A 57,671-nucleotide genomic window follows, 5' to 3' on the forward strand; every position below is an offset into this window, starting at 1 on the left:
GAAGAGTACGGCGCCCACTTCGCCGAACTCGTTCAGTGGACACTCGACCAGCGGCCGTCCGTGCAGGACATCATCGGCCGCCCCCTGCGCACCTACGACGACTGGGTGAGCGAGAACGTCGACTCGTTTCGCTGACCTCGGCCCGCTGAGCACGATCTCCCGCCAGGGCCGTGCACTGTTCAAGGTCGCTGACGAGGCGGGGCGGCCGCTGCGTATCGGGAAACGGCCGTGGCCGACGCCGTCTCCCGCTTCCCGGCCCGCCCCCGACCCAGGGCCTTGGCCCTTGGCCCTTGGCCCTCACCGCGACGCCACCGGCGGTTCCGGCCGGGCAACGCGCAGATGCGGGGCCACGCTGCGGAGCTTCTCGCAGGTCTCCTCCCATTCGCGTTCCGGTGTCGACTGGCCCATCACCCCGGCGCCCGCGCGCAGCCAACTGCGCCCGTTCCGCTGGAAGACCGTGCGCAGGACGAGCGCGGCGTCGAGGTCGCCGTCGGCGTCAGCGGTGAACACGGCGCCGGCGTACAACCCGCGGGGTTCGCCCTCGTATCGGCCGATGGCCCGCAGGGCTCCCGGCTTCGGGCAGCCGGTGGCCGTGATCGCCGGGAAGAGTGCAGCGAAGGCCGCCCAGGGGCTCCGGTCGTCGGCGAGGCGTCCGGTGACGCGCGAGGCGAGGTGCTGCACCGATCCGCGCTCGCGGACCGTCATGAACTCCTCGACCACGACCGCGTCCCGGCCGCAGACCTCGCTCACTTCGTCGACGGCGAGGCGTACCGAGAGGGCGTGCTCGTGGATCTCCTTGGGGTCGCCGAGCAGGTCGGCGCGCAGGCGGGCGGTCTCGCCGGGGTCCGTCGCGAGGGCCCGGGTGCCGGCCAGCGGCTGGGTGGAGACGCGACGGCTGCTCCCGTCCACCTCGACGACCGTCTCGGGGCTGAAGCCGGCGGCCCGCCACCCGCCCAGGTCCAGCAGGAAGGAGCGGGCGGGAGTGTTGGCCCTGCGGCCCGCCAGGTAGGTGGCGGCGAGGTCGGGGCTGAGGTGCTCCGGCAGCGGCAGGGGACGCGAGAGGACGGCCTTCTGCAGGTGTCCCGCCCGGATGTCGGCCACGGTGCGGGCGACGGCGTTCTGATAGGAGCCGGTTCCGAAGCCGACAAGCCCCTCGGCGTCGGCGGGGCTCTCCCCCGCCTCCTCCGCAGGGCGGGAGAGCGCTTTGGCGATCAGAGGTACGTGTTCGGGGTCGGCCGTGCGGATGCGTGCCGTGCCCGGAGTCAGTTCGACCTCGGTGACCGGCAGCATGAGATGGAGCAGCGGGTCTTGTCCCGGGTCACCGGTGTCCGAGTGCAGCAGATGGGCCAGCTCGAAGGCGGCCCAGCCGTACGCCCGCCAGTCGCGGTGCGGCAGATGCGCGAGGGCCGCGGCGATCTGCTCCAACGGCGCCTGGTGGTCCAGGGGTTGGGTCAGCGATCGGCTCCCGCAATGGGCGGTCACCTGGTGGGCGTCCAGCGTGACGGTCGCGGCCGGTCCGGCAGCGTACGTCCATGCCCCGGCGCGCTCGTAGACCACGTACTCGCCGCCGAGGCCCGCTCGGGCGAGCCGCACCGCCGCCTCCGCCGGATCGTGCGGCGCCTCGACGATCTGCGCGGGCCCCGGCGCGGGCAGGGCGTCCGCCCAGGAGCTCCAGGTACCGGTCATGCGCGGGGACTTCCTTTCAGCTCTCGGGCCAGTTCTGTCAGTGCCTTCTTGTCGGTCTTGCCGACCGCCGTCACCGGCAGTGCCTCCAGGGCCTCCACACGGTCGGGGATCTTGTACGGCGCAAGACCGCGCTCCCGGAGGAAGGCGGCCAGCTCGCCACGGCCGGGAGCGTCGGCTCCGGGCGCGGGCACGACGAACGCGCAGGTGCGCTCGCCGAGCAGGTCGTCGGGTACGGGGACGACGGCGGTGTCCAGCACCGCGGGATGGTGGACGAGTTGTTCCTCGACCTCGGCGGCGGCCACCTTGTCCCCGCCCCGGTTGATCTGTTCCTTGACCCGGCCCTCGACGACGAGATGACCGGTGGGCGTACGCCGTACCAGGTCGCCGGTCCGGTAGTAGCCGTCGGCGGTGAACGCGGTGGCGTTGTGTTCGCCCGCCCGGTAGTAGCCGCGCAGCGTGTAGGGGCCGCGCGTGAGGAGCCGTCCGGTGGCGCCGGGCGGGACGTCGCGGTCGTACTCGTCGACGACGCGGATCTCGTCGTCGGGTGACAGGGGCCGCCCCTGGGTGTGCAGGACGATCTCCTCGGGGGCGTCCGGTTCGGTGTAGTTGAGCAGGCCCTCCGCCATGCCGAACACCTGCTGCAGTACGGGGCCGAAGGCGTCCCGCGCCTGTGCGGCGTGCTCGGGCAGCAGCCGGGCGCCGCCGACCTGGAGCAGCCGCAGCGACGACAGGTCCGCGTCGCCCCATTCGGCAGCCGCCGTCCACATGCGGGCCGTGGGCGGTACCAGCGCGGTCGCGGTGACGCCTTCGCGCTCGATGAGGGCGAACGCCGCGTCCGGGTCGGGTTCGTCCGTGAGGACCGCCGTACCGCCCGCGTGCAGGGCACCGAGGACGCCGGGGCAGCCGAGGGCGAAGTTGTGGGCGACGGGGAGGGCGGCGAGGTAGACGGTCCCTGGTCCGAAGCCGCACAGGTCGGCGCTGGCGCGCACGTTGTAGGCGTAGTCGTCGTGGGTGCGCGGGATCAGTTTGGGCAGGCCGGTGGTGCCGCCCGAGACCAGCAGCAGCGCCACCTCGGAGGCGTCGTCGGGGGCAGGGGGCAGGTCGGGGGCGCCGGGGCCGTCCAGCGGGGTGTGGGCTCCGGGGTCGCCGGCCACCAGGACATGCCGGAGGTCGGGGCTCTCCTTGAGGACCTCGGCGGCGAGGTCACGGTGGTCGAAGCCCTGGTGGACGTCCGGGACGACGTACGCGACTGCCTGGGACAGCCGGCACAGGTGGACTATCTCGCTGCGGCGGTGCAGTGGCAGGGCGAGGACGGGGATCGCGCCGAGCCGCTGAAGGCCGAAGAAGACGGTGAAGAACTCGGGGACGTTCGGGAGTTGGAGCACGACCCGGTCCCCCGCCCGGACGCCGAGCCCGGCGAGTCGGCGGGCGACGCGCTCGGCCTCCCGGGCCAGCTGCGCGCGGTCCAGTCGCCGCGTGCCGCACACGAGCGCGGTGCGCCGCGGATGGGCCCGGACCCAGGCCCGCAGTAGCCGGTCGAACGTTTCTCCTCGCCAGTGGCCGGAGGCCCGGTACTGCGCGGCGAGGTCCTCGGGCCAGGGCGTACAGCCGTCCAGCACGTGAATCCCCCTCTGGTCGTATCCCGCTCGGCGGGGCTTGTCGATCCCGCTCGTCATACTGTAGTAAATGAATATCATTTTCAATAACTGATGCCATCGAGGCTGGTGAAGCAGTGTCAGAACCCGATCTCCTACGGTCGATCCGTCCCCTGCTGGCGGACTGGCTCGGTCCGGACGCCGAGCGGGTCGGCCCCCACGACAACCTCATCGAGCAGGGCCTGGACTCCATCCGCCTGATGACCGTGTCCGCGGCACTGCGCCGCGACGGCATACGTCTGCCCTTCGCGGCCCTCGCCCGGACGCCGACGCTGCACGCCTGGGCGGAACTGGCCGGCGAGCGGAGCAGCCCCTCGGACGAAACCGTCGAGGCTGAAACCGTCGAGGCCGACGCGGCCGGCGACGCCGACGAGACCTCCCCCTTCGACCTGGCCCTCATGCAGCACGCCTACTGGGTCGGCCGTGGCACGGAGCACGAACTGGGCGGTGTGGCCGCCCACTTCTACAACGAGTTCGACGGCGAGGGCGTGGACCCGCAACGACTGGAGCGTGCCGTACGCGCACTGCTGGCCCGCCACGCGCAACTGCGCGCCGTGTTCGCCGACGACGGACGCCAGCACACGCCGACCGCCTCCGCCTGGCCCGGCCTGCGGGTGCACGATCTGCGCGAGCTGCCCGAGGACGAGGTGGAGAGCCGCCTGGCGGACCTGCGGGACGAGTTGTCGCACCGCATGCTGCGGGTCGGCGCGGGCGAGGTCTTCGACGTGCAGCTGTCGCTGCTGCCGGGCGACCGCACCCGGGTCCACCTCAACCTCGACATGCTCGCGGCCGACGCGCTCAGCCTGCGCGTCCTCCTCGCCGACCTGGCGGTTCTCTACCGCGGTACCGACTCCCTCTCTCCCATCGGCTACAGCTACCGCCGCTACCTCGCGGACCGTGCCGTCTCCGCCGAGAGAGACCGCGACCGGGCGCGGGACGCGGCCTGGTGGGCCGCCCGGCTGCCGGATCTGCCCGGCGCGCCCGCGCTGCCCGTCGCGCAGGGGCCGGTACGACCGCGGGTCGCGCGGCGCCACCACTGGCTGCCCCCAGAGGCACGGGACGCCCTGTTCGCCCGCGCGCACCGGCACGGGGTCACCCCGGCGATGGCGCTGGCCACCGCGTACTGCGAGGTGCTGGCCGCCTGGAGCGCCGAGCACCGCTTCCTGCTGAACGTGCCGCTGTTCGACCGTGAGCCGCTGCATCCCGACGTGCCCCTGCTCGTGGGCGACTTCACCGGTTCCGTGCTGCTCACCGCCGACATGTCGGGCGAGGCAACCTTCCAGGACCGCGCCCGCTCCGTGCAGGAACGCTTCCTCGGGGACGCCGCGCACGCCTCGTACTCGGGTGTCGAGGTACTGCGCGATCTGAACCGCGCCCAGCGGGGTGGTGGGCGCGTGCTCGCACCGGTGGTGTTCACCAGTGCGCTGAACCTGGGCGAGCTGTTCTCCGAGGACGTCCGCGCCTGCTTCGGGCGCCCGGTGTGGATCATCTCCCAGGGCCCCCAGGTGTGGCTCGACGCCCAGGTCACGGAGCTGGACGGCGGACTGCTGGTCAACTGGGACGCACTGGAGCAGGCCTTCCCCGACGGGATGCTGGACGCGATGTTCGCCGCGTTCCGCACGCTGGTGGACTCCCTCGCCACCTCCGACACATCCTGGGGCGCACCCGTACCGGACCTGCTGCCCGAGTCCCAGCGAGCAGCACGCGCGCGTGCCAACGCCACCGACGGACCCCGCAGCGGACTGCTCCTGCACGAGGACTTCCTGAGCCGCGCCGAACAAGCACCCGACCGGCCCGCACTGCTCTGGGGCACGGACGGCGTCCTCACCTACGGCGAACTCGCCGACCGGGCACGGCGCATCGCCGCCGCACTGGCAGCGCAGGCGATAGGCCCCGGCGATCGGGTCGCCGTCTGTCTGCCCAAGGGGCCCGAGCAGATCGCCGCCGTGCTGGGCGTGCTGACCACGGGCGCCGCGTACGTACCCGTGGGGCGCGACCATCCGCCGGCCCGCCGCGACCGCGTCCTGACCCGGGCGGCGGCACGGGTGGCCCTCGTCACCGAGGACACGGCGCCGCTGCCGGACGGTGTGGCGGGACTGACGGTGTCGGAGGCGCTGACGCACGCGCCCGTCAAGGAACCCGTGGCCGTCCCCGAGGACGATCCGGCGTACATCCTGTTCACCTCCGGCTCCACCGGGGAGCCCAAGGGTGTCGTCGTGCCGCACCGCGCCGCCCGCAACACGGTCGACGACCTCGACGAGCGGTTCGCGGTGACGGCGGACGACCGGACGCTCGCGCTCTCCGCCCTCGACTTCGACCTGTCGGTGTACGACGTCTTCGGGCCGCTGTCCGCCGGTGGCGCGGTCGTCCTCGTCGCGGAGGAGGATCGCCGGGACGCGGCGAGCTGGCACGCGCTGATGGCGCGGCACGGGGTCACCGTCCTCAACTGCGTGCCGTCCGTCCTGGACATGCTGCTCAGCACCGCCGGGGAAGGGCCTGCCGGACTGCGGCTGGTGCTGCTGGGCGGCGACTGGGTGGGCGTCGATCTGCCCGGGCGGCTGGCGAAACGCTCGCCGGGGTGCCGTTTCGTGGCGCTCGGCGGTACGACCGAGACCGCGATCCACTCCACGGTGTGCGAGGTCGTCGGCGGCACGGTGCCCGATGACTGGACTGCGGTGCCGTACGGCACGCCGCTGCGCAACGTACGGCTCAGGGTCGTCGACGTCCGGGGCCGGGACTGTCCGGACTGGGCGCCGGGTGAGCTGTGGATCGGCGGGGACGGCGTGGCCGACGGCTACCTCGGCGATCCCAAGCGCACCGCCGACCGGTTCGTCCGGTACGACGGGGTGCGCTGGTACCGCACGGGCGATCTGGCCCGCTACCGGCCCGGCGGCACCGTGGAGTTCCTCGGCCGGGCCGACTCCCAGGTCAAGCTGCGCGGGCACCGGGTGGAGCTGGGCGAGGTAGAGGCGGCTCTGGAGCGGGTGCCGGGTGTGGGGCGCGCGGTCGCTGCGGTGAGCAACGGAGTGCTGGTCGCGGCCTGCGCCCCGGCGCCCGGGTCCGGCGGTGAGCGCAACGAGGGCGTCCGGCCCCAGGTCGTGGCCGCGCGGCCCGATCCGCTGGAGGCGGAGGTCGTGGCGTATGTCATCGGCCGCGTCCTGGAGGACGGTCCGCGCCCGGGCGAGGAGATGCGCGGCCTCGTCCATCTGTGGCGGGACTGGCTGCACCGGCACGCGGTGGCGTTCGACGGGGACGGGTTGGCTGAGCGCGTCGCCGGGACCCGGCTCGCGCCCGTGCTCGCCCGCCTCGTCGAGCGGCTGCCGGACCTGCGCGCCATGGTCGCGGGCGAGCGCGATCCGCTCGAACTCCTCGACGACCCTGTGCTCGCCCCGGAGGCGGCGCTCGACGCACTGCCCGCGAGCGGTGAGGCCGCCACAGCGTGTGCCGACGCGCTGCGTGCGCTCTCGGCGGAGGCGGGCGGTCGTGTCGTGCGGGTCGCGGTCGTCGGGGCGCGTGGAGGGCTCGGCATCGAGCGAGTGGCTCAGCACCTCCCCGCGGATATGGTCCAGTTGACACTTCTCGACACGTCCGCCGCTCTTCTGGAGCGGGCCCGCGAGCGGTTCGCCGCGTCGCCGCACGACGTGCGCTGTCAGACGCTGCCCGACTGTGTGCTGCCGGAGGGGCTGCCCGGCACCTTCGACGCCGTGGTGGCGCTCGGCTCCCTGCACGCCTTCGACGATCCGGCCGCCGGTGTCGCCCAGGCGGCGGCGCTGCTGGCTCCCGGTGGCGTGCTGCTCGCGGTGGAGCAGGGCGGTCTGCCGCCGCTCGGCCTGATCTGCGCCGCCCTGCCCACCCGGGGTTTCGCCACCGCGGACCCCGCCCGTCGTGCCGCCGGCAGCCCGCTGCTGCCGCCCGCCGCGTGGGAGCAGCTGTTGCGTGCCCACGGTTTCACCGAGGTGGACACGGCCGTACGCCGTCAGGAGCCCGCGCTGCTGATCCGCGCGGTCCGTGACCCGGACGCCGCGCCGAGCGACACCGAGGCCGTACGGGCTGTCGCCGCCGGCCAGTTGCCGTCGTACATGGTCCCCGACCGGCTGGTCCTGCTGCCGGTCATGCCGCTCACCACGAACGGCAAGGTCGACCGGCGGGCCGTACGTGAACTCCTCGACCGGCATGTGGCGTCCGGTGCATCCGTACAGGGGCGGGGCACGCCTCCCCGTGCCGGCGCCGAAGAGCTGGTCGCCGAGGTGTGGCGGGACCTGCTCGGGGCACGCACGATCCATCGCGAGGACGACTTCTTCGCCGTCGGCGGTGACAGTCTGCTCGCCACACGGATGCTGCACCGGCTGGGCGAGCGCGGAGTGCGCGGCGCCCGGATCGCCGGTCTGTTCACCACCCCCGTGCTGAAGGACTACGCCGCCACGCTCACCCTGGACGGCCCCCGTCCCGCCCTCCCCGAGCTGGTGTCGGACCCCGAGCACGCGCAGGAGCCCTTCCCCGCGACGGATGTGCAGCGCGCGTACTGGCTGGGGCGGGCCGAGGAGATGCGGCTCGGCGGTGTCGGGGCGCACTACTACTCGGAGTTCGACGGGGCTGCCGTCGACCTGCCCCGGCTGGAGCTGGCCTGGCGGCGGCTGATCGACCGTCACCCCATGCTGCGGGCCGTCTTCGACGAGGACGGGCGTCAGCGCATCCTCCCGGCCGTACCCGAGTTCACCATCCCCGTCGCGGAGGGTGAGGAACAGCTCGCCGTGCTCCGCGAGGAGATGTCCCACCAGGTCCTCGACCCGTCCCGCTGGCCGCTGTTCGATGTCCGCGCGGTGCGCTACGGCGACGGTGACAGCGACGGCGACGGCGACGGCCGGACGCGGCTCGGTGTGAGCCTCGACAATCTGGTCCTCGACGGCCTCAGCATGATGACGGTCTTCACCGAGCTTGGCGTTCTCTACGCCGACCCGAGCGCCCAACTCCCTCCCGTAGAGGCGACGTTCAGGGACTACCTCGCCTCGGTCGAGCCGGCGCCCGAGACACTGGCCGCCGACCAGGCGTACTGGCGCGAGCGGCTGCCCGAGCTGCCCCCGGCGCCTCGCCTGCCGCTCCTGCGCGACCCGGCGACCCTGGGCCGCCCCCGCTTCGCACGCACCTCGGGGGAACTCGACGCCGAGCGGTGGGGGCGGCTCAAGGCGCGTGCGCGTGAGCACGGTGTCACCCCGTCGACGCTCCTGCTGGCCGCCTACGCGGAGGTGCTCGGCACCTGGAGCGAGAGCCCTGAACTGACCGTGAACCTCACGCTGTTCGACCGTCAGGAGATCCACCCGGACATCAACCGGGTGCTGGGCGACTTCACCTCGCTGCTGCTCGCCGCCCACCGCCCACAGCCCGGCGAGGACTGGCTGACCCGGGTGCGAGGGCTGCAGGAGCAGTTGTGGCGCGACCTGGATCACCGCTCGGTCTCCGCGGTGTGGGTGATGCGCGAACTCGCCCGGGCGCGCGGGGAGCGGGACGCCGCCGTGCCGGTGGTGTTCACCAGCGCGCTCGGCGTCGACGACGGCGTGTCCATGGACGCGCCCGACGGGTTCCCGGAGCGGGTGTGGGGCGTCAGCCAGACCCCGCAGGTGTGGCTGGACCTCCAGGTCTACGAGGGCCGGGACGGGGCGCTGCGCCACCAGTGGGACGCGGTGCGGGAACTGTTCCCGGACGGGCTCGTCGAGACCATGTCCGCCGCGTTCGACCGGCTGCTGCGCCAGCTGAGCGACGGCGACTGGCGGACGGCCCGGCCCGCCCTGCTGCCCGACGGACAGCGCGCCGTCCGCGAGCGCGTCAACGCCACGGGACGGCCCGGGGGCGTGCGCGCCCTGCATCTGCCGTTCTTCGACCGGGCCGCCGCCGATCCGGACGCCCCGGCGCTGCTGTGGAGCGAGGACGGCGCCATGTCCCGGGGTGAGCTGCGCGACCGTGCGCTGCGCATCGCCGCCGGGCTGGCGGCGCGCGGGGTCGTGCCCGGTGACACGGTCGCCGTCTCGCTGCCCAAGGGGCCCGAGCAGATCGCCGCCGTGCTCGGGGTGGCCGCCGCCGGGGCCGCCTACGTGCCCGTCGGCGCCGACCAGCCGCCGGTGCGGCGCGAGCGGATGCTGCGGGCGTCGCGGGCGCGCTGTGTGCTCGACGCGGAGTTCCTCGCGCGACCGCTGCCCGATCCGCTGGCGGCGCCCGTGGCCTCCGACCCGGACTCCTGCGCGTACGTGATCTTCACATCGGGTTCCACCGGAGAGCCCAAGGGCGTCGAGCTGACGCACCGGGCGGCCGCGAACACCGTCGAGGACATCAACGAGCGGCACGGCATCGGCCCCGCCGACCGGGTCCTGGCGGTGTCGGCGCTCGACTTCGACCTGTCCGTGTACGACATCTTCGGGCTGCTCGGCGCGGGCGGCGCGCTCGTGCTGGTCGCCGAGGACGAGCGCCGGGACGCGCAGCGGTGGCGGGATCTGGCCGTACGGCATGGCGTCACCGTCTGGAACTCCGTACCGATGCTGCTGGACATGCTGCTCACGGCGTCGGCCGGGCAGGCTCCGCCGGGGCTGCGGGTCGCGCTGGTCTCCGGTGACTGGGTGCCGCTCGATCTGCCCGGGCGCGTCACCGAGGCCTCGCGGGGGCGATGCCGGCTGATCGCCATGGGTGGCGCCACCGAGGCCGCGATCTGGTCCAACGCGTACGACGCCACGGACGGCGCGCCGCAGGGCTGGCCGTCGGTGCCGTACGGGACTCCGCTGCGCGCCCAGCGGTTCCGGGTCGTCGGGCCGCTCGGCGAGGACTGCCCGGACTGGGTGCCCGGTGAGCTGTGGATCGGCGGGGCCGGGGTGGCCACCGGCTACCGGGGCGATCCGGAGCGCACCGCCGACCGGTTCGTGACGGATGCCGGGGAGCGCTGGTACCGCACCGGCGACCTGGGCCGCTACCGGCCCGACGGGCTGCTGGAGTTCCTGGGGCGCCGCGACCACCAGCTGAAGATCCGCGGTCATCGCACCGAACTCGGCGAGGTCGACGCGGCGCTGCTCGCTCAGGCGGGCGTCGCCCGTGCGGTGACCGTGGCGACCGGGCCGCGGGGGCAGTTGCGACTGACCGCGTTCGTGGTGCCGGAGGGCGCCGTCGACCTGGCCGAGGTGGAGCGGCGGCTCGCGGAACATCTGCCCGCGCATGCCGTGCCGTCCGCGCTCGTCCCGCTGCCCGGCGGGCTGCCGTTGACCGCCAACGGCAAGGTGGACCGGGCCGCTCTGGCCGAGCGGGCCGCCTGGGCCGGCGTACCGTCCGAGGGAGGCCGGGAGCCGAGCGGACCGGTGGAGGAACTCGTCGCCGCCGCCTGGCGGGAGCTGCTGGGGACCGAACAGGTCGGCCGGGACGACGACTTCTTCGCCCTCGGCGGGGACAGCCTGCTCGCCACGCGTCTGGTGGCGCGGCTGCGGGAGGCCGGGCTGAGCGGGGCCCGCATCGCCGGGCTGTTCACGCGCCCCGTGCTCAGTGACTACGCCGCCACGCTCGCCCTCGACACCGGGCGGACCGTCGTGGCGCCTGAGCTGGTGCTCGACCCGGAGCACGCGCACGAGCCGTTCCCGGCGACCGATGTGCAGCGGGCGTACTGGATCGGGCGGACCGCGCAGCTGGACCTGGGCGGTGTCGGCTCGCACTACTACAGCGAGACGGACGAGGAGTACACGGACGTCGGCGCGCTGGAGCGGGCCTGGCGGCGGTTGATCGGCCGTCATCCGATGCTGCGGGCCGTCTTCGACGCGGACGGGCGGCAGGAGGTCCTCGCGTCCGTACCCGAGTTCACCATCCCCGTCGCGGAGGGTGAGGAACAGCTCGCCGTGCTCCGCGAGGAGATGTCCCACCAGGTCCTCGACCCGTCCCGCTGGCCGCTGTTCGACGTCCGTGCCGTGCACTACACGGCAGCCGACGGAGAACGCCGCACCCGGATCGGGGTCAGCCTCGACAACCTGATCCTCGACGGCCTCAGCATGATGATCGTCTTCACCGAGCTGCGGCAGCTCCGGGACGATCCGGATGTCGAACTGCCGTCGGTGGAGCCGACGTTCAGGGACTACCTCACCTCCGTCCGACCCGCACCGGAAGCGGTGGCCGCCGACCAGGCGTACTGGCGCGAACGCCTGCCGGGTCTCCCCCCGGCACCCGGGCTGCCGCTCCTGCGCGATCCGTCCGCCGTCGGGCGCCCGCGCTTCGTGCGCCGTGCGACACACTTGCCGCGCGACGTCTGGGCGCGGCTGCAGGAACGGGCCCGGGGATATGGCATCACGCCGTCGGTCCTGCTGCTCGGCGTCTACGCCGAGGCGCTGGGCGAACAGGCGGAGAGTCCCGAACTCACCGTCAACCTCACCCTGTTCGACCGCCAGGAGGTCCATCCGCACATCAACCGGATCGCCGGTGACTTCACCTCGCTGCTGCTGGCCGCCCACCATCCGAGGGCGGGCGAGTCCTGGCTGACGCGGCTGCGCGAACTCCAGGCGCGGCTGTGGACCGACCTGGACCACCGTGCGGTGTCGGCGGTCTGGGTGATGCGGCAGCTCGCCCAGGAACGCGGGCCGGGTCAGGCCGCCATGCCCGTGGTGTTCACCAGCGCGCTCGGCATCGACGACGAACGGGCCGGGGCGCTGACTCCGCCGTACTGGTCCGTGTCCCAGACGCCGCAGGTCTGGCTCGACCACCAGGTCCTGGAGGACGCCGAGGGGCTGAGGCTCACCTGGGACGCGGTGACGGGGCTGCTGCCCGATGATCTGCCGGAGACGCTGATGGGTCGTCAACTAGCCCTGTTGAGCGAGCTGTCCACGGCGGAGGAATGGGACGCGCTGATCCTCGGCACGGGCCTGAAGGACGGTGACCGGTCGCCGACGGCGCCCATCACCCTCGCCGCCAAGGCCGACGCGGGTGAGCCTCCGCGCGGTGCCACCGAGGAACTCGTCGCCGCGCTCTGGTCCGAGCTGCTGCCCGACCATCCGCCCACCGGCCGGGAGCAGGGCTTCTTCGCGGCCGGCGGCGACAGTCTGCTGGCCACTCGGCTGATCGCGCGGCTGCGCGAACGCACCGGTGCGGAAGTCCCGCTGAGGGAGTTCTTCGCCCACCCGACCGTGGCCGCTCTCGGCGCCGCCGTCGACGACATCACCAACCACACGATTGATCAGAACTGGGAAGAGGGGGAACTGTGAGCGCCGCCGAACTGGTGTCGGAACTGGCCGCCGTAGGGGTCGAGTTGTGGGAGGAGGACGGCCGTATCCGCTTCCGGGCGCCGCAGGGCGCGCTCACCGAGGAGCTGCGCGAGCGGTTGCGCGCCGACCGCGACGCCGTACTCGCCTACCTGCGCGACCCGTTCGCCGAGCCCCTCGTACCCGACCCGGACGGAGGGTACCTGCCGTTCCCGCTGACCGAGGTCCAGTCCTCGTACCTGCTGGGCCGCACGGACGCCTTCGCCTACGGCGGGATCGGCTGCCACGCCTACCTGGAGTACGAGCTGCCCGGCGGCGTCGCGCCGGCTCGGGTGGCCGACGCGTGGCGGGCGCTGGTGGAGCGGCACGACTCGCTGCGCACGGTGTATCACCCGGACGGTCAGCAGGTGCTCAAGGACCTGCCGCCGTACGAGATCCCCGTCGCGGAAGGTGAGGACGCCGCCGCTGAGCGGGTTCGCGCGGAGCTGGCACAGCGCACGTACGACCCGGCCGTCTGGCCGCTGTTCGACGTGCGGGTCACGCACTCCCCCGAGCGGCTGCTCGTGCACCTCTCCGTCGATCTGCTGGTCACCGACTTCTCGGGCGTTCAGCAACTCCTCGGTGAGCTGGAGCAGTTGTGCCTGGAACCGGAGAAGCCCCTCACGCCCGTACCGGTCTCCTTCCGTGACCATGTCCTCGCCGAGCGGCGGTTGCGCGACAGCTCCCGCTGGGCCCGGGACCGCGCCTACTGGCTGGACCGCCTGGACTCGCTGCCTCCCGCGCCCGAACTTCCGGTCCTCGCCGAGGAGCCGGGAGGTGAGGTGCGCTTCCGGCGGCTGGCGGATCGGCTGACCTCGGACGAGGCGGCGGGGCTGCGGCGCCGGGCCGCCGCGCGGGACCTGACCGTGTCGACCGTGCTGCTCGCCGCGTATGCCGAGGTCATCGGCCGCTGGAGCGCCAAACCGCGATTCACGCTCAACCTGCCGGTCTTCGCCAAGCGTCCGGTGCACCCCGAGATCGGCCGCGTGGTCGGTGACTTCACGTCCGTGACCCTGCTGGCGGTGGAACCGGAGGCCGAGGCCTCCTTCGCGGAGCGGGCCCGGGCGCTCGGCGGGCGGCTCTTCGAGGATCTCGACCACGGGCTGTACTCGGGCGTCGAGGTACTGCGCGAGGCGGCCCGCCGCTCGGGGCCCGCGCTGATGCCGGTGGTGTTCACCAGCACCCTCCAGGGCACGGAGGTGCCGCAGAGCGGCGCCGGGCGGGTGGTGTACGGGGTCACGCAGACCCCGCAGGTGTGGATCGACTGCCAAGTGATGGAGTCGGGCGGCGAGGTCCTGCTGGGCTGGGACGTGCGGGAGGGCGTGCTGCCGGAGGGGCTGGCGGAGGACGCGTTCGGTGCGTTCGCCGCGCTCGTACGGAAGTTGGCGGTCTCCGACGGGCCGTGGGACGGCTCCGCCGATCCGGTACGGCTGCCCGAGGCGCAGGCGGCCCGGCACGCGGAGATCAACGCCACCGGGCGGCCGCTGCCGGAGGGGCTGCTGCACGACCGGGTCTTCGCCGCGGCCGCCGCGCATCCCGACCGTCCGGCGGTCATCGCGCCCGACCGCACGCTCACCTATGCCGAACTCGTCGCGCACGCCCACGCGGTGGCCGCGCGGCTGCGCGAGGCGGGCGTCGGGCCGGGCGAGCGGGTGGCGATCGTGATGGACAAGGGCTGGGAGCAGGTCCCGGCCGTGCTGGGCGCCCTGCACGCCGGCTGCGTGTATGTGCCGGTCGACACCGTCCACCCGCCCGCGCGCCGCGCCACGGTGCTGGTCTCCAGCGGGGCGAGCGTCGTGCTCACGCAGGCGCGGCTCGGCGGCTCGTACGAGGTGCCGTCGATCGCCGTCGACACGCTGGAGCCGTCGTCGCAGGCGCCCGAGCCCCGGCCGGTGGACCCCGGCGAGGCGGCGTACATCATCTACACCTCCGGTTCGACCGGGGAGCCCAAGGGTGTCGAGGTCTCGCACCGGGCCGCGCTCAACACGGTCGCCGACATCGACGACCGGTTCGGCGTCGGCCCCGGGGACCGGGTCCTCGGGCTCGCCCAGCTGGGCTTCGACCTGTCCGTCTACGACCTGTTCGGCCCGCTGGCCCACGGCGGCGCCCTGGTGCTGCCGGACGCCGAACGGCGCGGCGACCCCTCCCACTGGGCCCGGCTGGCGGCCGTCCACCGCGTGACGCTGTGGAACTCGGTGCCCGCGCAGCTGCAGATGCTCTACGACTACCTGGCCTCCGCCACCGGCTCCGGCGACGTGGCCGGACTGTCGGAGCTCCGGCTGGGTTTGCTGTCCGGCGACTGGATTCCGGTCCCGCTGCCGGACCGGGTACGTGCGCTGCTGCCGGGGCTGCGGCTGATCAGTCTCGGCGGGGCGACGGAGGCGGCGATCTGGTCCATCCACCATCCCATCGAGCAGCCCGTCGACCCGAAGCGGCCCAGCATCCTGTACGGCAGGCCGCTGGCGAACCAGACCTTCCACGTCCTGGACGACGCCCTGCGGCCCCGGCCGGACTGGGTGCCGGGCGAGCTGTGCATCGGCGGCAGCGGGCTCGCGCTCGGCTATCACGGCGACCCGGAGACGACGGCCCGGCGGTTCGTCACGCGTCCCGTGACCGGGGAGCGGCTGTACCGCACCGGTGACCTGGGCCGATGGCTGCCGAGCGGGGACATCGAGTTCCTGGGCCGCGAGGACGGGCAGGTCAAGATCCGCGGCCACCGCATCGAACTCGCCGAGGTCGAGGCCGCGTTGACGAGGCATCCGGCGATCGGGGCGGCCGCCGCCCTCGCCGTCGGCGACGATCCGCTGCAGCGCCGACTGATCGCCTTCGCGGAACCGGCACGCATCACGGATCGGCAGGCCGGCGAGCCGGACCCTGCGCTGATACGGCGGGCCCGCGAGGCGGGCGACGCGGTCGAGGTCGCCGAGCGGGAGCGGATCGCGGAGTTCGCCCGGCTGCTGGACGAGGCGTCGCTGGCGTCCATGCTGGACGTGCTGCGGGCGCGCGGCCTGTTCGGCGGGCCCGACGCCGCCCACACGGCGGACGAGGTGGCGGCGGCAACGGCCGTACCGCGTCACCACCGGGTGATCCGGCGCTGGCTGTCCGTGCTGGTCGACGAGGGCTGGCTGGAGCTGCTGGACGCCGGCCGCTACCGGCTCGCCGCGGCGCCCGCGTCTGCGGCGCCGGCCTGGGACCGGGTGGCCGCCGTGTGGAGCGACGAGCTGGGCCCCGCCGAGCTGCTGGCCTATCTGCGGGCGAACGCCGACCAGTTGGGCGAGCTGGCGCAGGACCGGGTCGCCGCCGTCGACCTGCTCTTCCCCGAAGCCCGGATGGAGACGGCCGACGCTGCCTACCGCGAGAACGTCATGTCCGCCTACCTCAACCGCGTCCTCGCCGCGGCCCTGCGCTCGGCCGCCGAGGCACAGGCCCCTGGTCGGCCGCTGCGGGTGCTGGAGGTGGGCGCCGGGACCGGGGCGAGCACGGCGGGGGCACTCGCCGCGCTCGACGGGCTCCCGGTGGAGTGGCTGTTCACCGACGTCAGCCCGTTCTTCCTGGAGCGGGCGCGGGAACGGTTCGGGCCGGATCCGCGGCTGCGGTACGGGCTGTACGACGTGGACGGCGACCCGGCCGAGCAGGGGCTGGCAGCCAACTCGTTCGACGTGGTGGTGTGCGCGGGCGTGCTCAACAACGCCCGGGACACGGCGGTGACCCTCGCCGCGCTGCGCTCCCTGCTCGTCCCCGGCGGGCTGCTGCTGGTCACCGAACCGACCCGGGAGCACTACGAGATCCTGATCTCGCAGGCGTTCATGATGACCGGCGCCGAGGACCTGCGCCGCACCGACGACGCGGACGCCACCTTCGTGACCCGCGAGCAGTGGCTGCGACTCTTCTCGGAGGCGGGCGGACGCAACGAGGTGTGCCTGCCGCAGCCGGGGCATGCGCTGGAGCCGCTGGGCCAGCACGTCTTCGCGGTCCGCTTCAAGACCGACCGCGCGCCCGTCGATCCGGCCGAGGTCGGCGAGCATCTCGCGGCCCGGCTCCCGGCGTACATGCTGCCCGCGGCGCTGCACGTCGTGGACGGGCTCCCGCTGACGGCCAACGGCAAGGTGGACCGCAAGGCACTGGCAGCGCGGGCCGCCGTCGCGGTCGGCTCCGACGAAGGGCGCCCTGCTGCACCTCGCACGGACGAAGTGGCCCGGCCCGCCGACGCGTTGGAGCAGCGGCTGGCCGACGTCGTCGCCCGGGCGCTCGGTGTCGCGGCCGTGGACCGGGAGCGCAGCCTGTTCGACCTGGGTGCGGACTCGCTGATCCTCGCGCAGTTGTCCGCGCGGCTGATCGAGGAGGTGCCGGAGGCGGCAGGCCAGCAGTTCGACACGCTGCTGCGGGAGTTGCTGAACCGTCCGACGGTCGCGGCGCTCGCAGGTCTTCTGCGGGGCGCGGACGAGGGCACCGGCTCGGGGACGGTTGCCGGTTCGGCGAGCGCGCTGCTGCCGCTCGGTGACGCGCCGGACGGAGGAGTGCTGCAGGTGCTGGTGCACGAGGGGATCGGCACCATGGCCCCGTACCGCGACCTCGCGGCCCGGCTGGGGGCGTACGGCCCGCTCGTCGGGCTGGCCGTCGGTGACGTGGACGCGTGCGTTGACCTTCCGGCGGAGGGGTTCGTGGAGCGGCTCGCGGCCGAGCACGTACGGCAGTTGACCGCGACCGGGGCCAAGCGGTTCCGGCTCACCGGCTACTGCCTGGGCGGACAGCTCGCCACCGAGATCGCCCGGCAGCTCACCGAGAGCGGGGCGCATGTCGAACGGCTGACGGTGGTCAGCAGCAGCCCGCCCGCGTTCGTGTGCGAGGACGAGCTGCTGATCGAGCACGCCTTCGCGCGGGTGCTGGGCGTTGATCCGCAGACGGCCGGATATCCGGACGACGAGGAGGAGTTGGGGGCCGCGCTGCGGGCGGTCCTCGACACCACGCCGGGCCGGGTGCCGGCCGGTGCCTTCGCCGCGCTGTGCGGTGAGGGGCGGCTGGAGGCGGTGGCCCGCCGGATGCGGGCCCTGGGTGAGGTGCCGCAGCAGGAGCGGCTCGCGGCGATCGCCCGCACGCTGGGCGGGGACGGCGACGCGGCCCACGTACCGGGCCTGTACCGGGTGTTCCGGCACGCCTTCGCCGCCGCCTCCCTCCACACCACCCAGCCGTACGCGGGCGACATCACCCTCGTCCGGCCGCGCGGTCGGCTGCGGTTCCTGTCCGGGTTCGGGCAGGAGGCGGACGAGCTGTGGCGCGAAGTGTGCCTCGGCGATCTGACGGTGGTCGACGTCGACGGCGACCACTTCAGCTGCCTGCGCGCACCGCACGTCGACCAGGTCGCCTTCGCGGCCGGCGGCACCCCGTGAACCGGGGCCGTACCGCCACGGTCGCCGTGGGCGTGGTCGGGGCGGCCGGGGCGGTGGGCCGGGCCGTGGTGGAGGAACTGCTGCGGCTCGGCGTCGGGCCGGTGCGGGCGGCGGTGCGCCGCCCGCCCGGCCGGGCCCTGCCCTCGGGGGCGGAGCTGTGGCCCGACCCGGTGGACGTGACCGACGCCCGCGCCCTCGCCGCGTTCTGCGCCGACTGCCGCGTCGTCGTCAACGCCACCGGGCCGGTCCGGGCCGTCGGCCACCGGGTCGCCCGGGCCGCCCTCGCGGCGGGCTCGGACCTGGTCGACGTCAACGACACGGCGGAGCTGCCGGAGCCGCCGCCGTACGAGCGGCTGTTGCGCTGGCGGACGGTGGTGATCGGGGCCGGGTTGATGCCAGGGCTGGCGGGGCTGCTGCCGGGGGTGCTCGGCGGGATGGGCGGCGCCCTGACCGTCCGAGTCGGCGGGCTCCCGCACTTCCCGCCCGCCGCCGCCCGGGACTTCATGGACCGGCTCGCGCGGCCGGGTGGTGAGGTGACCGCCGTGTGGCGCGGCGGGCGCCGGGTGCCGGGAGCCCTCGCCGTGGAGCGTGACATCCGGCTGCCGCACTTCCCCGGGGCCGTGACGGCGATCCCGTATCTCACCGAGGAGGCCGTGGGTGTCGCCCGGCGGTACGGGCTCGACGAGGTGCGCTGGTACACGGTGTTCGGCGGGGAGGCCACGCGTGCCGTCCTCGACCGGTACCGCGCGGGGCTCACCCCGGGTCCGGCGGTGGAGGTGGCGGCGTCCGAGCTGTCGCGGGCCACGCTCACCGACCTCGCCGGGCGGGCGCCGTACCAGGTCGTGACGTGCGAACTGGACGGCCGCCGCGGCCTGGTCCTCACCGGCACCGACTCCTCCGCTCTGACCGGCACCGCCGCCGCGCACGCCGCGCTCACCCTGCTCGACGGCGACCTCCCGCCGGGGCAGCTTCACTTCGCCGACCTCCCCGACCCCGGTCACGTCCTGCGTCGTATCGCCGAGGCACCCGCCGTGCGCGAACTGCTGCTGATCGACGGTCCCTTGGCCGATCTCCCTGTGGAAGAAGGAATCCTGTGACCAGAGTCATCGTCTGCGGCACCGGCTTCGGCCGCGTGTACCTCAGTGCCTTCCAGGAGCAGCCCGGGCCGGAGTTCCCGCTGCGGCTCACCGGCGTGCTCGGCCGGGGCAGCCCCCGCTCCAAGGCCTGCGCGGAGCGCTACGGCGTGCCCCTGCTCACCGACCCCGACGATGTGCCCGACATCGCCGACCTGGCCTGTGTGGTCGTGCCCAACGGGGTCGGCGGCGGGGAAGGCGCCGAGCTCGCGCGGCGGCTGATGGAGCGGGGGGTGCACGTACTGCACGAGCACCCGATCCACCAGTCGGAGCTGGCCGCGTGCCTGCGCACCGCCCGCAAGCACGGCGTCCAGTACCGGCTCAACACCTTCTATCCGCACCTCGCCCCGGTGCGCCGTTTCCTCGCTGCCGCCCGGCATCTGGCCGAGCGGCAGGAGCTGCTGTACGCGGAGGGCGCCTGCGCCATCCACGTGGCGTACGACCTGATCGACATCCTCGGCCAGGCTCTCGGCGGGCTGCGGCCCTGGCAGTTCACCGATCCGGCGCCCGGGGGCGGCCCGTTCAGCACCCTGGAGGGCCGTCTCGCCGGCGTCCCGGTCACCCTGCGGGTCCTGAACCAGCTCGACCCCGAGGACCCCGACAACCACACCCACCTGCTGCACCGCGCCGCCCTCGGCTTCACCGGCGGCACCCTCACCCTGGCGAGCACACACGGCCCCGTCCTGTGGAGCCCGGCGCTCCCCGCGCCCCGCGGCGACGACGGTGAGCTGGACTTCGACAGCGACGCCCACCGGCTGGTGCGGCTGCCGAGCGTGCAGCCGGTCGGTCCCGCCGAGGCTCCGACGCACCGCGAGGTCTACAACGAGGTCTGGCCGGAGGGCGTACGGCGGGCCCTGCGGGCCATGGTCGACGCGGCGGAGACGGGCGGGGATCCGATGCGCGCGGGCCAATACCACCTCACCCTCAGCCAGATCTGGCAGGACCTCACGGCCCGGCTCGGCTACCCCGAACTGGTCCGCCGCCCCGCACCCGAGCCGGTCACCGCGCCGGACCTGGTCGCGGCGGTACGCGCGCGGGAGGGCCTGTGACCGGCACGCACGCGGGAGGGCCTGTGACCGGCACGATCACCGCCTTCAACCCGCTCGACCTGAGCCACACCGACGACCCCTACCCGAGGCTGGCCGCGCTGCGCCGCGACCGGCCGGTCTCCACGCCGCTGCCCGGCTGGCACGTGGTCGTGCGGGACGCCGACGTACGGGCGGTGCTCGCGGCCCCGGAGGCGTGGTCGAGCCGCCGCAACAACACCTCCGTACCGGACACCCCGGAAGCGGACCGGGAGTTGGCGCTCTCCCAGCTCGACCCGCCCGCGCACACGCGGCTTCGGCGTCTGCTCTCCCCCGCCTTCGCGCGGACCGTGGTGGCGGGGCTGGAGCCCGTCGTGCGGGAGCGGGCCGAGACGCTGGCGGACGGGCTCAAGGGTGGTGGGGATCTTGTGGCCGCGTTCGCCGCCCCGCTGCCGCGTGCCGTGCTGGCCGCGTTCTGCGGGGTGGGCGACGGTGACGCGGCGGAGTACGACCGCTGGGCGGCCGGGTTCACGGATCTGCTGGGGCATCGGGCTCGACCCGAGTGGCCCGCGTTCGAGCGGTGGGCGCTGCGGGCCGCCGAGGGGCCCGCGCTGGGCGGCGTACTGGGGCGGCTGGACCGTGCGGAGGCCGTGGCCTTCCTGCACTTCCTGATCGTGGCCGGGGTGCCCAACCTCCGTCATGCGCTGGGGAATCTGGTGCTGCGGCTGCTGCGGGAGGACCACTGGCGGGCCGAGGGACTGCCGGACGCGATCGAGGAGTCGCTGCGGCTCGATCCGCCCGCACTGTGGCAGATGCGCACCGCCACCCGGGACGCCGTGCTGGCGGACACGCCGGTGCGGGCCGGGGAGCGGGTGATCGCCGTGGTCGCGTCCGCCAATCGTGACCCGGCGCGCTGGGGCGAGGACGCCGACGCGTTCCGGCCCGGCCGACCGGGGCTGCGGGCCCATCTGGCCTTCGGCAAGGGCCCGCACGCCTGCCTCGGTGCCTCCCTGACCCGGCTCCAGCTACGTGTCGCCGCCGAGGTGTTGATCGAGCGGTACCCGGGGCTGCGGCTCGCGTCCGACTTCCGGTTCCGGCGTGCCGGTGACTTCATGAGCCGCGGTCCCGCGGCGCTTCCCGTCCATGTGGAGTGACGAGTGACCTCTGTGACCAGTAACGCCAGTTCCGCGCCCTCACTGTGGCTGCGCCGGCCAGTTCCCCGGGCGGCGGCATCGATCTCCCTGGTGTGCTTTCCGCACGCGGGTGGCAGTGCCGCGTTCTACACCGCGTGGGCCCGGCTGCTGCCGCCGCACGTCGAGCTCGTCGCCGTGCAGTATCCGGGCCGGCAGGACCGGCTCACGGAGCCGGCCGCCCAGTCCATGGACGAGCTGGCTGTTGCCGTAGCCGAGGCGCTGCACGCCGATTGCCCGCACCGGGAGCGCGTCCTGTTCGGGCACAGCATGGGTGCCTCGGTCGCGTGGGAGACGGCCCTGCGGCTGGAGGCATCCGGCGCTCCGCCACGGCATGTCTTCGTCTCCGGCCGCCCCGGACCGCGCCGCCAGCGCCCCGGCACGGTTCATCTGCGCGACGACGACGGCCTCGCCGCCGAGTTGCGCCGCCTCGACGGCACCCACGCCGAACTGCTCGACGACCCGGAGGTACGGGCCGTGCTGCTGCCTTCGGTACGCGCCGACTACCGCCTCATCGAGACCTACCGCGCGGATCCGGCGGCCCGGCTGCGCTGCCCGCTCACCGCGCTCACCGGAGACCGAGACGAGGAGGCGCCCGTGACGGACGTCGCGGCCTGGAGCACCGCCACTGAGAGCGTCTTCAGCAGCCTGGTGCTGCCCGGCGGGCACTTCTACCTGGTGCCGCAGGCGGAGCGGGTCGTCGCCGCCGTCCTCGACACGTGCGGCGCGCCCACCCTCCACCCCATGTTTCCCTGACCTGACCGGCCTGACTGGAGCGACATGACCACCCTTCCGGAAGCGGCCCCCGCGCGCGTCGACCTGACCGCGCTCGCCGACCTCGTCACGCCGTGGGCGATCCGGGTCGCGGCGACCCTGCGCCTGGCCGACCACATCGCCGCGGGCCACACGGCCCTGCCCGACCTGGCCCGAGCGGCGGATGCCGACGCGGACGCGCTGCGCCGCATGCTGCGCGTGCTCGTCGGCCGCGGTGTCTTCGCCGAGCCACGACAGGACACATACGCCCTGACGCCGGCGGCGGAACTCCTCAAGGACAGCGGGGCGTTCGGGCTGCGGGCCTGGTTCGACCTGGACGGCATGGGCGGGCGGATGGACCAGGCGTTCGGGCGGCTCCTCGACACCGTGCGGACCGGGGAGCCCGCGTATCCCCTCGTGCACGGCCGGTCCTTGTGGCAGGACACCCTGGACGACCCCGAACTCGCTCGTTCCTACGCCGACTTGATGGCCGCGCATACGAGGTTCGCGGCGCCGGAGGTCGTGGCCGCCCACCCGTGGCCCGAACGCGGGCACGTGGTCGACGTCGGCGGCGGCTCCGGGTCGCTGCTCAGCCGACTGCTGACCGCACGGCCGGGGCTGCGCGGCACACTGCTCGACCTGCCTGAGGCGGCGGAGGAAGCCGGCCGGGCGCTGGCGGCCGCCGGGCACGCGGAGCGCGCCTCGGTGCACCCAGGGAGCTTCTTCGACCCGCTGCCGACGGGTGCGGACCTGTATCTCCTCACCTGGGTCCTGCACGACTGGAACGACGACGACGCGGTGCGCATCCTGCGCCGCTGTGCCGAGGCGACGGCCGACGGCGCGGGCTCGGTCCTGATCGTGGAGAACCTGGTCACCGAGGGGCGTCGCGCCGACGTGGCCGCCGCCATGGATCTACGGCTGCTGGTGCTGTTCGGCGGGCGCGAGCGTACGCCGGGGCAGCTGGACGAGCTGGTGTCCCGGGCGGGACTGCGGGTGACCGGGCGCCGCGTCACCGGGACCGGGATCCATCTCGTGACCTGCTCCAGGTGACACACGGCGACAGACGGCGATGGGCGGCGATAGACGGCGATGGGCGGCACGGTGTGAACCGTGCCGCCCAAGTGTCAGGGCGTCAGGTGTTCAGGACCGCGCCGCCAGCGTCCACCCACGCGCCCCTTCCCGCTCCCGCCAGAACTGTGCGTACCGTCCCCCGAGCCCCAGCAGTTCCTCGTGCGTCCCCTGCTCCACGATCCGCCCACCGTCCAGGAAGGCGATCAGGTCGGCGCCGCGGATGGTGTCGAGGCGATGGGCGACGACCAGGACCGTGCGGTCGGCGGTGAGCGCGGCCAGGGCCTGCTGGACCGCGGCCTCGTTCCAGGCGTCGAGGGCCGAGGTCGCCTCGTCGAGCAGGACGACCGGGGCCCGCTTGAGCAGGGCGCGGGCGATGGAGATCCGCTGACGCTCGCCGCCGGACAGGGCCGCGCCGCCCTCGCCGACCCGGGCGGCCCAGCCGTCCGGCAGCCGCTCGACGATCTCGTCGACCCGGGCGAGCCGCCCGGCCGCCCGCACCTCCTCGTCCGTGGCGTCCTCGCGTCCGGCGCGGATGTTGTCCTCGATGGATCCCGCGAAGAGGTACACGTCCTGGAAGACCATGGCCAGCCGGGACATCAGCTGGTCCGTCGTCAGGTCGCGTACGTCGGTGCCGCCGACGCGGACGGTGCCCGCGCGCACGTCCCAGAAGCGGGCGATCAGCCGGGTCACCGTCGTCTTGCCCGAGCCGGAGGGCCCCACCAGCGCCACGGTGTGTCCGGCCGGGACCCGCAGGTCGAGCCCGTCGAGGACGGTCCGCTCGTCGTCGTAGCCGAAGGAGACGTCGTCGAGTTCGATGCCGTACGTCTCCGGCAGCGGGCCCTCGGTCGCGGGCTGCGGCAGCGGAGCGGAGGCGAGCACCCCGTCCAGGCGCTCCAGGGTGCCGCGAGCGACCCGCAGCGAGCCGCCCAGCTCCGCCGCCGCGCCCATGGGTTCGACGAAGCGCACGGCGAGTACCAGCACCGCGATCAGCTCACCCGCACCGACCGAGCCGCCGATGGCGAGGGCGGTGCCGAGGACCAGGACGCAGGTGAAGCAGAGCTGCACGGCGAGCGCGAAGCCCGCGATGCCGGGCACGCCGATACGGACGGCGGCGCGGGCCTCGGCGTGCTGCTCGCGCAGGGCGGCGTCGAGGAGTTCGTGGTCCTGCGCCGTCCGCCCGAACGCGCGCAGCGCGGGCTGGTGGCGGGCGAACTCCACCAGCCGGTCCGCGGTTTCGACGGACGCGGCATGGGACTGCCGGTCGACCCGGCCGATGAGCCGCCCGGACCAGCGGTAGGCACCGGCGGCGACCGGCGCCGCCGCCAGCATGGCCAGCGCGAGCCGCCAGTCGAAGGCGAACGTGGCGAGCACGACGACGGCAGGGGTGACGAAGGCGTTGCACAGCGGCCGCAGCAGGTTGGCGGCGGCGTTCATCACCTGCACGACCCCCTGCCCAGCCAACTGGCCCAGCGCCCCGGTGCGTTCCCCGCCGAACCAACCCAGCGGCAGCGCGACGACGTGATCGCCGATCCGGCGGTGCAGATGGCGTCCGAGCTCCGCGCTGAAGCGGTTGCCCCGCACGGTCGCGGCGAACGCGGCGGCACCGTAGACGGCGGTGGCCGCGGCGAGGGCGCCGACCCACGGCCAGGCCTCGGCGGGATCGTCGCCGAGGAGCCGGGTCAGCAGCGGGACCAGGAAGGCGTACGCCACCCCTTGGAGGGCTGCCGCGAGGACGGCCCACAGCATGACGCGGCGCAGCCCCTCCGTCTGCTCTCGGCCCAGTACGCGTGTCAGCAGCGCGGTCATCGCGCGACTCCCTTCTGCTGGAGGGCCCACATGTGTGCGTAGCGGCCGTCCAGGTCGAGCAGTTCGGTGTGGGTGCCCTGCTCCACGATCCGTCCGCCGTCCAGGACGACGATCCGGTCGGCGTCCCGTACCGTCGCCAGGCGGTGGGCGATCACCAGCAGGGTGCGGCCGGCGGCGAGTGCGGACAGGGCCTGCTGTACGGCGGCCTCGGACTCGGGGTCGGCGAAGGAGGTCGCCTCGTCGAGGACGAGGACGGGCGCGTCGGCGAGCAACGCCCTTGCCACGGAGAGGCGTTGGGACTCGCCGCCGGAGAGGACCGCGTCCTCGCCGATGACCGAGTCGTAGCCGCGCGGCAGTGCGGTGATCCGGTCGTGGATGTGTGCGTCACGCGCGGCCGTCTCGACGGCCGTGTCGTCGGCGTCGGGCTGGCCGAGCCTGATGTTGTCGCGGACGGTGGTGCGCAGCAGATGGGGGTCCTGGAAGACGAAGGACACCTGCCGGTACAGATCGCCCGGGGCGATGTCCCGGACGTCCGTGCCGCCGATGCGTACCGTGCCGGCGGTGGTGTCCCAGAAGCGGGGCACGAGCCGGGCGAGTGTGGACTTGCCCGAGCCGGAGGCGCCGACCAGGGCGGTGACGGTGCCGGGCCGCAGGGTCAGGTCGATGTCGCTCAGTACCTCGGTGGCGCCGTTGTAGCTGAAGCTCAAGCCCTCCAGTTCGACCTTGCCGTCCTCGCCCGGCGCCTGCGGCGCGGGTGCCTCGGGCAGCGGTGGGACGGCCAGCAGCGCGTGGATCTGACGGGCGCTCTGCAGGCCGCCCTGGACCGCGTGCCCGGACTGGGCGAGCCCCATCACGGAGCCGGTGATGGCCGGTCCCAGCAGCACGAACGGCACCAGGTCGACGGCGCCGGCCCAGCCCTGGGTGACGAAGAGCGTGCCGGCGGCGGTGGCGACGAGCAGCGCGGTCGGGCCGGACAGGGCGAGCGCGGCCGAGGTGCTGGCCCGCGTCGTACTCATGATCCAGTCCCGGAAGAAGACGGAGAAGTCGTCGGCCGCGTCGTCGTAGGCGCGGTGGGCGCGGGAGGTGCGGCCGTACGCCTTGATCACGGCGATTCCGTGGACGAGTTCGACGACGGCGGCGTTCACGGCGCCCATGGAGCCGAAGAAGCGTGCCGTCACCTCCTCGCCGCCCGACATGGCCTGCTTGAGGAAGAAGGCGCCGAGCAGGAGGGGCAGCAGCGCGATGAGGGCGAGCCGCCAGTCCACGGTCAGGAGGTAGACGAGGGCGGTCAGCGGGGCGACGAGCGCGGCGGTGACCTCCAGCGCGGTGTGCGCCACCAGGTGGTGCAGCGTGGAGATGTCGTCGGCGGCCGCCTTCTTCACCTCGCCCGAGCTGTTGTCGGTGAACCAGCCGAGCGGCACCCGGCCCAGGTGGCGGGCGAGTCGTCGGCGCAGGTCGAGTTGGAGGTCGGCGTCGGCGTGGTGGGTGAGGACGCCGGCGGCGGCGTACAGCACGAGCCGGGCGACGAGGGCGCCGACGGCCGTCCAGGCCGCGGTCCAGGCTCGGCCTTCGTCCGGCCCGCCGGGCGCCAGCAGGGCCCGGGCCAGTTCGGCGACGGCGATGAACGGGATCATCGAGCAGACCGCGGCGGCCGACTGGGCCAGGATCGCGGCGGTCAGGCGCCCGCGTATGGGGGCGATGAGCTCGCCGAGGCCCGGCGGCTTCGCCGGGGTCTCGGGTGCGGGGAGGGTGTCGGGGGTGCCCTCTCGGGTGTCGGCGAGGGCCGCGCCGGTCATGGTGGGTGTTCCTCTCGGGTCAGGGGTGGAGGGGAGTACCGCTCAGGGGGTGGAACGGAGGACTGCGAGGTCGGGGGCGAGCGGCGTACAGACGAGTCCGGCCGCCGCGGCTTCCCCAGCGAGCGCCTCGATGCCGATGCCGGACCAGGGCAGGGGTACGGCGTGTTCGCGTACGACCGTTTCGCCGTCGCGTACGCGGTAGGTGAGCGTCCAGCCGTCGTCGGCGCCCTCGCTCCACGACTCGTATTCGAGGTCGCCCACGCGGCGGGTCGTCAGCCGCAGCGGGGCGCGGGTCGGGGGCGCGGTGCGGTCGAGGACGTCGACGACGGCGGGGGCGCCGGGCGCCAGCCGCTCGGCCAACGACCGCCACAGGGCGGCTCGTTCGCCGGGGGCGAGATGGCCGACGACTCCGAGTACGACGGCCGCGCACAGGCGGTCCGGCAGCGGTACGTCCGTCAGCGTGCCCGCCGTGACGGTGACGCGCTCGGCGAGCCCGGGGCGGCAGGCGAGCCGCGTGGCCAGCGCGATGCGCATCCCGGCGGAGGGCTCGACCGCGATCAACCGCGCGCCGGGGACGGCGTCGGCGGCGGCCTCGGTGGACAGGCCGGTGCCGGCGCCCAGGTCGAGCAGCGGCCCGTCGGCCGGGTCGACGCCGACGAGGGCGCGGCGCAGGAGGGGACCGAGCCGTGTCCAGGCGGGCCCGGCGAGCAGGTCGTAGAACTCGGCGGCACCGCCGTACAGGTCACGGTCACGGTCGGTGTCAGAGGGCAGGGGCATCGGCCGGCTCCTCGGCAACGGTCAACTGGTCCTTGTCGCGGATGAGCGTCCACGAGGCGAGGGCGGCGAGCAGGCTGACCACGGACGCCGTCACGAGGATCGTCGCGAGGCCGCCGGTGAGCGCGGAGCGGGCCGCTTCCAGGACGGGTTCGCGGGCGCCCGTCGGCAGGGCGCGTTCGAGCCGCCCGAACTGCCCGGCGGCCACGGCGTCCCGGACCTGCTGCCGCATCCCCTCCGGGACGTGCAGCGCGGCGAGACGCGCGTCGTCCAGGTCATGGTCGATCCGGGTGCTGAACACCGCGCCGAAGGCGGCGACGCCGGCCGCCGTGCCGAGCGGGAAGAAGGTGTTGGTCATCCCGGAGGCCATTCCGGCCCGCTCCGGGGGTACGACACCGACGGCGATGCCCATCAGCGGCGGGAAGGCGATCGCCCCGCCGATGCCGAGCAGCACCAGGCCGGGCAGCATCACCAGCCAGGAGTCGTCGGGGCCTACGCGCGCCATGGTGAGGAGCCCGAGCGCGGTGATGCCCGTGCCCAGGGCCATCACTGCGCGGGTGGGCAGCACCTTGAGCAGCAGTCCGCTGAACGGGGCGACCAGCATGATGAAGGCCGTCATCGCCAGCAGCCGCAGCCCGGTGCCCAGCGGGCTGTGCCCGAGCATCCCCGACAGCCACAGGATCAGATACGGCAGCACGCCGAAGCTGACCACCCGGCAGACGAAGCTGAGCACGATCGCCCCGCTGAACGACGGCACCCGCAGCAGCCGTACGTCGAACAGGGCCGCATCCCGCTGCCGGACCTCCCACGCCACGAACCCGGCGACGAGCAGGGCCCCGCCGACGAGCGGCAGCAGTGCGGAGGCGGACGTCCAGCCGTCCTCCGGGCCGGTCACCAGGCCGTAGTTGAGGCCGAGCAGGGCTCCGGCGGCGAGCAGCAGCCCGACGAGGTCGAACCGGCCCTCGGGACGCGGCAGTCGACCCGCCGGGTCGTCGTGCGGCACCCGCAGTACGGTGCCGAGCACGATGAGGATGCCGACCGGCAGGTTGACGTAGAAGATCCACCGCCAGTCGAGGCCCTCGACGACGGCACCGCCGACCAGCGGGCCGAGGGCCGCGGCGGCGCCGCCCGCGGCGGAGAACATGCCGATGGCCGACTGGCGGCGCCGGCCCTCGTAGGCCCCGGCGATCAGGGCCAGCGCGGTCGACATCACCAGCGCGCCGCCCAGGCCTTGCAGGGCGCGGCAGGCGATGAGCGTGCCGACGCCGGGGGCCGCGCCGCAGCCCGCCGACGCGGCGGTGAAGACGGCGACGCCGGTCAGGAACATGCGGCGGCGGCCGATGCGGTCGGAGAGCGAGCCGGCGGGCAGCAGGAGGGCGGCGAAGACGAGCGTGTAGGCGTTCACCACCCATTGCAGTCCGGTCAGTCCGGCATCGAGGTCGGCGGCGACCTGCGGCAGGGCGACGTTGACGACGGTGATGTCCAGGGTCATCAGCACGGCGGCCAGTGACGTCGTGGCGAGCAGCCAGCCGCTGCCGGCTGCCGGAGCGGTCTCGGCCGACGGCTCCTGGCGTATGTCCTGGGTCATGGGAACCCCTCGCAGACATGGATATACGGCGTATACAGATGGGCGGACGGCAGCCGCGCACCGCACGGAGCGGTGCGCGGGACATCGCGTCCCGGGAGGAGGGACGGCGGGGTCAGTCCGCCAGCAGGCCCCGCAGGAGGGCCCGGAGACCGGGCACGAACAGGTCCTCGGCCGCGCCCGCGCGGGGCGGCCGGGACAGCATCCGGGCCAGTCGGGGATGGTCGTCCATACGGACTCGGGTCATCAGCTCCTGCCGGGCGGGGCGACCCTCGGGCCGCTGCGCGGGCAGGTACGACAGGTGGCCGAAGGTGTACCACCACAGGGCCCAGTAGGCGTCGGCCGCCTGCTCGTCGTCCAGCCCGGCCTCCGCCAGGAGGGTGAGCACATGCTCGACGAACCGCGCGGCGCGCGGCCCGAACAGCTCGCCGCCCCTGAGGACTTCCGCCACCCACGGCTCCGCCGTCAGATGGTCGTGCAGTGCGCGGAAGGCCAGGACCAGCCGGTCCGGGGGCGAGCCCGCGCCGTCCGGTATCACCAGTTCCTCGGCCACGTCGTCCAGCATCGCGACCAGCAGTTCGCGCTTGTCGCCCACGTGCCGGTACAACGCCATGGCCGTCACGCCGAGTTCGCCCGCCACCCGGCGCAGGGTGACCGCGGCCAGCCCTTCGTCGCGGGCCAGCCGGCGGCCGACGGCCACGACGGTCGTCCGGTTCAGCGGGGCGCGTCGCTTCCCGGTCCCGGGCTGTGTCCCGTCGCTGTCGGTCGTCGTGCTCGGCATACCGCCACCCTAGAGTCACCGTGTCACGTCCTCTCCGCGGGCCCGTGCACCGGGCATGGCGGCCACCAGTGCGCGGGTCACGTCGTGTTCGGGCCGGCTCAGCACCCGGGCGGCCGGTCCCGTCTCACGGATCCGCCCGTCGTGCAGCACGGCCACCCGGCCGCCGAGCCGTGCGGCCACCGACAGGTCGTGCGTGACCACGACGACGGCGATCCCCAACTCCGTGCGCAGCCGGGCGATCAGCTCGACGACTCCGGCGGCCACGGACGGGTCCAGCGCGCTGGTCACCTCGTCGCAGAGCAGCACCTCGGGGCCGGCGGCCAGCGCCCGCGCGAGGGCGACGCGCTGCCGCTGGCCGCCCGAGAGCGCGCCGGGAAGCCGGGCGGCGAGGCCCGCGCCGAGGCCGACCTGCGTCAACAGCCCCTCGACCGCCGCCTGTCGCTGTTCCTTGGACAGGTCCTGCCGGAACGCGAGAGGACGGCCTACGATCGTGGCGACGGTGTGGCGGGGGTTGAGCGAGGCGTACGGGTCCTGGGGCACGAGCTGCACCCGACGTCGCTGCCGGGGGTCGCGGTCGCGCACGTCAGGTGCGAGGGCCTGGTCGTGGAGACGGATGTCGCCGCTCGTCGGGCGGTCGAGACCGGCGAGGCAGCGCAGCAGGGTCGTCTTGCCGCAGCCGGACGGGCCGACGACGGACAGGCAGTCGCCGGTGCCGAGGTCGAGGGACACATCGGAGAGGACCGGTATTGCTCTGCGTACGAGAGCGAGATCCGAAACCCGGAGCAAGGAAGCCCCTTGCGGGCCCTCCGGCTCCGCGTGAATCCCGGGCCGGGCGGCGGCCGCGACCAGGGCCCGCCCGCGCTCGCTGACCGGATCGCTCAATACCGCCTCGGCAGGCCCCTGTTCGACGATCCGCCCGCCATCCATCACCGTCACCCGGTCGGCCACGGCGGCCACCGCGGCCAGGTCGTGGGACACGAGCAGGACCGCCGTGCCCGTCTCGCCGCGCAGCCGGGTCAGGTCGGCGAGGAAGGCGGCCGCGGTGACGGTGTCCAGGGCGTTGGTCGGCTCGTCCAGGACCAGCAGCCGGGGTTCGGCGGCCAGGGCCACGGCCAGCGCCACCCGCTGCCGCTGGCCTCCGGACATCTGGTGCGGCCGGCGGTGCGCGACCTCGGACGGCCGCTCCAGTCCCGCGAGCCGCAGGGCCCGTTCGACGCGTTGCGGCCACTGCTCCTTGGATACTTGGCGGGCCCGCAGCACCTCGGTGATCTGCGCGTCGGCTCGCAGGTGCGGTGCCAGTGCGGTGCGCGGGTCCTGGGCGACGTAGCCGCACACGGATGCGCGCAGCCGCCGTAGCCGCCGCTGGTCGAGGGCCAGGGCGGGGTGCCCGTCGAGCCATGCCTGGCCGTCGGTGTGCCGCAGCCCCACCGCCACGTGTCCGAGGGCGGCGAGGACGAGCGTGCTCTTGCCGCTGCCCGACTCCCCTACGACGGCGAGGAGTTCCCCCGGAGCGAGGTCGAGGTCGACGCCGTCCAGCACGGGAGGCCCGCCCTCGGTCTCCACCCGGAGCCCCCGCACGGAGAGCAGCAGCTCACCGGGCGCGTCGACCGTCGGAGCGTTGGTGCGCCGACGCCCCGACCCGCGCGCTTCGACGTCGGGGAACGCCGCGTCGAGCAACAGATTCGTGGCGAGCAGGAGTACGAGGAGCAGAGCCGCCGGTACCAGGACCGCGAGGGGCTGGAGGGTGAGCCCGTCACGGTTCTCCAGCACCATCAGCCCCCAGTCGGCGGCCGGGGGTTGGGTGCCGTATCCGAGGAAGGCGGCGGTCGCTACGACGGTGATCGCGCCGAGGAAGCGGACCCCGGCGTCGGCGGCGAGGACCGGGGCGAGGTTGGGCAGCACCTCGCGCCACAGCACGCTCGCCGTGCGCTCGCCTCGCGCGACGGCGACCTCCACGTAGTCCTGGGCCAGGATCCGCAGGGTCGCGGCGCGGACCACGCGGATGCTCTCGGGCAGCAGCACGAGTCCCGTGGCGAGCGCGACGCCCGCCGGGCCGCGTCCGGTGGCCACGACCACGACGCTCAGCAGCAGGAAGGCGGGCATGCCCAGCAGGACGTCGGCGAGGCGCAGGATCAGGGTGTCGGTCCAGCCCTTGCGCCAGGCGGCGGTCATGCCGGCCACCGCGGCGAGCGCGCAGACCGCCGCCGTGACCGCGAGGCCGTTGAGCAGCAGGGAGCGGCCGCCGGACAGCACGCGGCTGAGCACGTCGGAGCCCAACCGGTCGGTGCCCAGGAGGGCTTGGGCGCTGCCGGGCGCGTACGGGATGTCCACGGGGTCCGTGACGGCGTGCGGCGCGAACAGCGGCCCGAGCAGGGCCACGGCGACGACCAGCAGCAGGACGGCGAGCGCGGCGCGTCCGCGCCACCGCCGTCGCGGCGGTGCGTCGGCCGTCGTGGGTGCGACGGCCTGCGGGCGCACGGGGGTGAGGGTCATCGCGGGTGCCTCTGCACGGGGTCGAGGAGCGGTACGGCCAGGTCGGCGGCGAGGTTCGCGGCGACCGCGACGGCGGCGCCGAGCAGGGCGACGGCCTGCACCACGGGGACGTCCCGGGCCGCCGTGGCGTCCACCAGGAGTGCGGCGAGCCCGGGGTAGCCGAACAGGGACTCCGCGACCAGCGCCCCGCCCAGCAGGTAGGCGACGGAACGGGCGAGCATCGGGACGGCGGGGCCGAGCCCGGCGGGCAGCACGTAGCGCAGGGCGACCCGGTGTTCGGGAACCCCGTTCAGGCGGGCCGCGTCCACCGCCGGGGACCGGGCGGCCTCGGCCACTCCGGCCCTGACCAGCCGCAGGTTCTGCGCCAGGCTCACCGAGACGAGGGTGAGCGTCGGCAGGACGAGCACGGCCGGATCGTCCAGCGGCCCCTGCCCGGCGCCGAGCAGGGACACGGCGGGCAGCCAGCCAAGGCCGGCCGCGAACACCGCCATCAGCAGGGCGCCGGTGACGAACTCCGGTACCGCGGCCAGGCCCAGCGCGCCGCCGGACACGATCCGGTCGCCGCGCCGCCCGGCCCGCAGCCCCGCCCACAGTCCGAGCCCGACGGCGAGCGGGACGAGCACGGCCGTGGCGGCGAGCCCCAGCACGAGGGAGTTGCCGAACCGGTCGCCGATCAGCTCGCCCACCGGCCGGCCGCTGGCGTAACTCGCGCCGAAGTCACCGCGGACGACGTGCCCGAGCCAGTCGAGGTACCGCAGCGGCGCGGGCCGGTCCAGTCCCAGCCGGTCCCGCAGTGCCGCGACGGCGTCCTCGGAGGCCTGCGGTCCGAGCCGGGCGGTGGCCGCGTCGCCGGGGGCGGCCTCGGTGGCGGCGAACACCAGCACCGACACGGCGAACAGCACGAGCAGCGCGCCGCCGATCCGGGCCGGCCACCAGCGCGAGAACCGGGGCCGCTTCCCGCCGATTCGGCTCATCCCGGTCACTCGACGAACGCGTCCCGCAGGCTGGGGAAGTCCGCGTAGCCACGCGACTTGACCCCGTGCGCCTTCGCGGCCGAACCCGACACGGTCGGCACGCGTGCGAACAGGGCGTCCCCGCCGTGCTCGTGCAGGTGCGTCAGCACGTCCGCGACCCGTGCGCGCCGCTGTTCGTCCCGCGTCGCCCGGTTCATGGCGGCGATCAGCGGATCGAGCGCGGCCGCGTCCTTGGTGCCGGTGAGCGGGAACGAGGCCGTCGAGCCGTAGTACGTCCGGATCGCGAGCGGCAGCGGGTTGGGGTGGTAGGCGGCGGTCTGGACGGGGGTGCTGAGGATGGTCTTGAAGTCGCTGTAGTAGTCGGCGGCGGGCACCTTGTCGAGCGTCGCCTTGATGCCGGCCTTCTCGAGCATCGGCACCATCGCGGTGGCGCTCTCCTCGGTGCCGTAGTCGTAGTCGGAGGTGCGGATCCGCACGGCGAGCCCCTCCTGACCGGCCTCCTTGAGCAGCTTGCGGGCCTGCTCGGGGTCGTAGGCGGTCTGCGCGATGCCCGTGTCGTAGTACGGCTGGTGCGCTCCCACGAGGTCGTTGCCGACCTCGCCCTGTCCGAGGGTGACCGTGCGGACCAGGGATTCACGGTCGAGCGCGAGCTTCACAGCCCGTACGACACGCGCGTCGGTGAACGGCTTCAGCCCGAGGTTCATGGGGAGGTTGAGGTCGACCCACAGGTCCTTGGACGGGGTTTCGAGACGCAGGGCGCTGTTGCCGCGCTCGGTGCGCAGGGCGGTCAGGGCGAGACCGCCGGCGTACTCGAACTGGCCGGACTTCAGGCCGCTGAGCCGGGCCGCCGCGTCGGTGACGGGGATCAGCTCCAGCTCGTCCAGGTAGGGGCCGCCGTTGTCCGCGTCCCAGTAGTCCTCGCGGGGAACGAGCAGGCTGCTGCGCCCGGCCTGCCACTTCTTCACCACGTACGGCCCGCTGCCCACCGCCTTCGCGAGGTCCTTGGTGCCGTCGGGGAAGACGAACATGGAGTGCGCGAGGGCGAGATCGAAGAACCCGTCGGCCATGGTGAGCGGCAGCTCGACGGTCCGAGCGTCACGCGCGCGTGCCTTCTTCAGGTCGAGGTGCGTCATGAACCCGGCCTGCGGGCTCCGCTTCTCGACGAGCGTGCGCAGACTGAACAGCACGTCCTGCGCGGTGAGTTGGCGCCCGTCACTGAAAGTGACGCCCTTTCTGATCCGTACGGTCCACCGGGTGGCGTCGGAGTTGGGCTCGACGGTCTCCGCCAGCCGCCAGACCGGCTTTCCGCCGTCCAGCTCGCCGAGGGCGTCCCAGACGACGCGGGCCCGCACGTAGTCGATGCCGACGCCCGCGGCCAGCGTCGGGTCGGTGGACTCCGTGCTGCCGCCGATGAACGCCGCCCGCAGCTTCCCGCCCTTGCGGGGAGTCGCGGACGCCTTCGCGGCGGCGGGCTGCCCGTCGCTCCCGCCTCCGCAGGCCGCCAGTGCCCCGCCGGCGGCGACCGCCACCGCCCCTCCCGCGACGCCGCGCAGCGCGGCACGCCGAGTTATCACTCCGGTTCCCTCTCCCCTGGCACACATACCGGCCCCAGGTGTGTGAACGCCCGGGGTATACGACGTAGATGACCTTACCCATGACGAAAACCATTTTCAATAACGGGCGGGATACGGCTGCTGCGGAAGCGCGGTCACAACTGGCCCCGTTACGCGTCAGCGTGAGGTGTCGATGCCCGGGTCGTCGGAGGGGTGGGTGGTGCGGGCGGCGGCGTGGGCGTAGCGAGCGGCGAGGCGCGCGAATGCGGTGCTCAGTTCAGGCGGGCCGATCACTGTGATGTCGGTGTCGAAGCGGCCGATGGTGGCGGCCAGGCCGGTCCATGACCAGGAGCCGAGGGTGAGCCGGCAGCGGTCTGGGCCGAGTTCTTCAACGACTGCGTCTTGGGCGAAGGGGGCCACGGCGGTGGCGGGGAGGTTCAGGATGACCTCGCCCTGGCAGGGCCAGTCGGCGGTGGTGCCGTCGGAGCCGCGGAATCGGCTGATGATGAAGGCGGACACGTCGCCTCCGGGGAGTTCACGCGGGGTGAAGCGGGGGCCGGTGGGTGTGCGAGGGGTTATGCGGTCCACGCGGAAGGTCCGCCAGTCCGCGCGGTCGAGGTCCCAGGCCACGAGATACCAGTGGCCGCGCCACGTGACCAGGTGGTGAGGCTGGGTCCGGCGGGGTTGCTCATCGCCGACGGGCTCGTTCCGCCCGTAGTCGAAGCGAAGCTCGACATGGGCTCGGATGGCGTTGCCCAGGTCCACGAGGACTTGAGAGCCGACCGGTGTCGCGTCGGCGTTCTCGGGTGACTGGACGGCTGTGACGCGGAGCGTGTCGATGCGGTGGCGCAGGCGGGGCGGCATGACCTGGCGAATGGTGGCCAGGGCGCGGGCGGCGTCCTCACCGATCGTGGTGTCGGTGGCCGCGGTCTGCAGGGCGACGGCCAGAGCGACGGCCTGGTCGTCGTCAAACAGCAGCGGGGGCAGATGGGAGCCGGCGTCCAGGCGATAGCCGCCGGCGGGTCCCTTGAAGGTCAGGATCGGGTAGCCGAGTCCCCGTAGCCGGTCCATGTCGCGGCGCACCGTACGTGGGGTGACGGCGAGACGCTGGGCGAGGTCCTCGCCGGACCAGTCACGGCGGGTCTGGAGCAGTGAGAGCAGCGCGAGCAGCCGCGAGGACGTTTTCTGCATGTGCACCACTGTGCCCGAAGTACCGGACACATCCTGTCCGCTACCCCTGTCAAGGTGGTTCCACAGCCGCCAAAGACCGAAGGCAAGGAGCAGGCCATGTCCGTCACGACCACCACTCACCTGAACTTCCGGGGCGACGCGTCTGCGGCGCTCGGCTTCTACCAGTCCGTCTTCGGCGGGCGCACCGTAGCCGTCACGTACAAGGACGCCGGCAACGTACAGAACGAGAACGAGGCGGACTGGATGATGTGGGGCGAGGTGGTCGCAGACAACGGCTTCCACATCATGGCCTACGACGTGCCGTCCCAACTCCCTTGGAACCAGGGCGAGAACCCGTTCTTCGTCTCCGTGCGGGGCACCGACGCCGACGAGATCAACGCCCTCTGGCAGAAGCTCGCCGAGGGCTCGACGGTGGTACGGCCCCTGGAGGCCGCGCAGTGGGCGCCGCTGTACGGCATGCTCACCGACCGCTTCGGCGTGACCTGGGTCCTGGACGTCACCGCTCCCTACGGCGGCTGAGCCGACTCGCTCGACACGGGGCGCCCGGTGCCGCCGCAGGGGCGCGGCGCACCGGGCGGCCGAGCGAAGGAAGCGGTTCATCTCGCGGATGCGATACCTGGGACGCACCGGGATCGAGGACGGGGCTCGGCTGCCCACTGCCGGGAGGGAGTGTGCGGGATGCGGACGCGAGGCTCAGATACGGGATGCGAGAGTCAGTGCAGTGGTTGGCCGTGGACGATTCCGAACGCGTCGTCGAGGTGGTCGCGTATAGCCCAACCTGGCCGCGCTGTTCGAGATCGAGCGACGGCTCTTGGTGGACGCGCTGCCCATCGCCCATGTCTCGGCTCTGGAGCAAGGCCGGTACCGCCTCCGCCCCTAGGTCTTCGCCGATGACCGCGATCACTGAGCTTCTTCGAGTTGGCCTCCGATCAGGCGACCGCCGACGAAGCGCAACGAGCGAGGCCCCCGAGCTGTTGATCGAGATGTCTGACGTCTCAACCACGCTGCTCGGGGGCCTCGTTGGTCATCTATCCTGCCGCACTCGACCTGCCCCATGCACTCGTGGAGTGGGTGACCATGCTCGTCGTCACCCGTGAGGGCGACCGGCGATGCAAGCTCCGTCCGTCCCAGCGCGCGATGGTGGCACTGGTGTACCTGCGCGAACACACCACCCTGGCAAAGATCGCTGCCGGGTTCGGGATCAGCGAGTCCACCGCCCACGCCTACACCAGCTCGGTCATCCACCTGCTCGCCGAACGCGCACCGGGTCTGCTGAAAGTCCTGCGCGAGACCGATGCGGACTTCGTCCTGCTGGACGGCACGCTCGCCGAGTGCGACCGCGTCGGCGACGGACGAGCTGACTACTCCCACAAGCACCGCCGGCACGGAGTGAACGTGCAGGTGGTCACCGATCCGGGCGGTCGGCTGCTATGGCTCTCACCCGCACTGCCCGGCCGAGCCCACGACCTGACCGCTGCCCGCACCCACCGCATCATCCGCATCTGCGAGCGCCAAGGCGTCCCTGTCCTCGCCGACCTCGCCTACCAGGGCGGCGGCCCCTGGGTGACCACGGGCATCAAGCGCAGGCCACTGCGGGAACTCACTCTCACCGAGAAGACCATCAACCGGGCCCTGGCCGCGGCACGTGCACCGGTCGAACGCGGCGTCGCACGCCTCAAAGCCTGGCGCATCTTCCGCAGATCCCGATGCAGTCCGAACCGCATGACGTCAATCGCCAAAGCCATCCTCACCCTGGAGCGGCAACGCTGAAGAAGCTCACTGGTTCTTCCCAAAGGACACGGCAAGCAAGAGAACCCATCACCTGCACGTCTTGGGCGCGGCGTCACCGCGGCCGCGGGAGAACCGGGTCTTCCGCGACTACCTCACGGCCCACACTGAGGCCGCACGACGATACGAGGCGGCCAAGCGGCGGGCGGCTGCCCTGCATCCCGACAGCCGGGCCCGGTACGGCGCAGCCGAGGAGGCAGCCATGCGCGAACTGATGGCCGAGGCCGGGCTGTGGGCAGGGCTTCGGGGCGAGTCCCGCTAGCCGGGCGTTGGGCGTGCCTCCTCGTACGGGGAGAGGTCCGCGAGCAGTGGCCCGTGTCGGCGGGATCTTCGTCGTATGTCGTCTGCGTCTGGGCACCACCGCAACCAGGCTCCTGTCGCGCCACGTCCCTCGGGTGTGACATCCAACTCCGATGCGAGACCCTCCGGCACGCCTCCTTGGCCGCACTGCGGGCACAACACCGCTGCGGACGGCGTGGGCTGTGCCGGCCGCAGGGTCGGACCGCACACCGCATGCCTGGCGCATCTCCCCAGCCCCGACCGCTCCGCATACCTCGCCGGTCTGCAGCCCGGCGCCGACGTCGACCACCGTGGCACCGCCTTCACCGACGAGCTGCTGAGCGAACTACTCACCGCGCTCACTGACTCCGCTTCAGGTCGTCCCCGCTTTGGCCGGGCCAACTTCGAACAGGCGAGGTTCAGCGGTGATGCCGTGTTCGAAGGGGCGGGGTTCGACGGTGATGCCTGGTTCATGGGAGCGGAGATCAGTGGCCAAGCCGATTTCGGCGGGGTGAAGTTCAACGGCGACGTTTCGTTCCTCAGGTCGAAGTTCAACGGTGGTGCCTGGTTCGGTGGCGTGGAGTTCCACGGCACCGTCTGGTTCCGTGGAGCGGAGTTCCACGGCAACGCGGTGTTCCTGCAGGCGGTGTTCGAACACGCTGCCCGGATGGGGCCGTTGGCGTGCACAGGGACGCTCGATCTGTCCGAGGCGGTGTTCGCAACCGCCGTGACCATCGAGGCGGCAGCGGCTGCCGTGCACTGCCGACGGACGCGGTGGGCCTCTACTGCCGCGCTGCGGCTGCGGCACGCGGCGGTGGATTTGAGTGACGCGGTCCTTGAGTACCCAGTGAGTGTCGCTGCGCGCTCCAGGCCCTTCACCGTGGACGACGCGGAAATGGCCGAACCTGACTTGACCGGCCCCCGCGTTCGTGTCGTATCGCTGCGAGGTGTGGACGCAGCGCACCTGGTGCTCACCGACCTCGACCTCACCGACTGCCGTTTCGCCGGGACCATCCACCTCGACCAGCTACGGCTGGAGGGGCGTTACACCCTGGCTGTCGCCCCCTCCGGTCTGCGTCGACGCGGGATATGGCCAGTGCGCTGGACTCCGCGCCGGACGCTGGCCGAAGAGCATCACTGGCGTGCCTCCCGCTCCGCGGGCGCAGACGGCTGGGCCCCTCCCCTGGACGGGGACGAAGTGCTGGAGCCGGCCGCACTGGCGCCCGTGTACCGGCAGCTGCGCAAGAGCTTCGAAGACGGCAAGCACGAACCGGGAGCCGCCGACTTCTACTACGGCGAAATGGAGATGCGGCGCCACGCCGACGACATCCCCAGGGCTGAACGGAGCCTGCTCACCGCGTACTGGGCGCTCTCCGGCTACGGGCTGCGGGCCTCCCGCGCCCTCGCCTGGCTGCTGACGTCCATGACGGCCACCGTGCTGGCGATGATGCTGTGGGGCCTGCCGCAGGACGATGCGCAGCCGAGGAGCTCGGGCACGGTCACCGGTCGCAGCATCACTCTGACCACAGACGCACCCGCTCCGATCAATCCCAGTGGACCGTACTGGAAGCGCGTGTCGACCGAGCGGTTCGAGAAGTCCCTGCGGGTCGTCATCAACTCCGTCGTCTTCCGCTCCTCCGACCAGAGCCTGACTACCGCCGGCACCTACACGGAGATGGCCTCCCGCCTGGCCGAGCCGGTCCTGCTCACCCTCGCCGTCCTGGCCATCCGCGGCCGAGTCAAGCGGTGACCGACCGCAGGTCGACTCTCGTGAGTCAGGTCGGTTCGACGAGTTGCTCGACGGCGACAGCATCGGCAGCCTCTGTCGCAGTGTGCGCGCAGACCGCAGGTGCCCGCGGGTGGCGGCGACTTCGCGTATCTCATCGTGCAGTTCGTCCACCGCGGTCCGGGCGGGCCAGGCCGCGGATGCAAACGCGGTAGTCGGCCTCCCACTGGCCACCCATCGCGGAGACCACTCCGATCCGGTGCAGCCCTCCGTCGCTACGGCCGACGGGGTACGGGCCGTTGCCGACCAGCATCGCGTCGCGGTTCGTGCGCCGACGAGTGGTTTTCGGGCTCACGGCCGGCGGGGCCCCGGAGCTCTTCGGGAAGGCGGTATGCCGCGAGGGCGGCGATGTCGTCGTCGAGACTCCCACCGCTGTAGGCGAGCAGGTCCTGGTGCAGGTGGTCGAGGAGTTCGCGGGGAGGGAGGGTGGCCCAGGCCTGGATGCGCTCGGTGAGCGGGTAGAAGGATCCGGTGGGGTCGCGTGTCTCGGTCACGCCGTCGGTGTACAGCAGCAGCCGGTCGCCGGGGTGAAAGGGCTCGACGTCCACGCGATAGCCGTCGCCGAGCAGAATGCCGAGGTTGAGGGGTAGAGCCGGGTCGGCCGAGTCCAGTTCGGTGACCCCTTCGGGGCCCAGCCGCAAGGGTGGCGGGTGACCGCAGTTGACGATACGGACGACGGGTTCGTCGTCGGGAACCTCGGCGAACACGGCGGTGACGAAGCGCTCCGCCGCCTCGCTGCCCGGTACCTGTGCGGCCCTGCGGCTCATGCTCCGTTCGACACGATGCGCCACACCGGTCAGATCTGGCTCGTCGTAGGCGGCCTCACGGAACGCGCCGAGCATCGTGGCGGCCGTTTCCACCGCGAGCAGACCCTTGCCCCGGACATCGCCGATGAGCAGACGCACTCCGTGCGCGGTGGGCACCGCCTCGTACAGGTCACCGCCGATGCGTGCCTCGGCGGCGGCGGACAGGTAGAGGGCCTCCATCGAGATCCCGCCGAGGTGGCGGGGCACCGGGCGCAGCAGCACGCGCTGCGCGGTCTCGGCCACGGAGCGCACGCTCGCCAGCGTGCGCTCGCGGCGCGTTCGGTGGGCGGCCATGATCGTGCCGAGGACGCCGACCAGGGCGGTGCACACGTAGGCGCCCACATAGTGGCGGTCCCACAGGTAACCCACCATGCGTCCCGCACAACACGGAGTGCCGGCCAGGACGCCTTCGAACACGACGGCGAAAACCGCGATGGCCGCGACACCGACAGGTCCATGGGCGTAGGCGGCGACCACGGGGAGAGCGATGAGCAGGAAGCTCACCGGCCACTGCACCGGAGTGATCGGCTCGAGCACCAGGATGCCCGCGACGTAGAAGGCCGGCAGCCAGCGCATCCATGCCGGCGGAGCAGGCACCTGCGGGCCCGTGCCGCTCGCCTGCGCCGCACGGCGGCCCTCGGCTCCACGACCGCCCGGCCACCTCACCGCTCACTCCGGTCGCGGATCCACCGACGCGTCCTGTGCACAAGAACTCCTGGCAGGCCTCGACCGCATTGTCAGGATCTTCATCGTAATTCCATGACATTGGCGATTCGTGGAGGTCACCGTGGAACGACCGCCACCATGGCCGCGCGCCTGCACTGCACTGACCTGTACTCAGGGGGACCACGGCGTCACCGCGGCATCCGATCAACCGGTGGCGAGGAGTTCGAGCGTGTCGATCACACGGTTCGAGAAGCCCCACTCGTTGTCGTACCAGGCGACCACCTTGACGTGACGTCCGTCGACGCGGGTGAGGGCCGAGTCGAAGATCGACGAGGCCGGATTGCCCACGATGTCGGACGACACGAGCGGGTCCTCCGAGTACTCGAGGATACCGGCGAGCGGCCCCTGCGCCGCGGCGCGGTACGCCGCCAGCACGTCGTCGCGCGTCACGTCGCGCGCGACGGTCGTGTTGAGTTCGACGATCGAGCCCACCGGAACCGGCACCCGGATCGAGTCGCCCGACAGCCTTCCGTCGAGGTTCGGCAGCACGAGGCCGATCGCCTTGGCGGCGCCGGTCGTGGTCGGCACGATGTTGACGGCCGCCGCACGGGCGCGGCGGGCGTCGCGGTGCGGGCCGTCCTGAAGGTTCTGCTCCTGCGTGTAGGCGTGCACCGTCGTCATGAAGCCGTGCTCGATGCCGGCGAGCTCGTCGAGCACCGCTGCCAGTGGCGCGAGCGCGTTGGTCGTGCAGGAGGCGTTCGAGACGATCGTGTGCACGTCCGGGTCGTACGCGGCGGTGTTGACCCCGAACGCGAGCGTGACGTCGGCGCCGTCCGACGGCGCGCTGACGAGCACCCGCTTCGCGCCCGCGTCGAGGTGTGCCCGAGCGGCCTTGGCCGAGGTGAAGCGGCCGGTTGCCTCGAGCACGATGTCCACGCCGAGTTCGGCCCACGGCAGCTGCGCCGGTTCGCGCTCGGCGAGCACCGTGATGCGGTGTCCGTCGACGATGAGGGCGTTCCCGTCGACGGACACCGGGCGGCCGAGCCGACCGGCCGTCGAGTCGTAGGCGAGCAGCCGCGCGAGGGTGGCGGGCTCCGTGAGGTCGTTCACGGCGACGACCTCGAGGTCGCTGGTGCGTTCGAGCAACGCGCGCAGCACATTGCGTCCGATGCGGCCGAATCCGTTGATGGCGATGCGGGTCATGAAAGCTCTCCCTTCGGTTCGCCACCAGCGTCGCGTACGGCCATCGCCGGTGACCGCGGCGTGAGCGCCACGGTTCGAAAGGATCTCGCCAGGATCTCGCCGGGCGGTCGGCTACTCGCCCTGGGCGAACGTGCGCCGGTACTCGCTCGGGGTGGTGCCGAGGATGCGGTGGAAGTGCAGCCGCAGATTCGTGCCGGTGCCCAGACCGACGTCGGCGGCGATCTGTTCGACGCTCCGCTCCGAGCGCTCCAGCAGCTCACGGGCCATGTCGATGCGGGCGCGCATGACCCACTGCATCGGCGTGTACCCGGTGTCCTCGACGAAGCGCCTCGAGAAGGTGCGCGGCGAGACCGCCGCGTGCCGGGCGAGCACATCGAGAGTGAGGGGCTCGCCGAGCCGGTGCAGGGCCCACTCGCGGGTGGTCGCGAACCGCTCGCCGAGCGGCTCGGGCAGACTGCGCGGCACGTACTGTGCCTGACCGCCGCTGCGGTAGGGGGCCGCCACCAGCCGTCGGGCCGCGTGGTTCGAGGCGGCCACCCCGAGGTCCGCGCGCAGGATGTGCAGGCACAGGTCGATGCCGGAGGCGGCGCCGGCCGACGTCAGCACGCTGCCCTCGTCGACGAACAGAACGTTCTCGTCGACGCGGACGAGGGGATGCTTCGCCTTGAGCGCCTGTGAGTAGTGCCAGTGCGTCGTGGCGCGCCTGCCGTCGAGCAGACCCGTGGCGGCGAGCGCGAAGGCACCCGTGGAGATGGCGGCGAGCCGCGCGCCACGGTCATGGGCGGCGAGCAGCGCGGCGACGACGGCGGCCGGCGGATCGTCGCGGTCCGGAGACCGGTAACCAGGGATGAAGACGATATCGGCCCACGCCAGCGCGTCGAGGCCGTGGGCGACGTGGTACGACAGGCCGTCGCCGCCGGTCACGAGACCGGTCTTCGCACCGCAGACCCGCACCTCGTACGGCATGCTCGCCCGGGTCGTGAACACCTGCGCGGGAATGCCGACGTCGAGCGGCTTCGCACCCTCGAGTACCAGGACGGCGACGCGATGGAGGCGGGTGGCGGGCACGGGGACCAGGGTACGAGGGGTATTTGATGGTCAGTCGACGCGGACGCTCGTAGAGTCCACCGCGATGACCCCGTCCGGGTCGCAGGACCACACTGCGAACCACTGCTCGGCGCCGTACGCCTCGAACCGCTCCACCTCGGTGAACCCCAACTTGGCCGCGAGGCGCATCGAGCGGTCGTTGGCGGTCTGGGTGGTGAGCACCACCGGTTCACCGGGAAGCACGTCGGCGAACCAGTCGAGTACCGCTGCGCACGCCTCGGCCGCGTACCCGCATCCCCACGCCTCCGGCAGGAACATGTAGCCGAGCTCGACCGCCCGGGAAGTCTGACGGACGTGCCCCGGACGCTCGGCGTCCCGCCGTTCGAGCGTGATCATGCCGATCATCGCTCCGTCGAGGTCGATCACGAAAAGGCCAGGGCGCCGCCCGGGCAGCTCGGACACCGCGCGTTCGAGCTCGTCACGCGGTCTGGGCCCGCCCATGTAGGTGCCCACCTCTGGTGATGCGAACAGTTCGATGAACGCCGCGCGGTCCCGGGCCTCGGACTCGCGGAGCACGAGCCGTTCGGTCCTTATCGGCGCAGGTGGCCAGGCGCCGGCTCCGAGTTCGGTCATGGCCGGCAACTTATCCCACGGCCGTGAGAGTGATCCGAGAAAGAAGACCTGGAGCCCGTCTCTTTGCCGGAACCGGCGCTCAGGCAGGCAGCGTCCATCAAGGCACAAGATCGCTAGTGGGCGCGGAGGAGCTTGAGATGAGCGGTACGGCCACCCGATACCTCTATCTTGTCCGGCACGGCGAGGCGTCACCGGACGAGAGCGGGCTGACGGAGGCCGGTCGACGGCAGGCCACACTGCTCGGCCAACGCCTCCGGGACATCCCGTTCACAGCGGTTCACCACGGTCCCCTGCCGCGGGCGGAGCAGACCGCACGCCTCATCGGCGACCAACTGAAGGGCGTCCCTCTGCACGCCTCGGAGGTCGCTGGTGACTACGTGCCCTACTTCCCGGAGAAGGACGAGCTTCCGGCCGAATCAGCGGACTTCTACCTCCGCTTCCTCGCCGACGCCACCGACGAGGAGCGGAAGCACGGACCTGCGCTGGCCGGCCAGGCGCTGGATCTGTTCACCGGGGCGGTGGACGGCGATCAGGACCGGCATGAGCTGGTCGTCACCCACAACTTCCTGGTCGCCTGGCTCGTCCGGGACGCCATGCACGCACCCGAATGGCGTTGGCTCGGCCTCAACCACTGCAACGCGGCACTCACGGTCATCCGCTACACGCCCGGTCGGCCGGCCTCCGTCCTCCTCTCCAACGACATGCGGCATCTGCCCACAGAGCTGCGCTGGACAGGCTTTCCTCCCGAGCCGCACATCTGACGCGACCGCCAGGCCCCGGTGATCTCGTACGAGGGCCCGGGGCGGTGCCGCTCAACCGAACCGCAGGATGCGTGGCGCGAAGGTGCCCTCAGGGCCGTCGGCGCGGCCGACCGACCACACCGTCGCCGTGCCCGGCACCGGCGCCAGCCGCAGCGTCCTGGAGCCACCCTCCCCGGCCACCGCCGGTTCGCTGTACTCGGTGAACGACTGTCCGTCCCAGGCAAGGAAGTCCGGCCCGGGGACAAGCGGCGGAGAGCTGCCAGGCGGGCCCCACTTCTGCGAGTTGGCCACCGAGATCCAGGCCAGCGCGCCGGACGTGCCGGGTGCCAATGAGCTGATCGAACCGAAGTCGGCGGGCACGGTCACCCGGCTCCACTCCTGCCCGTCCCAGCGGACCAGCAGTGGCGGAATCGGCCGACCCGGCGGGCCGCCGACGAACCCGGCCGTGCCGCCCGCCCACACCTCCGTGGGCGAGACGGCCAGCACGCTGCCCACGGCCGACCGCGGGAACCCGTACACGATCGTCTGCTGCCACGACCGCCCGTCCCAGTGCGACACGGCCGCACCCGAGTCGGTGGCACCCGCGGCCCAGACGTCGTCGGCCGCCAGGATGTGCAGGCCGTACACGGCTCCCGGCGGCGTCGGCACGTCCCGCCAGCCATGCCCGTCCCGGCGCAGCAGTACCTGCGCGCCGTCCCGCGAACCGATCAGCCAGGTCTCGCCGCCGCCGGCGACGACCTTGGTCAGCACGACACCGCGCGGCGGCCGGCTCTCGGACCAGGCGATGCCGTCGAAGCGGAGCAGGTGGGCGCCGCCCGCCGAGTCGCGGCCGACCGCCCAGACGGCGGTGGGTGAGGTCGCGGCGATGGACAGCAGCTCTCCCTGCCAGCCGGTCCCGGGCAGGCTCTGGCGCTGCCACGCGGTTCCGTTCCAGCGCAGCACCAGCGGGAAGCCCGGCGCCTCCCGACCGACGGCGTCGGCACCCACCGCCCACGCCCGGTCCGGACCGAGCGCCACCGCCTCGTTCAGCCCGGCCTGTGGGCGTGTCTGTGCCGGGACCGGCACGTGTTGCCAGGACAGGGTTTGCGCCGCGGCCGGGCTCATCATCGTCACGATGGTCATGGCGACAGCGAGGGCCGCGACGAGAAGTCTGCGTGCCATGGTCAGCCTCCCAGCCGCTCGCTCATCAGGTTCGGTTTCGTGCCGTAGATCTCGACGGTTCCGAGGGACAGCAGCGAGGACCCGGCCCTCGCCAGTGCACGCGGTTTGACGTCGATCGCGTCTTTGCGCTCCGGGCCGTAGGAGAAGGTGGTGCGGGAGCCGTTCACCCGCGCGTACTTCGACTGGAAGGCACGGTCGCTGCGCACCGGCAGCCACAGCGCGCCGTCCGGGCCGCGCGCCATGGCCTCGGTGTGGGTGTCGCCCAGCGGTGGGTAGGTGGTGCGCCAGGCCCCGAGCCCGGTCCAGGTCATCAGGTACGTGCGGGCCGCGCCGTCGGTGTACCGGCTGCCGCCGATCGTCACCCGGCCGGACGGTTCGAGCAGCGTCGTGTGCACGTTGCTGTTCGGCGGCAGCGGCACCTTCGCGTCCCGCCACGCCGTGCCGTCCCAGCGCAGAACGGTGGTCCCGGTGCTGGTGTCCGCCCAGGCCCAGACGTCGGTGCCGGTACGAGCGGTGATCCCCATCAGGAACAGCACACCGTCCGGAGTGGACTGTGTGGTCCAGCCGGACCCGTCGTAGTGCAACACCTTCAGCCCGGTGCCATCCTCACCGACCACCCACGCGGCACCCGGCACCGCGGTGAAGTCCTGGTAGGTCCACAGGGTTTGCGGCAGCGGCACGGCACTCCATCCGCCCGCCGACCGGCGCAGGATCTCCCCCGCTCCCCCGCGGTTGTGGAAGATCCACACCTCGTCGCCGACGAACTGCACCTTGCCGAGCCAGCCCGACTCACCGGCGCCGGGGAAGGTCGTGTCCCGGCTCCACGCCGTGCCGTCCCACCGGTACAACATCGGCCGCAGTCCATCGGCGGCGCGCTCGTACCCGGTCGCCCACGCCTCCCTGGGCCCGCGGGCGGCGAGATCGGACACGGTCACCGGCGGGGCCGCCGCGGGCACCGGCAACGCGGACCAGCTCGGTGTGACAGCCGCGGCCGGCGACACCACCGCGGCACACGCGATCACAAGGCAGACAACGACCGCACGGAGACCGTTCACGAGACCCCCCAGTCCGCGGAGGTCGCAGAGCTTATGGGCAGTCACTTGAGTGTGAACAGACGGCATTTCGGCCATGCGTGCGTCCCGCGAGCACCTCGACGTCACCCCTTGGCCGCAGCCCTTTCGCTCCCTCCCTCCGCCGCGTCTGCCGCCAGACTGCTCGTGATCCCCCTCTACTGCTTCCTCGCCTCCGCCTTCACGACCAACGACGAGATCTTCGCCCACCCCTTCGCCCCGCCCGGCTCGCTCGGCCTGGACAACTTCCGGACCGCTTTCGACAGCGCCGACCTGGGGCTCGCGGTCGTCAACTCCGCGCTGGTGACGGTCTTCTCGCTCGCGCTCACCCTGCTGCCGGCCGTACCCGCCTCGTTCGCCCGCTGCGCCCGCATCGACGCCGACGCCGGCCTGGTGGTACCCGCCTTCCTCGAACGCGGCTACCCCTACAACCGCCCCGCCGACCGGCCGCTCATCTTCACGTCCCCGCAGCAGAGTCACGTCACCGCGCGCGCCACCGACCTGCCCGTGGGATTCACCCGCGAGGCCGACGGACTGCCCGGCACGGCGGCGCTCCATCTGCTGCCGGCCACCCGCCACCTCACCACCCGCACCCGCACCCGCCGCGAGCTGGCGCGCCGTGCCGACGCGGGCGCCACCGTGTACCTGTCGTTCTGCTCCGGCGAGCATCCGATCACGCGAGGCCCCTGGTTCGACGACCTCGACGGACTGTTCGGCGTGGAACTGCAGTCGTCGTACGGCGTGGCCGAGCCGATCGAGGACGACGTGCTGGAGATGACGTTCACCGAGGACTTCGACGGGCTGCGCGCGGGCGAGGTGCTGCGCGTGCCGGTCGTCGGGAACGAGGACAGCCGCGCCTACCTGCCCGTGCTGCCCCGCGCGGGCCGCGTCGTGGCCGTGGACGCCCATGGCCGGCCGGCGCTCGTCGTGCACGAGAGGGGGGCCGGACGCACGGTGCTGGCCACGTATCCCCTGGAGCACATGGCGGCCCGTACGCCGCGCGCCAACCCGGACGCCACGCATCGCCTCTACGAGGCCCTGGCGGAGGTCGCGGCCATACGGCGGCCCGTCACGGTCCCCGACCCGCACGTCTCGGCGGACGTCCTTGTCCACGCCGACGGACGGCGTTTCGTGTGGCTCGTCAGCCGGAGCGCCGAACCGCTCACGGTCCGCCCGGCCGCCGAGGGCGCCCTGCACGAGCTGAAGGGCGGCGAGCCCGTCACGGACGTGGCGCTCGATGCGTACGGCGTCGCCGTGCTGGAGCTGCGATGACCGCACCCCGCTACCTGGCCCCGGCCGCATCGGTGGCGGACCGTGTGCGTGACCTGCTGGGCCGTATGACGCTCGCGGAGAAGGTCGGCCAGGTCAACCAGCGCATGGGCCTCGGTGAGCCGCGCCGCGAGATACGGGTCCTCTCCGAAGCACTCCTCGGCACGTCCCCAGCGCGGATCGCGTACCAGGTCGAGAGCGGACACCAGCGCCAAGTGCGCGCCCCGGGAGCGCAGTTCGGCACCGGTGGGTGGCCGCGGCCGCCTCGGCGTACAGCCCCGGATCCCAGGTGGCGCCGCCGACCGCCAGATTCACCGGGAGCCCAGTGTGCCGTCCAGGGCCTGGTGGCCGTGCGGCGTCTCCTCCACCAGCAGGTCGCGTACCCCGCCACGCCTTCAGCCAAGGGCTGTCGTACACGAGCGTCGAGTACCGACCAACGCGCCTGTCGAGCCGACGAGTCGACGCCGGCACACCGAATCTGACGTGCCAGGTCACCGTCCGCGACACCGGCTCGCGGCCGGCCCACGAAACGGTCCAGCTCTATGTCCGCCGTCTGTCGGGCGGCACGTCCTGGCCACGCGTGCGAGAACTGCGCGGCTTCGTCCGCCTCGACATCGCGCCCGCGGCGAGGCGGAGGCGGTCTTCGCCGACCGAACTCAAGGGGCACGGCTGGACATCACGGCGCCCCTCGGGCGGCGGGGTTGACAGGGTGGACGACACCCAGGCATGGCCCGCACCGAGGACCAGCTCATGCGCAGGCGTCGTCTGCCCATCACCGGCCAACAGGCCCGGGCTCAGGCGGGTCACGATGCGGCAACTCGGCAGCGGGGCTCCGCCGGTTCGCCCCGGCAGAGACCCGCCCGGGCGGTGAAGTCGGTAAGGTCACGCGGTGCCTCGCCGCCCCTGGGCGTCTGGAGACACCGCCGTCGCCGGCGGTCGGCCATGCCCGCAGGGCGCCTGGACCGCTGCCGCTGGACACGCGCCGCCTCACTGCTCCGCCCTGCCGAATCACCGACCGCGGTTCGCCATACTGCGGCGTGCCCGCGGTCACCGCGCCCAGGGCAGCCGTCACCATCACCTCGCCACCCACTCGGCTGCGCCATACAGGAGCCCCACATGTCCGACAGCGCCCCCGAACCCCGTCCCGTCACCACGGAGGCGGTCCCTCTGGGCACCGGTACCCGCCGATGGCTCTTCCACCCGCCGCGGCGCCACGGCGAGGTCGACACCAGTCGCAGCGTCAGCTTCCTGGAACTCTTCTACGACCTCGTCTACGTCGTCCTGATCGGCCAGGCCGCCCACACCCTCGCGGAGGACATCTCCTGGCGAGGGGCGGCGACATTCGCAGTGATCTTCGGGCTGATCTGGATCGCCTGGCTGAACGGCACGCTCTTCTACGAACTGCACGGCCGCGAAGACGGTCACACCCGTTCGCTGATCTTCGTGCAGATGCTGCTGCTGTGCCTCATGGCCGTCTACGTCGGCCACGCCGACAGCGACGACGGCCGCGTCCTGGCGGCACTGTACGCGCTGCTGCTGGCCCTGCTGAGCTACCAGTGGTACTCCGTGTACCGGCTGGACCTACCGGAGCTGCGCAGGACGCCGCGACGCTATCTGATCGTCATGGTCGCGGGCATCATCGTGACGGCGGCTTCGGTACCTCTGTCGGCCGATGTCCGTCTCGCCGTCTGGGCGGTGTTCGTCGTCGCGTGGTGCGGCGTGGAGTTCGTCATCCTCATCTTCTGGCGCAGAAGGCCGAGTTATGACGTCGTGACCGAAACCATGGTCGAGCGCTTCGGACTGTTCATCATCATCGTGCTCGGCGAAGTCGTCATCGGTGTCGTGAACGGCCTGACCGACACCGAACGCAGCGCCCTCGTCACCACCACGGGCCTGCTCGGGCTCGCCATCGGTTTCGGTTTCTGGTGGAACTACGCCGACTTGGTGTCCCGACGGCTGCCCCGCGAGACCGGCCACTACCTGGCGACCTGGATCTTCACTCACCTGCCGATGGCCATGGCCGTCGCGGCAGGCGGTGCCGGAATGGTCGGCCTCGTGGAGCACGCCACCGACCACCGGACACCGGTCGCCGTGAGCTGGCTGATGGGTGGGTCCGTAGCCGTAATGCTGCTCACCACCGTGGTGGTTCTGCCCACCCTTGAGGACTACGACCGCTACCCCTCCGCCTACAAGTCAGTACAAGTCGCACTCGTCGCGGCAGCCGTCGCCGCGCTCCTCGCCGGCTGGTCCCGCCCCGCCCCCTGGCTCCTCGCTCTCACCTTGCTGCTCGTCCTCTTCGCGACGTGGGCTTTCGCATTCGTTCGATGGCTGAGGCAGGGCTCCCTGATCAACGAGAGGTCAGCCGAGTCACGTTGAGCGGTCTGTCAGCGCGCCACGTCCCGAGGGTCTCAGTCGAGACAGAACTCGTTGCCCTCGATGTCCTGCATCACGATGCACGACTCGTTGTCGTCATCGGCGAGCAGTAGCCGCACGCGTACCGCGCCGAGCGCCACCAGCCGTGTGCATTCGGCCTCGAGCACGGCCAGGCGCTCTTCACCCACGAGCCCGGTGCCGACCCGCACGTCGAGATGCACCCGATTCTTGACCACCTTTCCCTCGGGAACCCGTTGGAAGAACAGCCGCGGGCCCACACCCGAGGGATCACCGCACGCGAACCACGAACCCCGATCCTCGGGAGGCTGCGAGCGATCGAAATCGTCCCACGTGGCAAACCCCTTCGGCGGCGGCGGTACGACGTACCCCAGCACCTCGCACCAGAAGCGAGCGACGCGCTCAGGTTCCGCGCAGTCGAAGGTGACTTGGAACTGCTTGATCGAAGACATCGGCGCACCATAGCAAGGGGGTGTCGTCGCTACGAGGCGTAGGTCTCGAACTCGGCCACCTTCGGAGTGCCGGAGGCCCCGGTGATCTCAAAGGTGATCTTCTTCAGCGAGATCTGCGGGAACGTGATGACGCCCGCACCGCTGCCGCTGGTGAGCACCGCACCCGTATCCGCGTTCAACAGCCGCCAGGAGCCGATGACCCCCGAGGAGCCGGCCGCCTCCCGGATGGCGACGCGCGATACCGACGTCGCCGAACCCCACTTGACGGAGACCGACCCCGTCGAGCCGGCCGGTGACCAGTACGTGCCCATGTCCCCGTCACGGACATTGCCGTAGCTGGTGCCGTCGGCCTTGCTGGAGCCGTCGGAGCCGGCGCCGATACTGAGGTTGGTGCCGCTGGGCTGGGTCGGATCCGCCGTGGGTGTGGTGGTGGGCGGGGACGTGGGAGCCGTCGGGCTGGAAGTCGGCGTCTGTGTCGAGCAGTTGCCGTCGGACACCTGCAGACCGGTGCCCGCGCCCGCGGTCCGGCTCACGACGTCGGGGACGCACGCGGCGGCGTCGAGCGCGTAGGAGTAGGGGATGCTCACCGTGGTGTTGGACTGGGGGTTCGGACCCGCGGGGTAGTTGTCGCTTCCGGGGCTGGACCATGTGACGTTGTCGAAGACGTTGCCGCCGACCTGCCAATAGCCGCGCTGGTCCGTGTAGAAGGTGCCCAGGACGTCCTTGGAGTCCTCGAAGTAGTTGTTCTCCACCCTTGCCTTGGCTCCGGCCCGTGAGTTGATGCCGGACTCGTTCAGGCTGACGTAGTGGTTGTTGTAGATGTGGGCTGTCCCGCCGCGCAGCAGGGGGGTTCGGGAGTCGATGTTCTCGTAGAGGTTGTGGTGGAAGGTGACGTACCCGTTGGACAGATCGCTCTCGCTGGAACCGATCAGGCCGCCTCGGCCGGAGTTGCGCAGCGTGCTGTACGACAGCGTCACGTACTGCGTGTTGTCCTTCATGTCGAACAGGCCGTCATAGCCCTCCGACTCGCCCCCGGACGCCTCCAGGGTGGCGTGGTCGACCCAGACGTTGCGGACGTCGCTCTCCATGCCGATGGCGTCGCCGCCGTTGGAGGTGGGCGAGCCGGACTTCTTCACGTTCCGGACCGTCACGTCCTGGATGATGATGTTGCTCGACTCGCGCAGGTGGATGCCCAGTTGGTCGAAGACGGCACCGCTGCCGACCCCGACGAGGGTGACGTTGCTGATCTGCTTCAGCTCGATGACACCGGCGGCCGTGTTGCAGCTGTCGCCCGACACCTTCGCGGTGTTGCCGTGGTTGATGGTCCCCTCGACCTCGATGATGATCGGCGTGCTGCTGGCGGCCCGGCCGCAGAGCGCCGCGTGGATCTCGGTACCCGTGGTCGCGCGGACCCTCTGCCCGCCGGCTCCACCCGTGGTCCCGCCGTTCTGCGTCGCGTAGCCGGTCGCGGCCGAGGCCTCCGGCATCGACAGGGCGACGCCGACCGCGGCCGCCAGGGCCATCGCGGCCGACGCCGCGGACAATCGCAGTGCGACAGGTCTTCTCATCTCGTCTCCTGAGTTCATCGAGGGTCACCATGGCTTTGGTCGCGCATGGGCGTGCGACAGCCGGGACTTGTGACAGGTGGGGTCGAGCTGGGTCGGGCATGGCGCTCGTCGAGGTGCCCGTCGTCACGGGGTTCTGGGGCATGCCGAGTCGCGACGCACGAGCGGTCGCCGCGGGTCTGCCGTGTACCGGCGGGAACCCGTGTCCTGCGGGTTTGTGTTACGAGAAGCCGTCGCCTGCGTGGACGCGGCGGATGGTGCGGCATGTGCGTGTCATGACGTGCACCCTTCGTTCCACGACATGGCACCGCTGTGCGGATGCCTGCATGTCGATTCACCGGCGGCTCGTGCACACGTCGCGGCGGCCCCCGCGACGATCGGCCCTCCCGGCAGGTTCCCAACTCACCGAGAAAGCGCTTTCCGAGTGGTGACGATAGGACCCGTTCGGCCGACCGACAAGACTGTCGGCCAAATTTGGTTCACATTCTCGAATGGTCCGGGAGGGGATTCACAGCTTGGGACGGCTTGACTGCAGGAGTTGATGGTCTCGCCGGGAGCAAGGTCGGAACAGCCGATCCAGTACATGAACAGAGAACACCTACATGTACCCCTACACGACCAAGATCTCCCGGCGTCCGTGGAGCGGTCCGACCTACCTGAGAATCTCAACAAGCGCGCGGACAGCAGGAGTTCGGACATAGGTTGTGCCATGAATGATCCACGCCTCGACTGAAGGACGGACACGACTGATGAGCGACCCTGTGGCGGCGCCAGAACCGGCGGATCGGAGGATCGACACGTCGGTCCCGCACTCCGCACGCATCTGGAACTACTGGCTCGGCGGCAAGGACAACTACCGCGTCGACGAGGAAGCCGGCGACGCGTACACCGCGGTCTTCCCCGGCATCGTCACCATCGCCCGGTCCAGCCGTGCCTTCCTGCGTCGCAACATCACCCATCTCGTCTCCGAGGCGGGGATCCGGCAATTCCTGGACATCGGGACCGGCCTTCCGACCGCCCAGAACACCCACGAGGTCGCTCAGGGACTCGCGCCCGAGACACGGATCGTCTACGTCGACAACGATCCGATGGTCCTGGCCCACGCTCGGGCCCTTCTCTACTCGACCCACGAGGGCGCGACCGCGTACGTCGACGCCGACGTCACGGACCCCGGCCGCATCCTCGCGGCCGCCGCCGAGACACTGGACCTCGGCCGACCCACCGCGCTCATCCTCAGCAACATCCTGGGCCACGTCTCCGACTACGCCCAGGCCCGATCCATCGTCACCCGGCTGATGGGTGCCCTGCCTTCGGGCAGTTACCTCTCCATCAACGACGGGTCCCTCGGTATCGACCCGGTCTTCGAACAGGCTCAGGACGCCTACAACAGCAGCGGCGCGGTCCCGTACATTCTGCGCACCGTCGACGAGATCACCACGTTCTTCGACGGCCTGGAACTGATCGAGCCGGGCGTCGTCTCGGTCACGCAGTGGCGTCCGGAGCCCGGTTCACCCACTCCGGAGGCCATAGCCGAGCACGGTGGGCTCGCCCGGAAGGCGTAGCCGGCGGGCCACGGGACGGGAGGGGCCGACGACGTCCCTCGCGTGCTGAACGGTTGTCGGGCACACTGTGCCGGTGGAATACGTCGGCCGGGTGCCCTGTCCGCCCCTCGACCGGTTCGTCGACGACATCTACTGCCTGACCGGGGTGCCGCGCCACCGCCGGATGAACATCCCGCCGATGCCGTCGGCGCACCTGTTCCTCAACCTGGGCGGACCCGTCCGCTTGCGGGACTCCGACCCTGCGGTGCCGCCGGCGGTGTTGGCCGATGGGTGGTTCTTGGGCGTATGGACCAGGCGTTTCCTCGTCGAGTATCCCGCACGGGTGCGGCTGGTCGGGGTGCACTTCAAGCCGTGGGGGATGTCGCCGTTCCTCGACATGCCGGCGAGTGAGCTGCGGGACCGATGGGTACCGGTCGACGCCGTGTGGCGACGGTCGGTGGACCGGATTCGCAACCAGGTCGGCGACATCGCGTCGGCGACCGAGACACTGCGGGTGCTGGAAGCGGAGCTGCTGTCGCGACTCGCCGAGGCGCCGTCGCGCGGTCTCGACCTGGTGCTGCACGCAGGCGGGCGTCTGGAGATGTCCGACGGAACGATCCCGATCGGTGCGCTGACCGCGCGCGCCGGGGTGAGTGGCAACCACCTGGCCGCGCAGTTCAAGGCCCATGTCGGGGTCACCCCGAAGCGGGTGGCGCGGATCTACCGCTTCGCGCGGCTGATCACGTCCGTGGACACCCTGCGTCCGGTCGACTGGTCGGAACTCGCGCACGCGGCAGGCTACTTCGACCGGGCTCATTTCAGCAGGGAGTTCAAAGACTTCACCGGCCACACCCCGACGGAGTACCTGGCCCTGCGGCGCCGATTCCCCGCCGAACCGGGGTTCCCGCCGGACGCAGGTCCGATGCCCGCTGATTGATTTCTTACATGCCCGGACGCCTCCAGGGGCGACAAGATCGAGGGAGCACACGCAGGGAGAGCCGAGGAGGACCCGTGGGCACAGTGATCATGCACAACGTGGTGTCGGTGGACGGCTTCATCGCCGACACCAACGACGACGTCGGGCCACTCCACGACTGGTATTTCAGCGGGGACACCCCGATCACCGAAGGCGGCGACCAGCAGTACGACCACTCCAGCGTCGGAAGCGGCTTCCAGGTCTCACGTGCATCGGCGGAGTACGTCCGGCCGATGTGGGAGTCGATTGGCACGATCGTGATGGGCCGCCACTTCTTCGACCTGATGAACGGCTGGGAAGGCAACCAGCCCGCTGGCGACCACGTGGTCGTGGTGTCCCATCGGCCCAAGCCCGAGGGCTGGCACCCCGAGGCGTCGTTCCACTTCGTCGACGACGTGAGGGCTGCGATCGACAAGGCCCAGGAGCTCGCCGGTGAGCGAGTCGTCGCCGTGAGCGCCGGTGAGGTGGGCGGTCAGATCCTCACGGCCGGCCTCGTGGACGAGGTGGCCATGGACGTGGTGCCGGTGGTCTTCGGGTCGGGCAAACGCTACTTCGGCAGCATCGACGGCCAGCATCTGCTGGAGGATCCCCACGTGGTCATCCAGGGCGACCGGGTGCTGCACCTCAGGTTCAAGGTACGCCGCTAGAGATCTTCAGTGGCTGAGGTTGCGCCGGTGTGAGGTCCAGGCCGGTCTTGGCGAGGTTCGCCTGTGACCGTTTGAGGTGGGACCACACCGTCTCGACCGGGTTGAGTTCGGTGCGTACGGTGGCAGCTGGTTGGACGGTGAGCCAGTCCCGGTTCGCGACCGGCTGCCGCATCGCGCGGCTGACATGGGTGTTCAAGTTGTCCCGGACCAGCGCGATCGAGTCGCCGAGTCGCTGGTGGGCTGGGCGGCGTCCGGCAGCCGCGCGTAGTCGGTAGCGGTGAAGCCCTTGCGTTGCCGGCGCGGTCCGCGGTCGACGAGGGTGCGGTAGATCAGCCGCGGTCGGCGGCCGGGCTCGGTGGCGATCAGTCCCGCCAGCGAGCTGCGTTTGGTGCCGGCCGCGGTCACCGCCACGACCGGGGTGTGGCCCCTTCGGCGGCTTCAGCCCCTGGCCGGACTCGTCCTGGAAGCAGAGCCAGGCACCCAGGTGTGCCGCCGTCCTTTTGTCACCCGTCAGTCCACCTCCCGCCAGGCCGCGACGCGCTCCTCGTCGCGCTCGGCCGCCCGACGGGTGGGCATCTGCATGCTCCAGCCGATCCGGTGCGGCAGCAGGTCCACCCCGGCCAGGGTGTACTCCACCCGGAAGCGGCGGAGGATCACTTCCGCGATCCTCTCCAGCGTCCAGCACTGATTCCCACTCCATCCGTGCGCGGACGGCCCGGCATCCAACTGGCGCCTCCAGCAAGCGCAACCGCTGAGGCGACAGCCAGCAACGCGCGCCGCCCGGCCCCTTCGAGGCCACCGCCTGGCGCCCACCCGCGGCCAGGGCGTGGCGCCAACGGTTGGCCGACATCCGCGTCACCCTGAAGTGCCGGGCCACCTCACGAACAGTGGCACCTGCCTCGATCATGTCGGCCGCAGCCCGGCGCACCCGCTCCCGCCGGACCGGTCCTCGGCGCTCAACCCGCCGCCGTCCGGATACCTCATGCTTCCGGCCCAGCGAATCCCGCGTCAGCCGCCAACCAGGCTGAGGACCCTGGCCGTTAGAGATCTCCCACACCGGCGGGCCCTGCGTCCGTCCGACCGACGGTCAGTCTTGCTGCGCCCTTCTCAGCCCCACGTCACCCAGCGGGTTCGATACGAAGGACGGCGGCGGTGTCACGGATCTCGACGACCTGAAGGCTCATGGTGTCGTTGATGGTCGCGGCGGGTCCCTCGTCGCAGCGCAGCTCGACGCCGCCACCGCCCTCCGAGGACACACCGCCACCACCGGCACAGCCCGAAACGCCGAAGCCCGACCCTGTCAGCGGCGCGACCATCTCGACCCCGTCGTCGCTGATCGCCTTCACCTCGATCGGCCCGAGGCCGTACGTTTCCGGCACGGTCACCACGTCCCCCACGGCGACCTCGATCTCGCACGTGCCGTCGGCACACGGCCCGGTCGCGGTCGGCGAGGGCGATTCCGTGGCGGTCTGCGCGGGAGTCGACGAGGAGCCGGACCCGCTGGGCCGGCCCTCGGCGGGGGACCCGTC

Annotated in this window: 37 protein-coding genes and 3 pseudogenes (2 of these 40 running past the window's edge); 18 read left to right on the forward strand and 22 right to left on the reverse strand. The window is 72.3% G+C overall.

Annotation, left to right across the window (positions count from 1 at the left end; genetic code table 11):
• Positions 1-135, forward strand: partial view of an SDR family oxidoreductase gene (locus IM697_RS24255; RefSeq protein WP_194038216.1) — the 3' end only. Its footprint begins 789 nt before the window's first position; the window shows 135 of its 924 coding nt (coding positions 790-924); its start codon lies beyond the left edge, outside the window; it ends in the stop codon at positions 133-135.
• A gap of 162 nt (positions 136-297) precedes the next feature.
• On the opposite strand, the gene IM697_RS24260 is transcribed toward IM697_RS24255, so the two are convergent.
• Together IM697_RS24260 and IM697_RS24265 are read right to left on the reverse strand one after the other, a co-directional pair.
• Entirely contained in the window at positions 298-1,686 is a 1,389-nt protein-coding gene (locus tag IM697_RS24260) for a salicylate synthase (RefSeq protein ID WP_194038217.1), read from the reverse strand.
• A complete protein-coding gene (locus tag IM697_RS24265) occupies positions 1,683-3,305 on the reverse strand; it encodes a (2,3-dihydroxybenzoyl)adenylate synthase (protein ID WP_228044147.1) in 1,623 nt (540 codons plus the stop codon). Before IM697_RS24265 ends, IM697_RS24260 begins: the two co-directional genes overlap by 4 nt.
• 113 nt (positions 3,306-3,418) lie before the next feature.
• Between IM697_RS24265 and IM697_RS24270 the strand changes: the two genes are divergently transcribed.
• The 7 genes from IM697_RS24270 to IM697_RS24300 are packed head-to-tail and all read left to right on the forward strand — an operon-like array spanning position 3,419 to position 23,127.
• Positions 3,419-12,553, forward strand: a complete 9,135-nt coding sequence (locus IM697_RS24270; RefSeq protein ID WP_194038219.1) for a non-ribosomal peptide synthetase — start codon at positions 3,419-3,421, stop codon at positions 12,551-12,553.
• Positions 12,550-17,976, forward strand: coding sequence for a non-ribosomal peptide synthetase (locus tag IM697_RS24275; RefSeq protein WP_194038220.1), 5,427 nt, complete (start codon positions 12,550-12,552; stop codon positions 17,974-17,976). The genes IM697_RS24270 and IM697_RS24275 overlap by 4 nt, the downstream gene beginning before the upstream one ends.
• Positions 17,973-19,073 (forward strand): saccharopine dehydrogenase NADP-binding domain-containing protein, encoded by a 1,101-nt coding sequence (locus tag IM697_RS24280; protein WP_194038221.1) that lies wholly within the window; start codon positions 17,973-17,975, stop codon positions 19,071-19,073. Before IM697_RS24275 ends, IM697_RS24280 begins: the two co-directional genes overlap by 4 nt.
• Positions 19,070-20,158, forward strand: a complete 1,089-nt coding sequence (locus IM697_RS24285) for a Gfo/Idh/MocA family oxidoreductase (RefSeq protein ID WP_194038222.1) — start codon at positions 19,070-19,072, stop codon at positions 20,156-20,158. The genes IM697_RS24280 and IM697_RS24285 overlap by 4 nt, the downstream gene beginning before the upstream one ends.
• A gap of 23 nt (positions 20,159-20,181) precedes the next feature.
• Complete coding sequence (locus IM697_RS24290; RefSeq protein WP_194038223.1) at positions 20,182-21,288, forward strand: cytochrome P450; 1,107 nt, start codon at positions 20,182-20,184, stop codon at positions 21,286-21,288.
• Positions 21,289-21,291: 3 nt separating this feature from the next.
• Positions 21,292-22,080 carry a thioesterase II family protein gene (locus tag IM697_RS24295; RefSeq protein ID WP_194038224.1) on the forward strand — a complete coding sequence of 263 codons (789 nt, stop codon included), beginning with the start codon at positions 21,292-21,294 and terminating at the stop codon, positions 22,078-22,080.
• A 24-nt stretch (positions 22,081-22,104) separates the two neighbouring features.
• Entirely contained in the window at positions 22,105-23,127 is a 1,023-nt protein-coding gene (locus IM697_RS24300; RefSeq protein ID WP_194038225.1) for a methyltransferase, read from the forward strand.
• Positions 23,128-23,217: 90 nt separating this feature from the next.
• Here the strand turns inward: IM697_RS24300 and IM697_RS24305 are convergent, their stop codons facing one another.
• From IM697_RS24305 to IM697_RS24345, 9 genes are all read right to left on the reverse strand, one after another.
• Positions 23,218-24,954: an ABC transporter ATP-binding protein gene (locus tag IM697_RS24305; RefSeq protein ID WP_194038226.1), complete on the reverse strand. Its 1,737-nt coding sequence runs from the start codon at positions 24,952-24,954 to the stop codon at positions 23,218-23,220.
• Complete coding sequence (locus IM697_RS24310; RefSeq protein WP_194038227.1) at positions 24,951-26,750, reverse strand: ABC transporter ATP-binding protein; 1,800 nt, start codon at positions 26,748-26,750, stop codon at positions 24,951-24,953. Before IM697_RS24310 ends, IM697_RS24305 begins: the two co-directional genes overlap by 4 nt.
• Positions 26,751-26,792: 42 nt before the next feature.
• Positions 26,793-27,527, reverse strand: a complete 735-nt coding sequence (locus IM697_RS24315) for a class I SAM-dependent methyltransferase (protein ID WP_194038228.1) — start codon at positions 27,525-27,527, stop codon at positions 26,793-26,795.
• Positions 27,511-29,112 (reverse strand): MFS transporter, encoded by a 1,602-nt coding sequence (locus IM697_RS24320; protein ID WP_194038229.1) that lies wholly within the window; start codon positions 29,110-29,112, stop codon positions 27,511-27,513. Before IM697_RS24320 ends, IM697_RS24315 begins: the two co-directional genes overlap by 17 nt.
• A gap of 112 nt (positions 29,113-29,224) precedes the next feature.
• The gene (locus IM697_RS24325) at positions 29,225-29,890 is read right to left on the reverse strand and encodes a TetR/AcrR family transcriptional regulator (protein WP_194038230.1); all 666 of its coding nucleotides are present in this window, start codon (positions 29,888-29,890) and stop codon (positions 29,225-29,227) included.
• Positions 29,891-29,905: 15 nt separating this feature from the next.
• Positions 29,906-32,383: an ABC transporter ATP-binding protein/permease gene (locus tag IM697_RS45740; RefSeq protein WP_194038231.1), complete on the reverse strand. Its 2,478-nt coding sequence runs from the start codon at positions 32,381-32,383 to the stop codon at positions 29,906-29,908.
• Positions 32,380-33,357, reverse strand: coding sequence for an ABC transporter permease (locus IM697_RS24335; RefSeq protein WP_194038232.1), 978 nt, complete (start codon positions 33,355-33,357; stop codon positions 32,380-32,382). The genes IM697_RS45740 and IM697_RS24335 overlap by 4 nt, the downstream gene beginning before the upstream one ends.
• 5 nt (positions 33,358-33,362) lie before the next feature.
• Positions 33,363-34,931: an ABC transporter substrate-binding protein gene (locus tag IM697_RS24340; protein WP_194038233.1), complete on the reverse strand. Its 1,569-nt coding sequence runs from the start codon at positions 34,929-34,931 to the stop codon at positions 33,363-33,365.
• A 156-nt stretch (positions 34,932-35,087) separates the two neighbouring features.
• Positions 35,088-36,101, reverse strand: a complete 1,014-nt coding sequence (locus tag IM697_RS24345; RefSeq protein WP_194038234.1) for a helix-turn-helix transcriptional regulator — start codon at positions 36,099-36,101, stop codon at positions 35,088-35,090.
• A gap of 96 nt (positions 36,102-36,197) precedes the next feature.
• Here IM697_RS24345 and IM697_RS24350 point away from each other — a divergent pair, with 96 nt between their 5' ends.
• The 4 genes from IM697_RS24350 (at position 36,198) to IM697_RS24365 (ending at position 39,918) form a co-directional block, all read left to right on the forward strand.
• Positions 36,198-36,620: a VOC family protein gene (locus IM697_RS24350; protein ID WP_194038235.1), complete on the forward strand. Its 423-nt coding sequence runs from the start codon at positions 36,198-36,200 to the stop codon at positions 36,618-36,620.
• Positions 36,621-37,121: 501 nt separating this feature from the next.
• Positions 37,122-37,871, forward strand: a complete 750-nt coding sequence (locus tag IM697_RS24355) for a transposase family protein (protein ID WP_194038166.1) — start codon at positions 37,122-37,124, stop codon at positions 37,869-37,871.
• A gap of 61 nt (positions 37,872-37,932) precedes the next feature.
• Positions 37,933-38,151 (forward strand): GrpB family protein, encoded by a 219-nt coding sequence (locus IM697_RS24360; RefSeq protein WP_228044148.1) that lies wholly within the window; start codon positions 37,933-37,935, stop codon positions 38,149-38,151.
• 135 nt (positions 38,152-38,286) lie between these two features.
• Complete coding sequence (locus tag IM697_RS24365; RefSeq protein WP_228044149.1) at positions 38,287-39,918, forward strand: pentapeptide repeat-containing protein; 1,632 nt, start codon at positions 38,287-38,289, stop codon at positions 39,916-39,918.
• A 251-nt stretch (positions 39,919-40,169) separates the two neighbouring features.
• On the opposite strand, the gene IM697_RS24370 is transcribed toward IM697_RS24365, so the two are convergent.
• The 4 genes from IM697_RS24370 to IM697_RS24385 all read right to left on the reverse strand — a co-directional run bounded on the left by IM697_RS24370 (position 40,170) and on the right by IM697_RS24385 (position 44,309).
• The gene (locus tag IM697_RS24370) at positions 40,170-41,336 is read right to left on the reverse strand and encodes a PP2C family protein-serine/threonine phosphatase (RefSeq protein WP_194038237.1); all 1,167 of its coding nucleotides are present in this window, start codon (positions 41,334-41,336) and stop codon (positions 40,170-40,172) included.
• Positions 41,337-41,630: 294 nt separating this feature from the next.
• Positions 41,631-42,629 (reverse strand): type I glyceraldehyde-3-phosphate dehydrogenase, encoded by a 999-nt coding sequence (gap, locus tag IM697_RS24375; RefSeq protein ID WP_194038238.1) that lies wholly within the window; start codon positions 42,627-42,629, stop codon positions 41,631-41,633.
• 111 nt (positions 42,630-42,740) lie between these two features.
• Positions 42,741-43,697, reverse strand: coding sequence for a GlxA family transcriptional regulator (locus tag IM697_RS24380; protein WP_194038239.1), 957 nt, complete (start codon positions 43,695-43,697; stop codon positions 42,741-42,743).
• 30 nt (positions 43,698-43,727) lie between these two features.
• Positions 43,728-44,309, reverse strand: a complete 582-nt coding sequence (locus IM697_RS24385) for a GNAT family N-acetyltransferase (RefSeq protein ID WP_194038240.1) — start codon at positions 44,307-44,309, stop codon at positions 43,728-43,730.
• 137 nt (positions 44,310-44,446) lie between these two features.
• Between IM697_RS24385 and IM697_RS24390 the strand changes: the two genes are divergently transcribed.
• Complete coding sequence (locus IM697_RS24390) at positions 44,447-45,070, forward strand: histidine phosphatase family protein (protein WP_194038241.1); 624 nt, start codon at positions 44,447-44,449, stop codon at positions 45,068-45,070.
• 51 nt (positions 45,071-45,121) lie between these two features.
• On the opposite strand, the gene IM697_RS24395 is transcribed toward IM697_RS24390, so the two are convergent.
• Entirely contained in the window at positions 45,122-46,231 is a 1,110-nt protein-coding gene (locus tag IM697_RS24395) for a beta propeller repeat protein (protein ID WP_194038242.1), read from the reverse strand.
• 2 nt (positions 46,232-46,233) lie between these two features.
• Positions 46,234-47,286 carry a hypothetical protein gene (locus IM697_RS24400; protein WP_194038243.1) on the reverse strand — a complete coding sequence of 351 codons (1,053 nt, stop codon included), beginning with the start codon at positions 47,284-47,286 and terminating at the stop codon, positions 46,234-46,236.
• A 369-nt stretch (positions 47,287-47,655) separates the two neighbouring features.
• Here IM697_RS24400 and IM697_RS24410 point away from each other — a divergent pair.
• Positions 47,656-48,573: pseudogene (locus IM697_RS24410) on the forward strand (beta-mannosidase); the annotation flags it as partial.
• On the opposite strand, the pseudogene IM697_RS24415 reads toward IM697_RS24410, so the two are convergent.
• Positions 48,555-48,962: pseudogene (locus IM697_RS24415) on the reverse strand (glycoside hydrolase family 3 N-terminal domain-containing protein); the annotation flags it as partial. The pseudogenes IM697_RS24410 and IM697_RS24415 sit on opposite strands and share 19 nt — an antisense overlap.
• 724 nt (positions 48,963-49,686) lie before the next feature.
• On the opposite strand from IM697_RS24415, the gene IM697_RS24420 reads away from it, so the two are divergent.
• Positions 49,687-50,946, forward strand: a complete 1,260-nt coding sequence (locus tag IM697_RS24420) for a low temperature requirement protein A (protein WP_194038244.1) — start codon at positions 49,687-49,689, stop codon at positions 50,944-50,946.
• 32 nt (positions 50,947-50,978) lie between these two features.
• Here the strand turns inward: IM697_RS24420 and IM697_RS24425 are convergent, their stop codons facing one another.
• Both IM697_RS24425 and IM697_RS24430 read right to left on the reverse strand, forming a co-directional pair.
• On the reverse strand, positions 50,979-51,413 hold the full coding sequence (locus IM697_RS24425; RefSeq protein ID WP_194038245.1) for a VOC family protein: 435 nt from the start codon (positions 51,411-51,413) through the stop codon (positions 50,979-50,981).
• Between the two features lie 29 nt (positions 51,414-51,442).
• Positions 51,443-52,981, reverse strand: a complete 1,539-nt coding sequence (locus IM697_RS24430) for a pectate lyase family protein (RefSeq protein ID WP_194038246.1) — start codon at positions 52,979-52,981, stop codon at positions 51,443-51,445.
• Positions 52,982-53,727: 746 nt separating this feature from the next.
• Between IM697_RS24430 and IM697_RS24435 the strand changes: the two genes are divergently transcribed.
• From IM697_RS24435 to IM697_RS24445, 3 genes are all read left to right on the forward strand, one after another.
• Positions 53,728-54,540: an SAM-dependent methyltransferase gene (locus tag IM697_RS24435; protein ID WP_194038247.1), complete on the forward strand. Its 813-nt coding sequence runs from the start codon at positions 53,728-53,730 to the stop codon at positions 54,538-54,540.
• A 73-nt stretch (positions 54,541-54,613) separates the two neighbouring features.
• Entirely contained in the window at positions 54,614-55,456 is an 843-nt protein-coding gene (locus IM697_RS24440; protein ID WP_194038248.1) for a helix-turn-helix domain-containing protein, read from the forward strand.
• A 74-nt stretch (positions 55,457-55,530) separates the two neighbouring features.
• The gene (locus IM697_RS24445; protein ID WP_194038249.1) at positions 55,531-56,142 is read left to right on the forward strand and encodes a dihydrofolate reductase family protein; all 612 of its coding nucleotides are present in this window, start codon (positions 55,531-55,533) and stop codon (positions 56,140-56,142) included.
• Between the two features lie 34 nt (positions 56,143-56,176).
• On the opposite strand, the pseudogene IM697_RS46110 reads toward IM697_RS24445, so the two are convergent.
• Both IM697_RS46110 and IM697_RS44935 read right to left on the reverse strand, forming a co-directional pair.
• Positions 56,177-57,126, reverse strand: a pseudogene (locus tag IM697_RS46110) (IS630 family transposase); the annotation flags it as partial.
• Positions 57,127-57,260: 134 nt separating this feature from the next.
• A protein-coding gene (locus tag IM697_RS44935; protein ID WP_228044151.1) for a hypothetical protein crosses the window boundary here: on the reverse strand, positions 57,261-57,671 show its 3' portion. Its footprint extends 90 nt past the window's final position; 411 of the gene's 501 nt are visible here — the last part of the coding sequence; the start codon falls outside the window, past its right edge — the gene reads right to left on this strand; it ends in the stop codon at positions 57,261-57,263.

Source organism: Streptomyces ferrugineus (genome assembly GCF_015160855.1).
Classification (GTDB): domain Bacteria; phylum Actinomycetota; class Actinomycetes; order Streptomycetales; family Streptomycetaceae; genus Streptomyces; species Streptomyces ferrugineus.

Excerpts from the sequence above, each read along its gene's own strand:
- IM697_RS24370 (WP_194038237.1), bottom strand. The coding sequence starts at position 41,336 with ATGCGCTGGCTGCCGGCCTTCTACGTCGCGGGCATCCTGGTGCTCGAG.
- IM697_RS24350 (WP_194038235.1), top strand. The coding sequence starts at position 36,198 with ATGTCCGTCACGACCACCACTCACCTGAACTTCCGGGGCGACGCGTCT.
- IM697_RS24430 (WP_194038246.1), bottom strand. The coding sequence starts at position 52,981 with ATGAGAAGACCTGTCGCACTGCGATTGTCCGCGGCGTCGGCCGCGATG.
- IM697_RS24385 (WP_194038240.1), bottom strand. The coding sequence starts at position 44,309 with ATGACCGAACTCGGAGCCGGCGCCTGGCCACCTGCGCCGATAAGGACC.
- IM697_RS24320 (WP_194038229.1), bottom strand. The coding sequence starts at position 29,112 with ATGACCCAGGACATACGCCAGGAGCCGTCGGCCGAGACCGCTCCGGCA.
- IM697_RS24315 (WP_194038228.1), bottom strand. The coding sequence starts at position 27,527 with ATGCCCCTGCCCTCTGACACCGACCGTGACCGTGACCTGTACGGCGGT.
- gap (WP_194038238.1), bottom strand. The coding sequence starts at position 42,629 with ATGACCCGCATCGCCATCAACGGATTCGGCCGCATCGGACGCAATGTG.
- IM697_RS24395 (WP_194038242.1), bottom strand. The coding sequence starts at position 46,231 with ATGGCACGCAGACTTCTCGTCGCGGCCCTCGCTGTCGCCATGACCATC.
- IM697_RS45740 (WP_194038231.1), bottom strand. The coding sequence starts at position 32,383 with ATGACCCTCACCCCCGTGCGCCCGCAGGCCGTCGCACCCACGACGGCC.
- IM697_RS24260 (WP_194038217.1), bottom strand. The coding sequence starts at position 1,686 with ATGACCGGTACCTGGAGCTCCTGGGCGGACGCCCTGCCCGCGCCGGGG.
- IM697_RS24390 (WP_194038241.1), top strand. The coding sequence starts at position 44,447 with ATGAGCGGTACGGCCACCCGATACCTCTATCTTGTCCGGCACGGCGAG.
- IM697_RS24325 (WP_194038230.1), bottom strand. The coding sequence starts at position 29,890 with ATGCCGAGCACGACGACCGACAGCGACGGGACACAGCCCGGGACCGGG.
- IM697_RS24300 (WP_194038225.1), top strand. The coding sequence starts at position 22,105 with ATGACCACCCTTCCGGAAGCGGCCCCCGCGCGCGTCGACCTGACCGCG.
- IM697_RS24435 (WP_194038247.1), top strand. The coding sequence starts at position 53,728 with ATGAGCGACCCTGTGGCGGCGCCAGAACCGGCGGATCGGAGGATCGAC.
- IM697_RS24310 (WP_194038227.1), bottom strand. The coding sequence starts at position 26,750 with ATGACCGGCGCGGCCCTCGCCGACACCCGAGAGGGCACCCCCGACACC.
- IM697_RS24420 (WP_194038244.1), top strand. The coding sequence starts at position 49,687 with ATGTCCGACAGCGCCCCCGAACCCCGTCCCGTCACCACGGAGGCGGTC.
- IM697_RS24425 (WP_194038245.1), bottom strand. The coding sequence starts at position 51,413 with ATGTCTTCGATCAAGCAGTTCCAAGTCACCTTCGACTGCGCGGAACCT.
- IM697_RS24335 (WP_194038232.1), bottom strand. The coding sequence starts at position 33,357 with ATGAGCCGAATCGGCGGGAAGCGGCCCCGGTTCTCGCGCTGGTGGCCG.
- IM697_RS24305 (WP_194038226.1), bottom strand. The coding sequence starts at position 24,954 with ATGACCGCGCTGCTGACACGCGTACTGGGCCGAGAGCAGACGGAGGGG.
- IM697_RS24345 (WP_194038234.1), bottom strand. The coding sequence starts at position 36,101 with ATGCAGAAAACGTCCTCGCGGCTGCTCGCGCTGCTCTCACTGCTCCAG.